The organism is Streptomyces djakartensis (assembly GCF_014651075.1).
Classification (GTDB): Bacteria; Actinomycetota; Actinomycetes; order Streptomycetales; family Streptomycetaceae; genus Streptomyces; species Streptomyces djakartensis.
This window is the reverse complement of record NZ_BMWE01000001.1, coordinates 678197-735867: the sequence shown is the minus strand read 5'-3', so window position 1 is coordinate 735867 and position 57671 is coordinate 678197. Positions and strand designations below refer to the sequence as shown.

The 57671-nt window shown below is 69.9% G+C and carries 42 protein-coding genes and 2 pseudogenes (2 of these 44 running past the window's edge); 22 read left to right on the top strand and 22 right to left on the bottom strand.

All coding sequences use genetic code 11. From position 1 onward, the window contains the following. Both IE212_RS03380 and IE212_RS03375 read right to left on the bottom strand, forming a co-directional pair. Positions 1-571, bottom strand: the 5' end (the start) of a protein-coding gene (locus IE212_RS03380) for an FAD-binding oxidoreductase (protein WP_190196114.1). The gene continues 818 nt to the left of window position 1, outside the view; 571 of the gene's 1389 nt are visible here — the first part of the coding sequence; it begins with the start codon at positions 569-571; its stop codon lies off the left edge, out of view. A 387-nt stretch (positions 572-958) separates the two neighbouring features. Next, positions 959-1801, bottom strand: coding sequence for an aminoglycoside phosphotransferase family protein (locus IE212_RS03375; protein ID WP_190196113.1), 843 nt, complete (start codon positions 1799-1801; stop codon positions 959-961). 406 nt (positions 1802-2207) lie between these two features. Between IE212_RS03375 and hemB the strand changes: the two genes are divergently transcribed. Further along, a complete protein-coding gene (gene hemB / locus IE212_RS03370) occupies positions 2208-3206 on the top strand; it encodes a porphobilinogen synthase (protein ID WP_190196112.1) in 999 nt (332 codons plus the stop codon). Between the two features lie 15 nt (positions 3207-3221). On the opposite strand, the gene IE212_RS03365 is transcribed toward hemB, so the two are convergent. Then, positions 3222-3944, bottom strand: a complete 723-nt coding sequence (locus IE212_RS03365; RefSeq protein WP_190196111.1) for a DUF4232 domain-containing protein — start codon at positions 3942-3944, stop codon at positions 3222-3224. A 240-nt stretch (positions 3945-4184) separates the two neighbouring features. On the opposite strand from IE212_RS03365, the gene IE212_RS03360 reads away from it, so the two are divergent. The 3 genes from IE212_RS03360 (at position 4185) to IE212_RS03350 (ending at position 7115) form a co-directional block, all read left to right on the top strand. Continuing rightward, positions 4185-5510 carry a helix-turn-helix domain-containing protein gene (locus IE212_RS03360; protein WP_190196110.1) on the top strand — a complete coding sequence of 442 codons (1326 nt, stop codon included), beginning with the start codon at positions 4185-4187 and terminating at the stop codon, positions 5508-5510. 124 nt (positions 5511-5634) lie between these two features. Continuing rightward, entirely contained in the window at positions 5635-6537 is a 903-nt protein-coding gene (locus IE212_RS03355; RefSeq protein ID WP_190196109.1) for an SAM-dependent methyltransferase, read from the top strand. Positions 6538-6614: 77 nt separating this feature from the next. Continuing rightward, positions 6615-7115 carry a DinB family protein gene (locus tag IE212_RS03350; RefSeq protein WP_190196108.1) on the top strand — a complete coding sequence of 167 codons (501 nt, stop codon included), beginning with the start codon at positions 6615-6617 and terminating at the stop codon, positions 7113-7115. Positions 7116-7176: 61 nt separating this feature from the next. Here the strand turns inward: IE212_RS03350 and IE212_RS03345 are convergent, their stop codons facing one another. The 4 genes from IE212_RS03345 to argS form a co-directional block, all read right to left on the bottom strand. Beyond that, entirely contained in the window at positions 7177-8208 is a 1032-nt protein-coding gene (locus IE212_RS03345; RefSeq protein ID WP_229864006.1) for a hypothetical protein, read from the bottom strand. Beyond that, on the bottom strand, positions 8205-9494 hold the full coding sequence (locus IE212_RS03340; protein WP_190196107.1) for a CHAT domain-containing protein: 1290 nt from the start codon (positions 9492-9494) through the stop codon (positions 8205-8207). Before IE212_RS03340 ends, IE212_RS03345 begins: the two co-directional genes overlap by 4 nt. A 5-nt stretch (positions 9495-9499) precedes the next feature. Beyond that, positions 9500-14977: an FxSxx-COOH system tetratricopeptide repeat protein gene (fxsT, locus tag IE212_RS03335; protein WP_190196106.1), complete on the bottom strand. Its 5478-nt coding sequence runs from the start codon at positions 14975-14977 to the stop codon at positions 9500-9502. A gap of 139 nt (positions 14978-15116) precedes the next feature. Next, positions 15117-16874, bottom strand: a complete 1758-nt coding sequence (gene argS / locus IE212_RS03330; RefSeq protein WP_190196105.1) for an arginine--tRNA ligase — start codon at positions 16872-16874, stop codon at positions 15117-15119. A gap of 149 nt (positions 16875-17023) precedes the next feature. Between argS and lysS the strand changes: the two genes are divergently transcribed. Then, positions 17024-18769 (top strand): lysine--tRNA ligase, encoded by a 1746-nt coding sequence (gene lysS / locus IE212_RS03325; RefSeq protein ID WP_190196104.1) that lies wholly within the window; start codon positions 17024-17026, stop codon positions 18767-18769. Between the two features lie 49 nt (positions 18770-18818). On the opposite strand, the gene IE212_RS03320 is transcribed toward lysS, so the two are convergent. From IE212_RS03320 to IE212_RS03310, 3 genes are all read right to left on the bottom strand, one after another. Then, positions 18819-20120 (bottom strand): DUF2637 domain-containing protein, encoded by a 1302-nt coding sequence (locus tag IE212_RS03320; RefSeq protein ID WP_190196103.1) that lies wholly within the window; start codon positions 20118-20120, stop codon positions 18819-18821. A gap of 89 nt (positions 20121-20209) precedes the next feature. After that, the gene (locus tag IE212_RS03315; protein WP_190196102.1) at positions 20210-21112 is read right to left on the bottom strand and encodes a DUF3558 family protein; all 903 of its coding nucleotides are present in this window, start codon (positions 21110-21112) and stop codon (positions 20210-20212) included. Positions 21113-21231: 119 nt separating this feature from the next. Next, positions 21232-22059, bottom strand: a complete 828-nt coding sequence (locus IE212_RS03310; RefSeq protein WP_190196101.1) for a DUF3558 domain-containing protein — start codon at positions 22057-22059, stop codon at positions 21232-21234. Positions 22060-22230: 171 nt separating this feature from the next. On the opposite strand from IE212_RS03310, the gene IE212_RS03305 reads away from it, so the two are divergent. Beyond that, complete coding sequence (locus tag IE212_RS03305) at positions 22231-23424, top strand: RtcB family protein (RefSeq protein WP_190196100.1); 1194 nt, start codon at positions 22231-22233, stop codon at positions 23422-23424. A gap of 3 nt (positions 23425-23427) precedes the next feature. On the opposite strand, the gene IE212_RS03300 is transcribed toward IE212_RS03305, so the two are convergent. After that, positions 23428-24204: an SDR family NAD(P)-dependent oxidoreductase gene (locus tag IE212_RS03300; protein WP_190196099.1), complete on the bottom strand. Its 777-nt coding sequence runs from the start codon at positions 24202-24204 to the stop codon at positions 23428-23430. Between the two features lie 122 nt (positions 24205-24326). On the opposite strand from IE212_RS03300, the gene IE212_RS03295 reads away from it, so the two are divergent. Beyond that, a complete protein-coding gene (locus tag IE212_RS03295; RefSeq protein ID WP_190196098.1) occupies positions 24327-24764 on the top strand; it encodes an ester cyclase in 438 nt (145 codons plus the stop codon). Positions 24765-24783: 19 nt separating this feature from the next. Here the strand turns inward: IE212_RS03295 and IE212_RS03290 are convergent, their stop codons facing one another. Next, on the bottom strand, positions 24784-25119 hold the full coding sequence (locus IE212_RS03290) for a YnfA family protein (RefSeq protein WP_190196097.1): 336 nt from the start codon (positions 25117-25119) through the stop codon (positions 24784-24786). A 63-nt stretch (positions 25120-25182) separates the two neighbouring features. Between IE212_RS03290 and IE212_RS03285 the strand changes: the two genes are divergently transcribed. From IE212_RS03285 to IE212_RS03275, 3 genes are all read left to right on the top strand, one after another. Further along, positions 25183-26253 carry an LLM class flavin-dependent oxidoreductase gene (locus IE212_RS03285; protein ID WP_190196096.1) on the top strand — a complete coding sequence of 357 codons (1071 nt, stop codon included), beginning with the start codon at positions 25183-25185 and terminating at the stop codon, positions 26251-26253. 134 nt (positions 26254-26387) lie between these two features. Further along, complete coding sequence (locus IE212_RS03280; RefSeq protein WP_190196095.1) at positions 26388-27116, top strand: response regulator transcription factor; 729 nt, start codon at positions 26388-26390, stop codon at positions 27114-27116. Next, on the top strand, positions 27117-28547 hold the full coding sequence (locus tag IE212_RS03275; RefSeq protein WP_190196094.1) for a HAMP domain-containing sensor histidine kinase: 1431 nt from the start codon (positions 27117-27119) through the stop codon (positions 28545-28547). Between the two features lie 43 nt (positions 28548-28590). Here the strand turns inward: IE212_RS03275 and IE212_RS03270 are convergent, their stop codons facing one another. Genes IE212_RS03270 through IE212_RS03255 form a run of 4 tightly spaced genes read right to left on the bottom strand, consistent with a single transcriptional unit; the run spans position 28591 to position 33404 of the window. Continuing rightward, complete coding sequence (locus IE212_RS03270) at positions 28591-30231, bottom strand: glycoside hydrolase family 13 protein (protein ID WP_190196093.1); 1641 nt, start codon at positions 30229-30231, stop codon at positions 28591-28593. Positions 30232-30257: 26 nt separating this feature from the next. Beyond that, positions 30258-31094, bottom strand: a complete 837-nt coding sequence (locus tag IE212_RS03265) for a carbohydrate ABC transporter permease (protein WP_190196092.1) — start codon at positions 31092-31094, stop codon at positions 30258-30260. Then, entirely contained in the window at positions 31091-32113 is a 1023-nt protein-coding gene (locus tag IE212_RS03260; RefSeq protein ID WP_190196091.1) for a carbohydrate ABC transporter permease, read from the bottom strand. Before IE212_RS03260 ends, IE212_RS03265 begins: the two co-directional genes overlap by 4 nt. A 7-nt stretch (positions 32114-32120) precedes the next feature. Next, positions 32121-33404: an ABC transporter substrate-binding protein gene (locus tag IE212_RS03255; RefSeq protein WP_190196090.1), complete on the bottom strand. Its 1284-nt coding sequence runs from the start codon at positions 33402-33404 to the stop codon at positions 32121-32123. 300 nt (positions 33405-33704) lie between these two features. On the opposite strand from IE212_RS03255, the gene IE212_RS03250 reads away from it, so the two are divergent. Next, entirely contained in the window at positions 33705-34757 is a 1053-nt protein-coding gene (locus IE212_RS03250; RefSeq protein ID WP_190196178.1) for a LacI family DNA-binding transcriptional regulator, read from the top strand. 44 nt (positions 34758-34801) lie between these two features. Here IE212_RS03250 and IE212_RS03245 read toward each other — a convergent pair whose 3' ends face one another. Beyond that, the gene (locus tag IE212_RS03245; protein ID WP_190196089.1) at positions 34802-35398 is read right to left on the bottom strand and encodes a TetR/AcrR family transcriptional regulator; all 597 of its coding nucleotides are present in this window, start codon (positions 35396-35398) and stop codon (positions 34802-34804) included. Between the two features lie 108 nt (positions 35399-35506). Here IE212_RS03245 and IE212_RS03240 point away from each other — a divergent pair, with 108 nt between their 5' ends. Then, complete coding sequence (locus tag IE212_RS03240; RefSeq protein WP_190196088.1) at positions 35507-35749, top strand: hypothetical protein; 243 nt, start codon at positions 35507-35509, stop codon at positions 35747-35749. 85 nt (positions 35750-35834) lie between these two features. Here the strand turns inward: IE212_RS03240 and IE212_RS03235 are convergent, their stop codons facing one another. Genes IE212_RS03235 through IE212_RS03225 form a run of 3 tightly spaced genes read right to left on the bottom strand, consistent with a single transcriptional unit; the run spans position 35835 to position 41946 of the window. Next, positions 35835-36491, bottom strand: a complete 657-nt coding sequence (locus IE212_RS03235; protein ID WP_190196087.1) for a hypothetical protein — start codon at positions 36489-36491, stop codon at positions 35835-35837. Continuing rightward, positions 36491-36826: a hypothetical protein gene (locus IE212_RS03230; RefSeq protein ID WP_190196086.1), complete on the bottom strand. Its 336-nt coding sequence runs from the start codon at positions 36824-36826 to the stop codon at positions 36491-36493. Before IE212_RS03230 ends, IE212_RS03235 begins: the two co-directional genes overlap by 1 nt. After that, complete coding sequence (locus tag IE212_RS03225) at positions 36823-41946, bottom strand: HD domain-containing protein (protein ID WP_190196085.1); 5124 nt, start codon at positions 41944-41946, stop codon at positions 36823-36825. Before IE212_RS03225 ends, IE212_RS03230 begins: the two co-directional genes overlap by 4 nt. A 477-nt stretch (positions 41947-42423) precedes the next feature. Here IE212_RS03225 and IE212_RS03220 point away from each other — a divergent pair, with 477 nt between their 5' ends. The 3 genes from IE212_RS03220 (at position 42424) to IE212_RS03210 (ending at position 48862) form a co-directional block, all read left to right on the top strand. Further along, positions 42424-43188, top strand: a complete 765-nt coding sequence (locus IE212_RS03220; protein ID WP_229864005.1) for a nuclease-related domain-containing protein — start codon at positions 42424-42426, stop codon at positions 43186-43188. Positions 43189-43323: 135 nt separating this feature from the next. After that, on the top strand, positions 43324-47898 hold the full coding sequence (locus IE212_RS03215; protein ID WP_229864004.1) for a PDDEXK-like endonuclease domain-containing protein: 4575 nt from the start codon (positions 43324-43326) through the stop codon (positions 47896-47898). 1 nt (position 47899) lies between these two features. Continuing rightward, a complete protein-coding gene (locus IE212_RS03210) occupies positions 47900-48862 on the top strand; it encodes a hypothetical protein (protein WP_190196083.1) in 963 nt (320 codons plus the stop codon). Positions 48863-49059: 197 nt separating this feature from the next. Here the strand turns inward: IE212_RS03210 and IE212_RS03205 are convergent. Continuing rightward, positions 49060-49982: pseudogene (locus tag IE212_RS03205) on the bottom strand (serine hydrolase domain-containing protein); the annotation flags it as partial. A gap of 26 nt (positions 49983-50008) precedes the next feature. Here IE212_RS03205 and IE212_RS03200 point away from each other — a divergent pair. Further along, positions 50009-50562 (top strand): annotated as a pseudogene (locus IE212_RS03200) (flavoprotein). Positions 50563-50710: 148 nt separating this feature from the next. Here the strand turns inward: IE212_RS03200 and IE212_RS03195 are convergent. Then, a complete protein-coding gene (locus IE212_RS03195) occupies positions 50711-51148 on the bottom strand; it encodes a hypothetical protein (RefSeq protein WP_003974483.1) in 438 nt (145 codons plus the stop codon). A gap of 519 nt (positions 51149-51667) precedes the next feature. On the opposite strand from IE212_RS03195, the gene hemL reads away from it, so the two are divergent. From hemL to resB, 6 genes are all read left to right on the top strand, one after another. Beyond that, positions 51668-52984 (top strand): glutamate-1-semialdehyde 2,1-aminomutase, encoded by a 1317-nt coding sequence (hemL, locus tag IE212_RS03190; RefSeq protein WP_190196082.1) that lies wholly within the window; start codon positions 51668-51670, stop codon positions 52982-52984. Next, complete coding sequence (locus IE212_RS03185; RefSeq protein WP_190196081.1) at positions 52981-53679, top strand: histidine phosphatase family protein; 699 nt, start codon at positions 52981-52983, stop codon at positions 53677-53679. The genes hemL and IE212_RS03185 overlap by 4 nt, the downstream gene beginning before the upstream one ends. 159 nt (positions 53680-53838) lie before the next feature. After that, positions 53839-55134 carry a polysaccharide deacetylase family protein gene (locus IE212_RS03180; protein WP_229864003.1) on the top strand — a complete coding sequence of 432 codons (1296 nt, stop codon included), beginning with the start codon at positions 53839-53841 and terminating at the stop codon, positions 55132-55134. Positions 55135-55200: 66 nt separating this feature from the next. Then, complete coding sequence (locus IE212_RS03175) at positions 55201-55827, top strand: TlpA family protein disulfide reductase (protein ID WP_190196080.1); 627 nt, start codon at positions 55201-55203, stop codon at positions 55825-55827. A 1-nt stretch (position 55828) separates the two neighbouring features. Next, positions 55829-56602 (top strand): cytochrome c biogenesis CcdA family protein, encoded by a 774-nt coding sequence (locus tag IE212_RS03170; RefSeq protein ID WP_190196079.1) that lies wholly within the window; start codon positions 55829-55831, stop codon positions 56600-56602. Between the two features lie 3 nt (positions 56603-56605). Further along, on the top strand, positions 56606-57671 hold the 5' portion of the coding sequence (gene resB / locus IE212_RS03165; protein ID WP_190196078.1) for a cytochrome c biogenesis protein ResB. The gene runs 692 nt beyond the window's last position; the window shows 1066 of its 1758 coding nt (coding positions 1-1066); the start codon lies at positions 56606-56608; its stop codon lies beyond the right edge, outside the window.

The window sequence follows — 57671 nt, the reverse complement described above, 5'->3', positions numbered from 1 at the left end:
TGCCGCCGCGCAGGGCCCAGAACAGTTCCGGTTCCTGCTGGGGGTCCGCTTCGCGCAGCCGGCCGTCCGGGGTGGCGACCTGGAAGGAGCGGACCAGGTCGGCGGCGTAGCCGTAGGCACGGCCCAGGACGGGGAGTCCGCCGCCGAGGGTGTAGCCGATGACACCCGCGTCGGTGGAGGTGCCGCACAGGCCCGCGAGGCCGTGCGGGGCGGCCGCTGCCAGGACGTGGCTCCACTTCGCGCCCGCGGCGACGGTGGCGGTGCGCGTGGTGGGGTCTACCCGGACGTCCGTCATACGGGACGTGTTGATCAGCAGGCCGTGCTCGATGGGGAAGTTGGCGCCGTGGCCGGTGGCCTGGACGGCGACGGGAGTGCCGGTGGCCTTCGCCCAGCGCAGGGCGGTGACGATGTCGTCCGGGCCGGTCGCCCCTATGACGACGTCCGGTGTGTGGAGGGCGGCGAGGTTGAAGCCGGTGACCTCGTCGGCGTAGGCGGGGTCGCCGGGGCGGAGGACCGGGCCGTTGATCTCCGAGAGTGCGAAGAGGTCGGGGGTGTGGGTGTGGGTGGTCATCGCGTCCTCCGTGGGGGGTGGGTACGGAGGGACGGCGGCGGTGTCGTTCGGCCGTCGGGGTCCTTGTCCTTGGAGTCCTTGTCCTTGGAGTCCTTGGACTTTCAGGATGGACCCTGGGTGGGTGGGGGCGCATTGTGGGCGGCGTGGTGCTCTCGGCGTCGGGGCTGAGGGCGGCGCGTTGCGCAGCCCGGCGGTGCGGGGTGCCGTCGCGCCCACTCGTGCCGCCCTGGGACTTGTCCGGTCGATCATGTGACGAGTCCGTCCGGGTCGTTGACGTGGGCACGGGGCGAGGGGCCTCTCAGACCGACCGAGAGCGACCGCTGCACCGTGACGGGATGCCCCACACGGCGCAGCGGATCGGGACACAGCAGCCCCTCTGCCTCAAGTTCAGCCCAGTCCGCAGCGATCGAGTGCAGCACGAAGCTGGTTGAGGCCCTCCACTCTCCAGTGGTCCCGGTCGGGCATTTGGTCGTCTCGGCGCCAGCGCCAGGCGGAGAACATCGCCCAGTTCAGGGCGCGGCACCGGTGGATCAGGTCGTGGTCAGCCCCCGCATAGTGCCTTCCCACTTCTTGGGGCGCATGGGCGAGGTCGAACTCGATCGGCCCACGGCAGCAGGTGGCAAGGTCTACGAAAAGCGGCCCTCTACTCGTTTTCAGGAGGTTGCCCGGGTGAGGCTCGCCGTGCAACAGCTGGTCGCCGGCTTTGTCGCTGCTGATCGCGGCGCTCAGTCCACTGAGTGTGTCGCTGAGGAGTGCCCGGTCAAAATCGGGCAGCTCGGGAGACTGCTCCCGGTCGTTCACCTCTCTCAGTGCCACGGCGACTCGGTCGGTGAAATGCGGTGCGTCTAGATCGATCTGCCGCAAGGCGGCATGGTGCCGCAGGAACACGTCTGCGTAGTCGGCCGGCGCGATCTCTGATCCCACAGGTTCGTAGTAGGTCCAGAGCGAGATGGCGAACGCGTCACGCAAATAGACTCGGGGCTCGACCCGACGCTCGAGCTCAGCCACCGGCGCATCGACGTCGGCGAGACGGCGAGCAACTTCTACTTCGAACTCGGCATCAGCCAGATGCCCCGAAGGTGCGACCCGAGCCAGAACATCGCAAGGAACCAGGCGGAGCGCGATGCGGTCCGAGTTGTGGATGACGATCGCATCGTCTACCTGAAGACCCAGCTCCGAAGCGGTCGCCCGTCCTGCCTCAACCGCGCGGTGGAGTTCTAATGGCTCCATACCGTTCTCCCTCTTGTTGAGTCACACACGTCTGGGGACAGCAGCGATGCCCCGATCTTCGTGAACATCATTCGGCGGCCAGCCCCGGACCCGGCGACAAGCATCGCAAAGCGGGACCTGCACAGGCCCTGGGATTTACTCGGCCGATCATGTGACTGGCCCGTGTCCGGGTCGTTGAGGTGGAAACGGGACGAGGGGATCTGACGGATGTCGAAAAAACAGCCTCGCGCGGTCGCCACCCGCTACGACAAGCGCGGCTACGTCTACCTCGGCACCACCACAGCGGCAGCCCTGGTCATCTGGCTCCGGACATGATCGGCCGGACAAGTCCCTGGCGGCACGATTGCCCGCGGTAAGCGACAAGGCGTCGGCATCGCGAGGATTTGGGCGGGCGTAGCGTAGGGGCATGACGACGTACGGATCTTTTCCCGGTACGCGGCCGCGGCGTCTGCGGACCAACCCCGTCATGCGGCGGATGGTCGCCGAGACCAGGCTGCACCCTGCCGATCTCATCCTCCCGGCCTTCGTGCGTGAGGGCGTCGACGAGCCCGTGCCGATCGCCGCCATGCCGGGAGTCGTCCAGCACACCCGGGACAGCCTGAAGAAGGCGGCCGCGGAGGCCGTCGCGGCCGGTGTCTCCGGGATCATGCTGTTCGGTGTCCCGGAGGAGTCGAAGAAGGACCCCCTCGGCACGCCGGGGACCGATCCGGACGGGATCCTGCAGGTCGCCCTGCGGGACGTGCGGGCCGAGGTCGGTGACGATCTCCTCGTCATGTCCGATCTGTGCCTCGACGAGACCACCGATCACGGGCACTGCGGCGTGCTGGACGACCAGGGGCGGGTCGACAACGACGCGACCCTGGAGCGGTACGCCGAGATGGCCCAGGTGCAGGCCGATGCCGGGGCCCATGTGGTGGGCCCGAGCGGGATGATGGACGGGCAGGTCGGGGTCATCCGTGACGCCCTCGACCAGATCGGGCGGGAGGACGTCGCCATCCTCGCCTACACCGTGAAGTACGCCTCCGCCTTCTACGGGCCCTTCCGGGAGGCTGTCGCCTCGTCCCTGCAGGGGGACCGGAAGACGTACCAGCAGGATCCGGCGAACGTGCGGGAGTCCCTGCGGGAGCTCGCCCTCGATCTCGAGGAGGGCGCCGACCTGGTGATGGTCAAGCCCGCCGGCCCCTACCTGGACATCCTGGCCCGGGTCGCCGACGCCGTGGACGTGCCCGTGGTCGCCTACCAGATCTCCGGCGAGTACTCGATGATCGAGGCCGCCGCCGAGAAGGGCTGGATCGATCGGGACCGCGCGATCATGGAGGCCCTGACCGGTATCCGGCGGGCCGGGGCCCGGAACATCCTCACCTACTGGGCCACCGAGGTGGCCCAGAAGCTGAACCGTCGGTAGGACATCGGCAGGGCGTCAGTAGGACAGGGCCTGGTCCATGTCCCGCAGCCAGTACGTGACCGTCAGCGAGCTGTCGTAGTACACGCCCTCGGCGGGCAGCTTCGGGAGCGCCGAGGGGCCGCCGCTGCTGTTCGGCGTGCGGCCCTGGAAGCCGACCGTGAGCTTGTGACTGGTCCTGCCGTGCTCGCCGCTGCCGTCGGCCGCCGACAGCGTCACACCCGCGTAGCCGGACTCGCCCGGCGCCAGGGTCGTCACCGCCTGCGCCCGCGAGTCCCCGATCGGCTGCGGGACCCACTGCATCTCGTCGAAGCGGAGCACCGGGAAGTACGTCAGGTCGCAGTACTTCGAGCCGGTGTTCTTGACCGTGATCAGCATGTGGTTCAGGGGGCGGGAGACCGGCTCGGCCGTGACGGTGGTGTTGGAGCCGTTGCAGGAGACGCGGTTGGCCGGGTCGGAGGGGTCTGTGGGCTTGGCCGTCCCGGAGTTCCCGCGCTTCGGGTTGCCGGCGGTCCCGGAGTTCCCGCCGTCCGCCTTGGCGGCCGTCTCCGACTTCGTGTCCTTCGTGTCCTTCGTGTCCTTCGCGTCGGTGACCGCGGTGGTCGCCTTGGCCGGCGCCGTGGCCGCCGACGTCAGCCGGGGCTCCGCGGCACCCTCGTCCTTCGTGCCCGTGCCGTCCTGACACGCCGTGAGGGCGAGGGCGGCCAGGAGGGTGACGGGGAGGGCGTGGAACTTGCGCATGAGTGGGTCTTCCTTTCGGACAAAGGTCGTCGGTGTGCGGGCCTCAGCGAGCCGCGCCACCGGCGTGCCGGGAGCGGCGTGCTTGGATGACCTGAGCTTGTGCGGTGAACCGTCCCAGCCGCCACAACCGGCGGGCGATCAGGGACGCTGGAACGCCCGCACAGGACTTGACCAGGGGAAACGGCCCTCCCCTGGAACGGGGGAACGGGACGGTGGGGCTCATGGGGGATGGAGGAACGGGTGTCGGAAGGCACGGCCGCGGCTGACTTCGCCGCGCTGCTGGGGGAGTTGAAGGAGCGCTCCGGGCTGAGCTACGGGGTGCTCGCCAAGCGGCTCCACATGAGTACGTCGACGCTGCACCGGTACTGCAACGGGGACGCCGTACCGACCGACTACGCGCCGGTGGAGAGGCTCGCCCGGCTGTGCAGGGCGTCGCCCGAGGAACTCGTCGAGTTACACCGGCGGTGGGTGCTCGCCGATGCCGACCGGGGGCGCAAGGGCGCGGTCGCTCCGGTGCCGGAGGTGGTGCCCGAGGCGGAGGCGGCTTCGGAAGCGGGTCGTTCGGAAGGGCTGGAGGTGGGCGCCCCGGGGGAGGCCCCGGGCCACCGTGCGCGGCGTCCGCTGCTCGCCGGTGTCGCCGTCGCCGTGGTCCTGGGCGGGGTCGGCCTCGCCGTGGCGGTGCCCTCGGGCGGGGGCGACGACGCCGGACGTGGCGGTTCGGCGGCGGTATCCGGCGGAGGGAGCCGGCCGGACGGCCGATCGGCCGCCTCGGTGTCGCCCTCGGGCAGCCCCTCCGCCCGCACCGGCAAGGACAAGGTCAGGGACAGGGCCAAGGGCGAGGGCGAAGGCAGAAGGAAGGCCGCCCCCTCCAAGGCTCCCGCCTCATCGGCCCCGGCCGCCGGCACCGGGCCAGGCACCGATCGCCCGGGCCGGGACACGGCCGGGGCCCCGGGACCCGCCCCCCTCACCGTGAACACCAGCCCGCACGCCTGGGAGAGCCCCTGCTCCCAGCGCTACCTGGTGAACCGGCCGCCGGGTCAGGTCGGGCCGCCGCCGCTGGAGCAGGACGCGCCCGCCTGGGTCGCGGCGACGGGAGCCGTGCCGTCCGGGGAGCAGTACCTGAAGCTCACCGTGCAGGGCACCGGCAAGAAGACGGTGGTGATCGACGGGCTGACGGTCCGTATGGCCGGCAAGCGGGCGCCGCTCGCCTGGAACGACTACGCCATGGGCTATCCGGGCGTCGGCTGCGGCGGCGGCGTCCCCACTCGCTTCTTCACGGTCGCCCTCGACGCCGCGCGGCCCGCCGTCGTCCCCGAGGCGGGGCATCGCGACTTCCCGTTCAAGGTGAGTGAGTCCGACCCGGAGGTGTACCACATCCGGGCCGACGCCTCCGCCTACGACGTCAGCTGGTACCTGGAGCTGAGCTGGTCCAGCGGCAGCCGCAAGGGCACGCTGACGGTGGACGACCGGGGCCGGCCGTTCCGCACTAGCGGGAACAACGGGCGACCGGCGTACGAGTTCCCGCTGGGCGGGGAGAAGTGGGTCGAGGCCGGGACCACCGGCTGACCCGGTGGAACTCGCGTACCGGCTTCGCCAGTCGTATACGGGCACCACCAAGTCGCGCGGGGCGTTAGGTTGTTGACCGACGGCTTGGTTGTTGATTGAACTACCTACTCTTCGGGAGACGTCCATGACCGCTGACGCCCTCAGCCAGGATCCCTCCGAGCTGCAGAGGAGGATCGACAGCAGCAAGGCGCACCCGGCCCGGGTCTACGACGTCTTCCTCGGCGGCAAGGACCACTACCCCGCCGACCGGGAGGCGGCCGCCGCCGCGCTCGCCGCCAACCCGCGCGGATACCTCGACGTACGGCACAACCGCGACTTCCTGCGGCGCGCGGTGACCGACCTGGTGGAACAGGACGGGATCCGGCAGTTCCTCGACATCGGGACCGGGCTGCCGACCGCCGAGAACGTGCACCAGATCGCCCAGCGGATCGCGCCCGCCTCACGGGTCGTGTACGTCGACAACGACCCGGTCGTGCTGGCGCACGCGCGGGCCCTGCTGACCAGCGGCCCCGAGGGCCGCACGGACTACATCGACGCCGACCTGCGGGAACCGGGCAGCATCCTCGAACAGGCAGCGAAGACACTGGACTTCGGCCAGCCGGTCGCGCTGTGTCTGGTCGCCGTCCTGCACTTCGTGGCGGACGACGAGGCCTATCCGCTGGTGCGCGAGCTGCTCGACGCGCTGCCCGTCGGCAGCCGGCTGGTGCTCAGTCACCTCACCGACGACCTCAACCCGGAGAACATCCGCGCGGTCCAGCGGACCTACACGGAGCGGGGGTTCACCTTCGTGCTGCGGTCCCGGGCCGATGTCGAGCGGTTCTTCACGGAGAACCGGCTGGAGCTCGCCGACCCGGGCGTCGTCCCCGCCCACCGGTGGCGGCCCGACCACGCCGCGCCCGTCCCCGAGCAGCCGGAGGCGTCCTTCCTCGCCGGGCTCGACGACCTCGAGAAGGTGCGCTACCGCGACATCAACGACGTGACGGACGCGGACATCAACGTCTACGCCGCGATCGGCGTGAAGGGCTGAACGGCGCGCCCCCTGCCTGGCCGGAGCGCTGCGGATCGCGGACAGGACCTGACCTACATGCCCCCTACGGTCGTGCCATGACTACTTCCCCGGAAAAGACGGAGCTGTGTCAGGCACTCGCGGAGCAGCGGGAGCTGCTGCTGATCACCGTGCGGGGGCTCGACGACACGCAGGCCGCGCGGCGGACCACCGTGAGTGGGCTGACCTTGGGCGGGATCGTGCGGCATCTCGCCCAGGGGGAGGAGACGTGGACGCAGATCATGGTCAAGCGCGACGGTGAACTGCCCGGCGGCATGCTCGACATGGAGCAGTACCGCATGGGCGAGGGGGACACGCTCGCCGGACTGCTGGAGCGGTACGCGGTGGCCGCGCGGGCGACCGAGGAGGCCGTCGCGGCACTCCCGGACCTGGACATCAGGGTGCCCCTGCCGAGGACCCCGTGGTCGCCGCCGGAACCCGAGTACTGGTCGGCGCGGCGGATCCTGCTGCACATGATCAGGGAGACGGCCCAGCACGCCGGGCACGCGGACATCATCCGGGAGGCGCTGGACGGTGCGAACACCACGGCCCAGCGCTGAGCGCCGACCGTTTCGGACCCGGGCGTCGAAGCACTCCCGACCGATCCGGTCACCGGGCGCTTCAGCGAGAGCGCTCCGCCAGGGTGAGCAGCAGGTGTGCGGACTCCGGTCGCAGGAAGTCCGAGTGGGCTCCCGCGGGATGCAGACGGGTGCGCCGGCTGCCACGGTACAGCCAGTCGGCGTCCACGTTGACCACGTGATGGTCCAGCGTGGTCTGCTCGTAGACCTCGTGCGTGGGCAGCAGCCTGGTGGTGAACTGCGGAACCGGCGCCGCGCCCGCGCCCGAGTGACCGATGCCGGGCGCCTTCTCGGCGCGCAGGTGCCAGAAACCCGTGGCCCGGTCCCAACGAGAGTGGGTGAGGACGAGGGGACCGCGCAATGGTGCACCGGGGTGCCCGTCGCGTGGGAAGAGCGCGCCGAAGTGCCGGACGAAGGCGTCACGTGGGGCGGCCATCTGGAAGATCAGGGTGCTGTCCACGGTGAACGGGCGGCGAGGATCGTGCGGTGTGCTCCAGCCGAGCACGGGAGGTTGTTCGGCGGCCCGTTGCACCGCCTCGCACAGGAACCGCCCGCCGAAGGAGTGCCCGACGAGGTGCAGGAACTGTCCGTTCTGGTTGGCCAGCACCGCGGGGCCCGTCGGGTCGGTGCGTTCGGTGTCCAGGTAGCCGAGCAGATGGCCGAGGACGAACGGGGCGTGACCGGTGCCTTCGGCGCTCATCGCGTGGGCGCGGTCGCGGATGCGGCGGTAGCCCTTGAGCGTGGGCAGACTGGAGGACGGCCAGCGGACCACCACGCACCAGGGACGGTAGCCCTCCTTCAGCCCCGGATAGCGGTCGGGCGCCGCCTCGTACAGCTCCACGGACTGCCGGAGGAGGCGCATGGCGGTACGGGTGGCGCTGCTCGGCGCGGTCTGCCACCCGTGCACGTACACATGGATGTCGGTCGCCCAGCGCGGGACGGCCAGCCTGCGGGACAGGTGCTCGGCGACGCGGCCCGCGGGCACGGGCGCACCGCTGCCCGGCTGCGTGAGCCTGCCCTTGTCGTCCAGGTCGATCTCGACGGGTGCGGGCAGCCGGGACGGCTGGGCGGTCACGAAACGAGGTCCAGTCGGCTGTCGATGCCGCAGTGCAGCGAGTAGGCCAGGGCCAGTGGGTTGCGGAACTCCGAAGCGAAGCGCCGCACCAGCAGCCGGCTTATCTCCCCCGCGGTGTAACGACCGGTCAGGTAGAGGTCGAGGAACGCGTACGCGTACTCGGTCGCGAAGTCCTGGGGCATGTCGATCTGCGGGGCGAGGACGCCGTCGGCGCCCATGTCGATCAGTTCCTGCCCGAGATGCTTCAGCCTGCCGGGTGCCGCGGCCCGTGCGGTACCACAGGCGTTGAGCAGAACGAACGGCTTGAACCTGGCACGGCAGTCCTGGCGGAAGCGGCGTCGCTTCCTGGACACCACCGGGCCGTCGATGTGCTCGTCGTCGGAGAGCCGGATGGACAGGCCCGGGGTCGACGGGCCGGTGTGCACCATGCGTCCGTGGCACCAGAAGTACATGACGTCCTCGTTGAGCACCGGCCCCGCCAGCGCGTGCAGGAGGTCACTGCCACGGGAGCGCACGATCAGCCGCGAGCGCTGCTCCAAGAGCTTGTGCACCTCACGCGCGCGGCCCACGCGGTCGAGGGAGTCGTCCTTGTTGAGGCTGGTGGTGGCCAGGTCTCGGTGGCCGAGCGGGGCATGGTCCCAGGGATAGCCGGTATTGGCCTGCTCGATCTGGTGCCGGTGCCCCAGGAACGCTTCCCAGGGCGTGGCACACGCCGCGGGGTCCACCGCCAGCATGGGCCACGGCAGGTGCAGTTCGGAGTCGAAGCTGATCCGCAGCGGTTCCTTGCCGGCGAGGGCGGTCAACAGGAAGTCGCGGAAGCGGCCGAGGTCGTAGCCGCTGCCGTGGAGCATCACATCGAGCAGGTCGTACCCCTCCTCGGCGAGCCTCGCCGTCACCGACTCGACCCGGTCGGCGAATTCGCTCAGGTCGGAGGTCTCCGCGAAGGGGCGGCTGCCGACCCGCGCCCCGAACTCGTCGCCCTCGCTCTGGTAGTACACCACCAGGTCGTGCCACCGGTTCCGCAGGCGGTCCGCCCGCTCCCGCAGGTCGTCGGGGGACACCTCCAGCGGTGCCTCGTGCCAGCGCGGAACCGCCGGGGCCGGGGACGCGTCCGGGGCGCAGGCGAAGATCGTCAGTACGTCCTTGCTGGTGCGGTACAGCTTCACCCGCAGCTCCGCCGGGGGCTCGCCCTCCGGCGAACGCGGCGGGCTCCCGAACTGCGGCGGTACCCCCGTGAAGCCGTGTGAGGGATCCTTGAGCACCTCCACGGCCAGATCTTGCGGCATCCGGGTCAGTCCTCCCTGGCACCCTGCACGTGGACAACGGTCTTCAGCTCCTGCAGCACCAACCCCGAGGCGTGGTCGTACAGCATGAAGCGGACGTCGTGGGCGCCCGGCTCGGGAGCGATCAGGATGAAGCGGGTGGGGGCGCCGTCGGGATCGTACGGGGCTGTGGCCGGGTCTACCGTGGACGCCGTCGGACAGCTGACGGCCACCATCAGCCGGGGCGGCCGGGTCGCCGTGGCGCTCCCCTCCCGCTCCAGGCGGACTTCGATCGTGACGGGCCGGTCGGTGGTCACCACGTCTGTGAGCAGGGTCAGCCGGGCCCGCCAGGCGGGCCGCGCGGTGCGCAGCCGCCATCGCAGTTCCGCCATATCGGGGTGGTCCGGGCCGAACGTCCGCTCCCAGCGCGCGAGCAACTCCTCGTGCGACGGCGCCGAGGCCGGGTCGTCGGCCTCCAGGCAGGCGAACACCAGCTCGGTGAGGCTCTCCAGGGTGTCCGGATGGTCCGGGCCGAACATGCGCGCGCGTCCGGCGTGCACCGCCTTCAGCAGGGCCACCGCGGCTTCGTGATCTCCCGCTTCGAAGAGGGTGTGGGCGAGTTGCGTCGCGAGAGTGGGGAGGAAGCCGCCGAAGCGGTCGGCGAACATCTCGACGAGCACACCCAGGCCGAGGGCCTCGTCGTCGTCCTCCTCCGCCCGCGCCGGTCGGCCGGCGGACGCCGGCTCGCCGTCCCGCGCTGCCGCCTGCTCGTGGACACGGACGACGTCCTCGACCGTCCCCGGGTAGTCCGGCGCCGCCGGCAGCAGGGCGGCGCGGCGCAGCAGGTCCCGCAGCACCTCCAGCGCCTGCTCCGGCTCGTCCGCCTGCGCCAGAGTGTGCGCCAGCACGGGCAGCACTTCCAGGGTGCGCCGGTGGCCCGGGCCGAAGAGCTCGGTGGCGTCGTCGACCAGGCTCCGTGCCCACCGCACCGCGTCGTCCGCCGGGCCGGTGTCCGCGGTCAGCCACGCCAGGTTGCCGCGCACCCAGAACCGCGTCTCGTGTTCCTCGGGGAGGACCTCCTCGCACTGCTTCAGCAGCTCCTCGAAGACCGCCGCCGCGCGATGCGGGTCACCCGCCTCCCAGCAGGCGTGCCCCAGGCGATTGCGGTACCCCAGGGTCCGGGGGTGCTGCGGGCCCCTGATGCGGTCGCTGTCGTCGACCAGCGTCATCATGTCCCGCACGCTCCGCACGCGCTGGCCGGCCTGGCGCCGGGCACAGGCCAGAGCCCAGCGTGCGGTCAGCACCGCAACGTGCTCGGGACCGAAAGCCCGGACATGGTCGTCCACGAGCGATTCCCGCAACCGCAGCTCGAGCGTGATCTCACCCGCCGCGCCCTGGGCGGCTGCGAGGGTGGCGCGCGCGTTGAGCGTCCTGGGATGTTCCGGCCCCAGAACACGGGTCAGGTCAGCCATCAGGCTCTCGGCCACCGCCGCGGCCCTCGTGGCGGTGGCCTGCCCCAGCAAGGACTGGGCGATGGTCCGTCGAAGGGCGAGGGTGTCGAGATGGTCGGGGCCGAGCAACCGCTCGTGGTCCCGCAGCAGTGCCTCCAGGTCCCGCACGGCCCCCGCCCGGTCACCGGTGTACAGCCGCCAGCGCGCAAGTGCGCTGCGGACGTCGAAGTCCTGCGGGCTATGGGCACCATGGAGCCGCGCGAGATCGCCGACCAGCCTCTCGCCGAGCATGACCGCCTGTTCGAATTCGCCCCGCTCGGCGAAGGCGGTCGCAAGCCGGCACCTGGCCGCCAGCGTCTCGCCGTGATCCACCCCACGCAAGCGGGTTCGGTCGTCCACCAGCGCTTCGAACGCGACGATCGCTCGCTGGTATGCGCCGGACTCCATCCAGGCGTACGCCAGCCACGAACGCGCGTTCAGGGTGGTGCCGTGGTCCCTGCCACGCACCCGAGTGCAGTCGGCTGTCAGTCGGTGGGCGAGTTCGGCGGCGCGGCTGGGGTTGCCCGACGCGCATTGCGCGCCGACCAAGTGCAAGCGAACGTTGAGCACCTGCGGGTGGTCAGGCCCGAACAGGCGCCTGCGCCCGTCGAGCACGAACTCCAACGTCCTCAGGGACAGCTGGTGCCGGCCCGCCGCCTTCTGTACCAGGCCCAGGCCCAGTCGGCTGCTCAGCGTGCGCTGATGGGCGGGCCCTCGTGCGCGGGTCCACGCCTCGACCGCTTCCTCGTACAGGGCGATGGCCCGGTCGTGCTGCTCGGCGGCCGAGTAGGCAGCCGCCAGGTTCTCCAGCATGAGCAGCGTGTCCGGGGCGTCGTCGCCCAGCAGCCGGCGGCGGTCGGCGAGCAGTGCGGTGAACCCCGCGATCGCGCCCTCATGGTCGTCGGCGTCCAGCCGGGCAAGCGCCAAGCCGTTGCGGGAGTTCAGCGTCGCATGCGCCTCCGCGCCAAGAACTCGGGTCCGGGCCTCGACCAGTTCCTCGTAGACCGAGATGGCGCGCTGATACTGTCCCGCCGACTGCAAGACCCAGGCGCGCCAGCTGTTGGTCTCCAGCGTGTCCGGGTGGTCCGCGCCCTGGACGCGGGTCCGGTCGGCGAGGAGCGCGTCGAACACCTCGCTCGCTCGGCCGTACTCACCGGCAGAGCGGTAGGCCGCTCCCAGCCACGACCGCATGCCGAGTGTCGAGGGATGGTCCGGACCGTAGACCCGCTCGTAGACCTCCACGAGCCCGCCGAACAGCTCGAGCGCCTGCGCGTAGCGCTCCTCCTTGACGAACACCCGGGCGAGGGAGTGGCGGATCGAGAGGACGCGTGGATGGTCCGGGCCCAGGAGCGGCTCCATGTCCCGGAGCAGGTGCTCCAGTTCCGCGACCGCGCGTGGATGATCACCCATCGACTGACGGGTCCGGGCCAGGGAGTTGCGCGTGGCGAACACATGGGGATGCTGCGGGCCGAGGACCCGGGTGCGGTCCCGCAGCAGCTCCTCGAACACCTCGATGGCGGCCGGGAGGTCGGAGGCCTCGCGAAGCGCGATGGCCAGATGGGCGCGCGCTGTGAGGGTGGCCGGGTGATCACCGCCGTGCACGCGGGTTCGGTCGGCGACGAGTGCCCGGCGCTCCCGGACCGAGCGGGGGTGGTCCCCCATGAGCTGCCGGGTGAAGGCCAGCGCCCCCCGTGCGCGCAACGTGTCCGGGTGGTCCGGGCCCCGCACCCGCGCGTAGTCGGCGATCACTGCCTCGTAGCCCTTGACCGCCCGGACGTAGTCGGCCCGGTCCCGGTGCGTCTGCGCGATGTCGTCGCGGTAGTCGAGGGTCGCGGGATGGTCCGGGCCCTGGATCCGGGCGCTGTCCGCCGCCAGTGTCTCGAACTCCGCCAGCGCCGCGTCCGGCCCGTACGCATCGGACAGCTCGTACGCCAGCTCCTTCCGGCTGCGCAGGGTGTCCGGGTGATCCGGTCCCTGCACGCGCTCGCGGGCGGCGACCACCTCCCGGTACAGGGCGACCGCCCGGCGCGGATCGCCCGCGGCGGAGTGGGCGGCGGCCAGCCAGCCGCGGCTGGTGAGGGTGTCGGGATGATCGGGCCCGTGCTCCCGCTGCCGGTCCTCGACCGCCTGCTCGTACAGGGCCAGCGCGGTGCGGTGGTCACCGGCCTCACGGTAGGCGTAAGCGAGGTTGGTGCGGCTGGCGAGGGTGTCCCGGTGCCCCGCCCCCAGGACTCGCTCCCGGTCGGCGACGACCGCCGCGAACTCCTCGACAGCGGCGTGGTACCGGCCCGCGGTCTGGAGCGCGTAGGCGAGGTCGTTGCGGCTGCCGAGGGTGTCCGGGTGATCGTCGCCCTGGATTCGGCGGCGATCGGCGACCACGGCCGTCAGATCCTCGACCGCCCGCATCACATCGCCCGCCTTGCGGTGCGCGTACGCCAGTCGCTCCCGGGCGGCCAGCGTCTCCTTGGCGTCGGGGCCGCACTGCTGGCGGCGGTCGAGGTAGACGTTCTGGCACAGCCGGACCGCCCGCGCCGGGTCGCCGGCCTTCGCGTGCAACTCCGCCAGGCGGTCGCGGTGATCGAGAGTGGTGTCGTCGTCGACGCCGAGCAGCGCCTCGCTTCCCTCGACGGCCCGTGTCATCAGCGGAATCGCCAGGACGTGCTGCTCCCGCGCCACCAGCTCGTCGGCGGCCCGCCGGTACATCTCGACCGCCTCGGCGCCCGGCTGTGCGGCCGGTCCCGTCTCCGCCAGCGCCTGGACGTGGATGAGCAGCCTCCGTACGCGCTCGGCCGGAGCGCCGGACAGTTCCGCGGCCAGCGCCCGCTCGGCGAGGTCCCGTGCCTCGGGCGCCTCGGGCGGCTCGGCGTGCCGCAGCGTCTGCTGCACGAGGCGGTGCAGGGTGAGGCCCTCGGGGCCGGACGTGAGCAGGTGGTAGTCGCGGAGCGCGTCGAGCGCCTCCTCCACCTTGCGCTCGGGCCGGCCCAGATGCCGCAGCACCTCGCGCGGCGTCGCCTCCGGGGCGTACCAGGCCAGCGTGTACAGCAGCGGCACGGCCAGGGGGTGACGGGACCGGATGGACTCCAGGCTGGTGCGCCAGATCTGGGCGATCGTACGGCCCGAACGGCCTGCCCCGTCGTTGAGTACGGCGTCCGGGACGCGGGCCAGCTTCGCCTGGTAGGCCGCGAAGCCGATGCCGGTCTCCCGGAGGTGGGCGCCTGCCTGCGTGAGCGCCAGGGGCAGATGCCCGAGGTTCTCGGCGAGCCGCGCGGCCTGCTCCCGTTCGGCGGCGGGGCGGTCGCCCCATCGGCCGGCCGTCGCGCACAGAAGGTCGACGGCCGCCCCGTGCTCCAGCACGTCCAGGCTGACCAGGCGGGCTCCGTCGGGCCAGCCGGTGCGGCACCGGCTCGTGACCAACTGGTGGCCACGGTCGAGGAGCCGGCCCAGGAACGGGGTGAGATGCTCGGGCCGCTCCACGTTGTCGTACACCAGCAGCCAGCCGGAGTGGGCCTCCAGCCAGGCCAGCGCCCACTCGGTGCGCTCCTTGGCGGGGGCCCCGCGGGCCCATTCCGGGTGTAGGCGCAGGGCCAGCTCGCCGAACCCGGAGGCGATCTGCTCCTCGCTCTCGGCGGTGATCCACCACACGAGCCGGTACTCGTCGCTCTGGTGTGCGTAGCGCAGCGCCAGGGCGGTCTTGCCGATCCCTCCGAGACCGCTCACCGCGGTCGTGACCGTCTGCGTGACGACTCCGCCGCCGGACAGCAGGGAGGCGCGTAATCGGCCCAGGTCGTCGATGCGCCCGACGAAGGGCGCCGACGGCAGCACGGGCAGGTTGTCCAGCCGGGCGGGCGGGTCGACCGCCAGGGCGGCGGCCTTGGCCGCTTCCGACAGCACCGTGGTGTGCTCTTCGGTGTGAGGATTGCCGCCCGGGCGGAAGCGGTCGAAGGCCTGCCCCGGTACAGCCAGGTCACGCTCCAGGACGGCAGCCCCGGCGGCCCGCGACTCCTCAGAGATGATCATGACTCCCCCGTGTCGATCACCCGCACCGTGCCGTGCGTCCTCCGCCCGCGGTGCTGGAGGAATATGCAACTGTACGGGGATCAAAAGGAGTTGTCACCGGTGTGGGGGGCGACGTGAGCCCATCGCCCCCCACACGGGGTCACAGCCGCTCAGGCGTCCGAATCCCCAGCAGGCCCATGCCCCGGTGGAGCGTGCGGGCCGTGATGTCGCAGAGGAACAGGCGGTTCTCGATCTGCTCGGGCGCCTCGGCCTTCAGCACCGGGCACTTGTCGTAGAACGTCGTGTAGAGCGACGCCAGCTGGTACAGGTACGCGGCCAGCTTGTGCGGGGCGTACTCCGCGGCGGCTTCGAAGACCGTGTCGCCGAACGAGTCCAGGTGCAGACCGAGCGCCCGCTCCGCCGGGGCGAGTTCGAGCTCCGGGTGCGCGACCGGCTTGGTCTCGCCGGCCTTGCGCAGGATCGACTGGATCCGGGCGTACGCGTACTGGAGGTAGACGGACGTGTCGCCGTTCAGCGACACCATCTGGTCCAGGTCGAACTTGTAGTCCCGGTTCGGCGACGTCGACAGGTCCGCGTACTTCACGGCACCGATGCCGACCTGCGCGGCCCGCTCCTGGATCTCGTCCTCGGTGAGGTCCTGCGCCTTCTCCCGTACGACCTCGGCGGCCCGCTGCACCGCCTCGTCCAGCAGATCCTCCAGCCGTACGGTCTCGCCCTCACGCGTCTTGAACGGCTTGCCGTCCGCGCCGAGAACCGTGCCGTAGCCCATGTTGTGCGCGGTGACGTGCTCGCTCAGCCAGCCGGCCCGGCGGGCCGTTTCGAAGACCATCTTGAAGTGGAGCGACTGGCGTACGTCCACGACGTACAGCAGTGTCGTCGCCCGCAGGTCGAAGACGCGGTTGCGGATCGCCGTCAGGTCGGAGGCCGCGTAGCCGAAGCCGCCGTCCGCCTTCTGCACGATCAGCGGGACCGGCTGGTCGTCCTTGCCGCGGATCTCGTCGAAGAACACCACGAGCGCGCCCTCGGAGCGCACCGCGACACCCATCTCCTCCAGGAGGCGGGCGGTCTCGGGCATGCCCTCGTTGTAGGCGGACTCGCCGACGATCTCCTCGTCGCGGATCTCCATGTCGAGCTTCTCGAAGACGGAGTAGAAGTAGACCTTTGACTCGTCCACGAACTGCTGCCACAGCTCGAGCGTCTCCTTGTCACCGGACTGCAGGGCGACGACCCGCCCCCGGGCCCGCTCCTTGAACTCCTCGTCCGCGTCGAAGAGCGCACGCGACGCCTTGTACACCCGGTTCAGGTTGCTCATCGCCTGCTGGCCGTCGACGTCGGCCGCGGGGGCCAGCTCGCCGGGGTGCTCGAACAGGTACTGGATGAGCATGCCGAACTGGGTGCCCCAGTCGCCGATGTGATGCCGGCCGATCGTCTTCTCGCCGGTGAAGTCGAGCATGCCGCGCAGGGCGTCGCCGATGACCGCCGACCGCAGGTGACCGACGTGCATCTCCTTCGCCACGTTCGGCTGGGCGTAGTCGACGACCGTGATGCCCGCGTTCTCCTTCAGCGGCACGCCGAGACGCTCGCCGTCCGCGTGCCGCACGGCGAGGTTCTCGGTGATCGCGCGGTCGGTGACCGTGATGTTGAGGAAGCCGGGGCCGGAGACCTCGACGTCCTTGATCAGCTCGCCCGACTCGACCCGGGAGACGACCTGCGTCGCCAGCTCCCGCGGGTTCGCCTTCTCCTTCTTCGCGAGCGCCAGGATCCCGTTGGCCTGGAAGTCCGCCCGGTCGCTTCGTCGCAGCAGCGGGTCCGCGGAGCCGGCCTGCGGCACAGCCGCCGACAGGGCCGCCGCGAGGCGCTGGTGGACGGAGTCGCTGAGGGACGTGACCGAGGCCATAGGTAAGGGTGCCGTTCTCCTCGAGGGAATCGATAGACACGGCCAGTATTCCATGCGGGTAAAGCCGTTTTTCCGGGCGCGACCTGGTCTGGGACAATGTTGCGGTCAGCCGTGCGACCGTGCCGGCTTCCCGACGGAGAAAGAAGGACGTGCCGATCGTGGGTCAGAGCACCGAGACCACCGACTGGGTCTCCCGTTTCGCGGATGAGGTCATCGAGGAGTCGGAGCGTCGGGCCCCGGGCAAACCCGTCGTCGTCGCGTCCGGACTCTCACCGTCCGGGCCCATCCACCTCGGGAACCTCCGCGAGGTCATGACCCCGCACCTCGTCGCCGACGAGATCCGCCGCCGGGGACACCAGGTGCGGCACCTGATCTCCTGGGACGACTACGACCGCTACCGCAAGGTGCCCGCCGGCATCGCGGGCGTCGACGAATCCTGGGCCGAGCACATCGGCAAGCCCCTGACGTCGGTCCCGGCACCCAAGGGCTCCTCGCACCCGAACTGGGCCGAGCACTTCAAGGCCGCGATGATCGAGTCGCTGGCCGAGCTGGGCGTGGAGTTCGACGGGATCAGCCAGACCGCGCAGTACACCTCCGGCGTGTACCGCGAGCAGATCCTGCACGCCATGAAGCACCGCGGCGACATCGACGCGATCCTCGACCAGTACCGCACGAAGAAGGCCCCGGCCAAGAAGCAGCAGGGCCAGAAGCCGGTCGACGAGGCCGAACTGGAAGCCGCCGAGGGCTCCGGCGCGGCCGGCGAGGACGACGGCAGCTCCGGCTCCGCCGGGTACTTCCCGTACAAGCCGTACTGCGGCAACTGCGAGAAGGACCTCACCACCGTCACGTCCTACGACGACGACTCCACCGAGCTGACGTACGCCTGCACCGCGTGCGGCTTCTCGGAGACGGTCCGGCTGAACGAGTTCAACCGCGGCAAGCTGGTCTGGAAGGTCGACTGGCCGATGCGGTGGGCGTACGAGGGCGTGGTGTTCGAGCCGAGTGGTGTCGACCACTCGTCCCCCGGCTCGTCGTTCCAGGTCGGCGGGCAGATCGTCGGGATCTTCGGCGGGAAGCAGCCGATCGGCCCGATGTACGCGTTCGTCGGCATCTCCGGCATGGCCAAGATGTCCTCCTCCCGTGGCGGGGTGCCCACGCCCGCGGACGCCCTGAAGATCATGGAGCCGCAGCTGCTGCGCTGGCTGTACGCCCGGCGCAGGCCCAACCAGTCCTTCAAGGTCGCCTTCGACCAGGAGATCCAGCGGCTGTACGACGAGTGGGACCGGCTCGACGCCAAGGTCGCCGACGGCAGCGCGCTGCCGGCCGACGCCGCCGCGCACTCCCGTGCCGTGCGTACGGCCGGAGGCGAGCTGCCCCGGACGGCCCGGCCGCTGCCCTACCGGACGCTGGCGTCCGTCGCGGACATCACCGCCGGGCACGAGGACCAGGCGCTGCGCATCCTCAGCGAACTCGACCCGGAGCAGCCGCTGACCTCGCTGGCGGAGGCCCGGCCGCGGTACGACAAGGCCGAGGCCTGGATCAACACGCACGTACCCGCCGACCAGCGGACGATCGTGCGGGACGAGCCCGACACCGAGCTGCTGAAGTCGCTCGACGAGCAGGGCCGGGAGTCGCTGCGGCTGCTGCTCGACGGGCTCGCCGGGCACTGGTCGCTGGACGGCTTGACGCACCTGGTCTACGGCGTGCCGAAGGTGCAGGCCGGGTTCTCCGCCGACGCCACGCCGAAGGAGCTGCCGCCGGAGATCAAGACGGCTCAGCGGTCGTTCTTCGCGCTGCTGTACCACCTGCTGGTCGGGCGGGACACGGGGCCGCGGCTGCCGACGCTGCTGCTCGCGGTGGGGCAGGAGCGGGTCAGGGCTCTGCTCGGGCAGTAGTCGCCGCCGACGGGAAAGGGGGCCCTCGAACGAGGGCCCCCTCTGCGCGCTAGGCGATGTGCTCTTCCAGCAGCTCACTGTTGAGACGCGCCGCGAACTGGTCCATGTACTGGTTCAGCTCACGAGACTGCAGGCGCAGCCCGTACGTGGCCTCGACGTTCGCGGCGAAGGCGCCGGGTGTGGGCATGCCCTCGCCGTCTATCGAGTACCGGAAGACCTGGTACAGGTCCTCGTCCGAGGGCACCGCGTCCGCTACGCCCTCGCCCAGGGGGCGCATGCCGCCCGCGCCGTTCGGCACCTGGACCTGAGGCTCCGGCGCCTGCTCCCGGGACGGCTCGGGCGCCGGGGCGGGCTCGGCCTCAGGTTCGGCCGCGCGGGGCTGGGGCGGCCGCCCTGCGGCCTGCTGCGGCTGTCCTTCGTAGAAGGCCTGATGCTCCCGTGGAGGCGTATACCGGGGCGGCTCGAAGTTCGGGTCGTAACCGCCGTTGTACTGCGCGGTCTGAGGAGTGGCGAACCACTGGCTCGGCCCCTCCTCGACAGCAGCGGCCGGCATCGACGCCTCGGAGGGCGCCGTCTCCTGGACGGCCCTGGACTCCAGCGCCGGTTGCCGTGCCGGTGCCGGCGCGGCAGGAGCCGCGGGCTGCGGTGGGAGCAGCTGCGGTTCGATCCCGGCCGCCGCCAGCCCGGCCGGCGCGGTCTCCGCCAGCGGCACTCCGTACCGTGCGAGGCGCAACGGCATCAGCGACTCCACGGGGGCCTTGCGGCGCCAGGCCCGGCCGAAGCGGGAGCGGAGCCTTGCCTGGTAGACGAGACGTTCCTGCTCCAGCTTGATGACCTGGTCGTAGGAGCGCAGCTCCCAGAGCTTCATGCGGCGCCACAGCAGAAACGTCGGCACGGGGGACAGCAGCCAGCGGGTGAGGCGCACACCCTCCATGTGCTTGTCGGCCGTGATGTCCGCGATCCGGCCGATGGCGTGGCGGGCGGCTTCCACCGCGACCACGAACAGGATCGGGATCACCGCGTGCATGCCGACACCGAGCGGATCCGGCCAGGCCGCCGCGCCGTTGAAGGCGATCGTCGCGGCCGTCAGAAGCCAGGCGGTCTGACGGAGGAGGGGGAAGGGAATCCTGATCCAGGTGAGGAGCAGGTCCAGGGCCAGCAGGACGCAGATGCCCGCGTCGATGCCGATCGGGAAGACGTAGGAGAAGTTCCCGAAGCCCTTCTTCAGAGCCAACTCGCGGACCGCCGCGTACGAACCGGCGAAGCCGATACCGGCGATGATCACGGCTCCGGCCACGACCATGCCGATGAGAACGCGGTGCATCCGAGTCAGCTGCAGTGGCGCGGCCACCCGTCACTCCCCTCCCCTTGCGTGTTGTTGCGCGCAACAGGGTGGCACATGTGTGCGGAGGACAGGTGGCCGGTTCCGGTCGGGAACGTTCAGCTCTTCGCCGCGGACTCCTTGGACGCCGACTTCGACGGCCCGTCAGTCGCGCCCTTCGAGGGCTCGTTGGACGCGCCCTTCGACGGGGACTTCGACGCGGACCCCGACGCGGACTCAGAAGGGGCACTGCCCGCCTTGCCGCCCGCGCCGTTCGCCTCGGACACCGCCTTCACCGCCTCCTTGGCGGCCTTCTTCGCGTCCTTCATCAGGTCGTCGGCGCTCGGGGTCTTGTCACCGGCCAGGCCCGCGCCGTTGTAGTCGACCGTGACGACCACGTTCTCGACGCGCGCCACGACCGTCTGCTGCTTGAAGGTGCCTTCCTTCTTCTTCAGGTCGTACCGTACGGCCGTCGCCTGGTCGCCCGTCCCGGACACCGGCTCGGACTTGGCGCCCTTGGCACCCTCCACGGCCTGGGACTCCTGCACCTGCTTCGCGTAGAACTCCTGGGCCTGCTTGTCGCCCGAGCCGCGCGTGACGTCCGACTCGAAGCGCAGCATCGACACGTTCAGCCAGCGGAACTGCGAGCCCTTGACGCCGTTGTTGTCGAGGCTGTCCCAGGAGCAGCCGGCGCGGGTCGAGACGTCGTCCGACTTGCCTTCCTTGCCGGACTTGCTCTCCGGGACGAGGTCCTCGAGCGTCTTCTTCGAGAGCGCCTTGCAGGGCTCCGGAAGCTTGCTGTACGCCGCCGCCTCCACGGTCGGCGACGGGCTCGCGGACGCCGAGGCCGCCGCATTGGCCGCCTTGTCCGTGCTCTCGCCGGAGCCGGAGTCCGAGGAGCAGCCGGCGGCGACCAGCATCACGGGGACGGCGGCCGCGCAGACAAGGACGCGGCTGAGGCGCTTCGCTCGCTGGTCTCGCTCTTCTCGCTGTGCTCGTCGCTGCATGGTTCCTTCACTCATGACGCTCGTGGTTCCTGCGGTCGGCAACGGGTCCGAATGGTCACCGTACGCGGTGAGGCAACGGTGTGTTCTTCCTTCGCGCGCTTTGCGGGGGTGGGTGAAGGGCGCGTGAACGGGCCTCAGTCGCTCAGTGAATCCGCCAGCCGGAGGGCCAGGTTCTGGGCCCTGTCCTGCAATTCCTTGCTGTCCGGGACGGCACCGACGGTCATCGGCTGCTCCACGTACTCGATCGTCACGATGACGTTCGACGTGCGGAACGCCACAGTCACCGTCCGCTGCTTGGCGGTCGAACCGGAGCTGCTCAGCTCGTCGTCGAGGAACGCCTCGTCGCCGAGCTCCTCCAGGACGCGGGGCTGGAGTTCGGTCGGCGTGGCGGACGTCGACGGGGAGGGCGACCCGGTGGAGGGGGAGGAGGTTGCCGTGGGGGAGCCGCTCGGGGCGGCGGTGGCGCCGCCGGCCGGGGTGCTGCCGGCCGCGGCGGACTCGGTGGCGGTCGGCTCCGGGAGGTGGGCGGCGGCCTCCTTCTCCGCGAAGAGCTGCTCGGCCTGCTGGTCGTCGCTGACCGCGCTGTCGTAGGAGACGATCCGTTCGAAGTCGACGAGCAGATGGTCGGTGGCCTGCGGGCTGTCGACCTTCCACCGGCAGCCGACCTTGCGGTCGGTGTCGAAGGTGACCGTGGCCTCGCCCTCGTAGGCCTTCTCGCGCTGTTCGCGGTCGCTGATCTGCCGGATGCCGGGCAGGAGTTCGTCGAGGGTGCCGTGGCCGACGGCGGTGCAGGGCTCGGGGAGTGTGCGGTAGCGGCCGGGCTCCGCGGCGGCCGATGCCGTGCCCGTGTCGCCCGGGTTGGAGTCGTCCGTGGGGCCGCCGTCGTCCGAGCTGCCGGTGCAGCCGGCCAGCAGGACGGCGAGGAGCGCGGCGACACCGGGTGCGTACGCCTTCCGTTGCACGTGGTGGCTCCTCTCGACGCGGATATTGGCTTGCCGCCTCAAGGCGGCCAGTGAACACAATGTCTATCGCACGCACTGCCGTGGACGCCGGTCCGGATTCCCATTCGTCGACCTTGGCTCCGGTAAGTGCCTTTGGAGACTTCTGTTCGCGCATGGGGGATTGAGGACGCTATGTCATATGTAGAGATGCCTGGTGCGAAAGTGCCGATCCGGATGTGGGCCGACCCGGCCACGGTCGAGGACTCCGCACTGCAGCAGCTCCGGAACGTCGCCACCCTGCCCTGGATCAAGGGCCTGGCCGTCATGCCCGACGTGCACTACGGCAAGGGGGCGACGGTCGGCTCGGTCATCGCCATGCAGGGCGCGGTGTGCCCGGCTGCGGTGGGAGTCGACATCGGCTGCGGCATGTCGGCGGTGAAGACGTCCCTGACGGCGAACGACCTGCCCGGGGACCTGTCCCGGCTGCGGTCGAGGATCGAGCAGGTGATTCCGGTGGGCCGGGGGATGCACGACGATCCCGTCGACCCGGGGCGGCTGCACGGGTTCGGTACGGCCGGGTGGGGCGACTTCTGGGGGCGGTTCGACGGGGTTGCGGAGGCTGTCCAATTCCGGTCAGAACGCGCCACAAAGCAGATGGGAACACTCGGCGGAGGAAACCATTTTGTCGAGGTATGCACAGATACGACCGATTCTGTCTGGCTGATGCTCCACTCCGGTTCCCGCAACATCGGCAAGGAACTGGCCGAGCACCACATCGGCATCGCGCAGAAACTCCCGCACAACCAGGGCCTGGTCGACCGCGATCTGGCCGTCTTCGTCGCGGACACCCCGCAGATGGCGGCCTACCGGAACGACCTGTTCTGGGCGCAGGAGTACGCGAAGTACAACCGCTCGATCATGATGGCGCTCCTGAAGGACGTGATCCGCAAGGAGTTCAAGAAGGCGAAGCCGGCCTTCGAGCCGGAGATCAGCGCGCACCACAACTACGTGGCCGAGGAGCGCTACGACGGGATGGACCTGCTCGTGACCCGCAAGGGCGCGATCCGGGCCGGTTCAGGCGAGTACGGGATCATCCCGGGTTCCATGGGCACGGGTTCGTACATCGTGAAGGGCCTCGGCAACGCCAAGTCCTTCAACTCGGCCTCCCACGGCGCCGGCCGGCGCATGAGCCGCAACGCGGCCAAGCGCCGGTTCTCGACGAAGGACCTGGAGGAGCAGACCCGGGGCGTGGAGTGCCGTAAGGACTCCGGCGTGGTGGACGAGATCCCGGCCGCCTACAAGCCCATCGAGCAGGTCATCGACCAGCAGCGGGACCTGGTGGAGGTCGTGGCGAAGCTCAAGCAGGTCGTGTGCGTGAAGGGGTGACCGTCACAGGTCCCGGTGCACCTTGGTGTTCGATGCCTGGGCTCGGGGGCGGAGGATCAGCAGGTCGACGTTGACGTGGCTGGGGCGGGTCACCGCCCAGGTGATCGTCTCTGCCACGTCGTCGGCGGTGAGGGGGTCGGCCACGCCTTCGTAGACCTTCTCCGCCTTTTCCCGGTCGCCGGAGAAGCGGGTCAGGGCGAACTCGTCTGTCTTGACCATGCCCGGCGCGATCTCGATGACGCGGACCGGCTGGCCGACGATCTCCAGGCGCAGGGTCTCGGCCAGGACGTGGGCGCCGTGCTTGGCGGCGACGTAGCCGGCGCCGCCCTCGTAGGTGCCGTGGCCGGCCGTGGAGGAGACGACCACGACCGTGCCGTCGCCGCTCGCGACCAGCTTGGGCAGCAGTGCCTGGGTGAGGTTGAGCGTGCCGATGACGTTGGTCTCGTACATCTGCCGCCAGTCGGCCGGGTCGCCGGTGGCGACCGGGTCGGCGCCCAGCGCGCCGCCCGCGTTGTTGACCAGGACACCGATGGTCTGGAAGGCGGTGGCGAACTCGTCGACCGCGGCGCGGTCCGTGACGTCGAGGGCGTAGGCCATGGCCTGGTGGCCCGCCGCGTTGATCTCCTCCGCGAGTGCCTCGATGCGGTCCTTGCGGCGGGCCGTGAGGACGACGCGGTAGCCCGCTGCGGCGAGTTGCCGGGCCGTCGCGGCGCCGATTCCGCTGCTCGCACCCGTGACGACGGCTATGCGGGAGGCGGCGGGCTGGGCGGCGGTGGCCATGGGAGCTCCTCTGGCGTGGTCTGCGGGCCGGCTTCTGGTACGGCTTTCCGGACAGGATAGGAGGGTCCCACGGTGGGAGAATGAGGGCTGGGTGATCCCCTGGTTTCCCACGGAGGTGGATCATGGGAGAGGCACGTGAGGTCATGGACCGGCTCACGGACGCGGTCACCACGCACGCCGATCTGAAGACCATCGGCGAGCTGTACGCCGAGGACGCGGTCGCCTTCACCCCGGACGGGGGCGAGCTGCGCGGGCGCGACGACATCGTCGAGTACTGGCGGACGATGACGGAGGCGGTTCCCGAGGCGACGTTCCGGGCGTTGCACTCGTACGAGGTCGGTGACACGGCCATCGACGAGGGGATCTTCAGCGGGCGGAACACCGGGCCCCTGGAGCTGCCCAACGGGGAGACGCTGCCCCCGACGCAGAAGGAGATCGCGATCCGCGGGGTGGACCTCGCCACCGTGCGGGACGGGCGGATCGTCGATTACCGGCTGTACTTCGACGAGATGGACTTCCTCGGGCAGTTGGGGTTGCTGCCGCCTGACGAGCCGTTCTGAGATCTGCCCCGGGTCCGGCTCAGTTTCCTCGCGGGGCGTACATGATGACCGCCATGCCCGCGAGACAGACCAGTGCGCCCGTGACGTCCCAGCGGTCGGGGCGGTAGCCGTCCGCGACCACGCCCCACAGGATCGATCCGGCGACGAAGATCCCGCCGTACGCGGCGAGCACGCGGCCGAAGTGGGCGTCGGGCTGGAAGGTGGCGACGAAGCCGTACGCGCCGAGCGCGAGGACGCCGCCGGCCGCCCACAGCCAGCCCCTGTTCTCCCGGACGCCCTGCCAGACCAGCCAGGCGCCGCCGATCTCGAGCAGGGCGGCGAGGACGAAGAGGGTGGCGGAGCGGAGGATGTGCATGCGGGCAGACTCGCACACCCGGAGGTATGGTTGAACTGTAAACAACCTGGAGGGTGAGCGATCATGCAGTTCGGGATCTTCAGCGTCGGCGACGTCACGCCCGACCCCACCACCGGCCGGACGCCTACCGAGCGCGAGCGGATCAAGGCCATGGTCGCCATCGCGCTGAGGGCCGAGGAGGCCGGGCTCGACGTGTTCGCCACCGGTGAGCACCACAACCCGCCGTTCGTGCCGTCGTCCCCGACGACGATGCTCGGCTACGTCGCCGCCCGCACCGAGCGGCTGATCCTCTCCACGGCCACCACCCTCATCACCACCAACGACCCGGTGAAGATCGCCGAGGACTTCGCGATGCTCCAGCACCTGGCCGACGGCCGGGTGGATCTCATGCTGGGCCGCGGCAACACCGCCCCCGTCTACCCATGGTTCGGGCAGGACATCCGGCAGGGCATCCCGCTCGCCGTCGAGAACTACGCCCTGCTGCACCGCCTGTGGCGCGAGGAGGGAGTCGACTGGGAGGGGAAGTTCCGTACGCCTCTGCAGGGATTCACCGCGACGCCCCGCCCGCTGGACGGCGTGCCGCCGTTCGTCTGGCACGGCTCGATCCGCTCGCCGGAGATCGCCGAGCAGGCCGCGTACTACGGCGACGGCTTCTTCCACAACAACATCTTCTGGCCGGCCGACCACACCAAGCGCATGGTCGAGCTGTACCGGACGCGCTACGCGCACCACGGCCACGGCACCCCCGAGCAGGCGATCGTCGGGCTCGGCGGGCACGTGTTCATGCGGAGGAACTCGCAGGACGCCGTGCGCGAGTTCCGCCCGTACTTCGACGTCGCGCCGGTGTACGGGCACGGGCCGTCGCTGGAGGACTTCACCGACCAGACGCCGCTGACCGTCGGCTCCCCGCAGCAGGTCATCGAGAAGACGCTGGCCTTCCGCGACTACGCCGGCGACTACCAGCGCCAGCTCTTCCTGGTCGACCACGCCGGGCTGCCGCTGAAGACCGTGCTGGAGCAGATCGACCTGCTGGGCGAGGAGGTCGTACCGGTGCTGCGCAAGGAGTTCGCCGTCGGCCGCCCGGCGCAGGTGCCGGACGCGCCGACGCACGCGGCCCGGCTCGCCCGGCAGTGACCGTGCCGTGACCGCGCCCCCTCCGCATTCATCCCGGCGTGAACGCGGAGGCCTTCTGCAAGGAACCGGTAAGAAGGACGCCCCGGCGCAGCTCGCCGGGGTCCGGGGAGCCGGTGGCTTGGCACACTGGACGCGTGCCCCAAACAGTGCTGCTCGCCGAAGACGACCGCGCCATCCGCAACGCCCTGGAGCGCGCCCTGACCCTGGAGGGCTACCAGGTCATGGCGGTCGCCGACGGTGTGGAGGCACTGGCGCAGGCCCACCGCCACCGTCCGGACGTCCTCGTCCTGGACGTGATGATGCCCGGCATCGACGGGCTCCAGGTGTGCCGCGTGCTGCGCGCCGAGGGCGACCGGACGCCGGTGCTGATGCTCACCGCCCTCGTGGAGACCGCCGACCGGATCGCCGGCCTGGACGCGGGCGCCGACGACTATGTCGTGAAGCCCTTCGACGTCGAGGAGGTCTTCGCCCGGCTGCGCGCCCTGCTGCGCCGCACCAGCCCCGTGGGCGTCGGGACCACCCCGGCGGCCGAGACGGCCGAGACACCGGCGCCGGTCCCCGAGCGGTTCCTCGACGCCGCCGGGATCCGCATGGACCCGCAGGCGCGCCGGGCCTGGCGCGGCACCCGGGAGCTGGAACTGACCCGCACCGAGTTCGAGCTGCTGGAGCTGCTGCTGCGCAACGCCGGCATCGTCCTCGACCACTCCACGATCTACGACCGCATCTGGGGCTACGACTTCGGCCCCGGCTCGAAGAACCTCGCCGTCTACGTCGGCTACCTGCGCCGCAAGCTGGACGAGCCGGGCGCGCCGCAGCTGATCCACACGGTGCGCGGCGTGGGTTACGTGCTGCGGGAGGACTGAGTGGGCCGTCTCCGCCGGTTGCTGAGCGGGCGGCGGCCGGGGCTCGTCTCGTTGCGTACGACGTTCGCCGTGTCGTTCGCGGCGGTGACGGCCGCGGTGACGGTCCTGGTGGGCATCCTGTCCTACAGCGCGGCGGCCAGGCTGGTCCGGGTGGACCAGCAGACCGTGTTCGACGAGGTCGTGCAGGATCTGCGGGACGAGGTGCGGCAGAACCGCATGACGCCCGGCGACTTCTCCTCCGCCGCGCCCGGTCACGACCTGGTGCGGCCCGCCCGGACCGATGTGCAGGTGCTCGGCCCGGACGGCCGCGTGGCCGATCCGGGCAGTCCGGGGCTGCCGGTCACCGGCGCCGACGTGCGGATCGCCGCTGCGTCGCTGTCCGGGCGGGTGGTCGAGCACAAGGACGTCGACGTGGGCGACGACGTCTACCGGGTCGCGACCGTCTCCCTGGGCGGCGGCCGGGGCGCGGTGCAGGTCGCGCAGGAGTTCAGCGACGTCGAGGACCTGCTGCGGGCGCTGCAGCAGCGGACGCTGGTGCTGATGGCGGCCGTCGTGACCGGCGCCGGCCTGTTCGGCTGGTGGCTGGCCCGGCGGATCACGCGGCGCCTGGTCGTCCTCACGGACGCCGCCGAGGACGTCGCCCGCACCCGTCGGCTCGGCATTCAGGTGCCGGTGGCGGGGCACGACGAGGTGGGCCGGCTGGGCCGTGCCTTCGACCGCATGCTGGGCCGGCTCGCGCAGTCCGAGGAGGACCAGCGCCGTCTGGTCCAGGACGCGGGCCATGAACTGCGCACGCCGCTGACCTCCCTGCGTACGAACATCTCCCTGCTGCGCCGGATCGACGAACTGCCGCCGAAGACCCGCGAGGAGCTGGTCGCCGACCTCGGGCAGGAGGCCCGTGAGCTGACCGACCTGGTCAACGAGCTCGTCGACCTCGCGGCCGGGCAGTCCGACACCGAGCCGCCGCGGCGGGTGGACGTCGCCGACCTCGCGGAGGAGGTGGCGGGCCACGCCCGGCGCCGCAGCGGGCGGCGGATCGTGCTCCGCGCGAGCGGCGACACCACGACCGACGGGCGGCCCGGGATGCTGACCCGGGCGCTGTCCAACCTCGTCGAGAACGCGGTGAAGTTCGACCAGGGCGGCACGGCCCCCATCGAGCTGGTCGTCGCCGGGCCCGCCCGGCCCGGCACGATCCGCGTCGAGGTCCTCGACCGCGGCCCCGGCATCACCGACAACGACCTCGCCCGCGTCTTCGACCGCTTCTACCGCGCCGCCGACGCCCGCTCGCTGCCGGGATCCGGGCTGGGCCTGTCCATCGTCCGCGAGGTGGCACTGGCGCACGGCGGAGCGCCGTTCGCGTTCCGCCGGGACGGGGGCGGGACGGTCATCGGGTTCACGGTGGGCGGGGGCATCGCCGGGGACGAGCGCTGAGCGCCGGCCGCGCGTGGGCGGCGCTCAGGGCGCGTCACTGATGTCACGCCTGAAGCCACACCGCCTGGTCCGGTGCCAGCCGGCCGTTCTCGAGCGGGCCGCTGGACAGCAGAAGCGCGGAGTGCGCGGGCAGGTCGTACGGCTCGCCGGAGAGGTTGACCACGCAGACGAAGCCCGGTTCGCGGCTGAAGGCCAGGACTCCCTCGGGGGTGTCCAGCCAGGCCATGGTGCCGTCGCCGAGGGCGGGGTTGTCGTGGCGGATGCGCAGCGCGGTGCGGTAGAGCTCCAGCATGGAGTCCGGGTCGCCGGTCTGGGCTTCCACGCTCAGTGCGGCCCAGTCGGCGGGCTGGGGCAGCCACGGCTCGGCGGCGGCGCCGTCGGGGCTGAAGCCGTAGGGGGCCGTCCGGCCGGACCAGGGGATGGGGACGCGGCAGCCGTCGCGGCCCCGGTCGGTGTGGCCGGAACGCTCCCAGGTCGGGTCCTGGAGGACGTCCTCGGGCAGGTCCTCGACCTCGGGCAGGCCCAGTTCCTCGCCCTGGTAGACGTAGGCGCCGCCGGGCAGGGCGAGCATCAGCAGGGCGGCGGCCCGGGCGCGGCGGGTGCCGAGTTCCAGGTCGAGGGGGCCCTCCGGCCGGTAGCTCTCGTTGGCCACCCAGCGTTTGACGGTCCGGCGGCCGTAGCGGCTGGGGTGGCGCATCACGTCGTGGTTGGACAGGACCCAGGTGGCCGGCGCGCCCACGGCGCCCAGCATGGCCAGGGAGTCGTCGATGACCGAGCGCAGGTCCTTCGGGTGCCAGCTCGACATGAGGAAGTCGAAGTTGAAGGCGGTGTGCAGTCCGTCCGGGCGGACGTACGCCGCCAGTCGCTCGGGGGTGTCGGCCCAGGCCTCGGCGACGAAGGAGCGGTCGCCGGGGAACTCGTCGGCGACCCTGCGCCAGGCCCGGTAGATCTCGTGCACCTCGTCACGGTCCCAGTGCGGATGGTCGACGTGACGCAGGGGCTGCCCGGCGTCCGGATCCCGTCGGGGCGGCAGGTCCGGCAACTCCGGATGCTTGATCAGGCCGTGGGCGACGTCGATGCGGAAGCCGTCGACGCCCCGGCTGAACCAGAACCGCAGGACCGACTCGAACTCCGCCCGGACCTCGGGGTGCTCCCAGTTCAGGTCGGGCTGCTGGGGTGCGAACAGGTGCAGGTACCACTGCCCGTCGGGCAGCCGGGTCCAGGCCGGGCCGCCGAAGCAGGACACCCAGTCGTTCGGCGGCTGGGAACCGTCGGGCCCGCGGCCGGGGCGGAAGACGTACCGTTCGCGCTCGGGACTGCCCGGCCCGGCGGCCAGGGCCGCCTGGAACCAGGCGTGCTGGTCGGAGGTGTGGTTGGGCACGATGTCGGGGATCACGCGGATCCCGTGCGCGTGCGCATCCTCGATGAGCTGTTCGGCCTCGGCCAGCGTGCCGAACCGCGGGTCGATGTCCCGGAAGTCGGCGACGTCGTATCCGTGGTCGGCCATCGGCGACCTGTACCAGGGGTTGATCCAGATGGCGTCCACGCCGAGGGACTTCAGGTACGGAAGCCGGGAGCGGATCCCGGCGATGTCGCCCACGCCGTCGCCGTTGGCGTCGGCGAAGCTGCGGATGTAGACCTGGTAGATGACGGCGCTGCGCCACCAGGGGGCGGTGGGGGACACGTGGCTCCTTCTGATGCTGGACGGGACTACTTCGCGGCGCCGGCGGTGAGCCCGGCGACGATGCGGCGCTGGAAGAGCAGCACCATGACCACCAGCGGGACGGTGACGAGAACGCCCGCGGCCATCTGGCTGCCGAAGGGGGTCTCGTACGTCGTGGCGCCGGTGAACTTGGAGATGGCGACCGTGGCGGTCTGCATACCGGGCTTGTTGGTCATCGACAGGGCGATGAGGAACTCGTTCCAGGCGGCGATGAAGGTGATGATCGCGGTGGTGAAGATGCCCGGCGCGGCGAGCGGCACGATGACCTTGCGGAAGGCCTGGCCCCGGGTGCAGCCGTCGACCATGGCGGCGTGTTCCAGCTCGTCGGGCATCTGCCGGAAGAACGTGGTCAGGTTCCACACCGCCAGCGGCAGTGCGAAGGACATGCTCGGCACGATCATCGCCTGGTAGGTGTTGATCCAGCCGATGTCGGTGAACAGCTTCAGCAGCGGCACCACGATCGACACCACCGGGAACATCGAGGTGGCGATGATCAGGGTGAGGATCAGCCGCTTGAAACGGAACTCCAGCCGGGCCATCGCGTACGCGGTGAACGTCGCCAGCAGCAGCGCCAGTACGGTCGTGATCCCGGCGACCACCAGACTGTTGAGCAGCGCCCGCCCGAAGCCCTGCGCGGGGTCGAAGACCGCCCGGTAGTTCTCGAAGGACAGCGGCGACGGGACGAGCGTGGTGTCGAAGATGTCGCCGGTGCGGCGCAGGCTGGAGACCAGCATCCAGTAGAACGGGGCCAGGCAGTAGGCCACGACCGCGACGACACCCGCGTACACGAGCCCGTTCCGCCATTTCGCGGTGATTGCCGTCATGCCGTCACCTCCCCGCGGCGGAGGAAGCCCCGGCGCCCGCGGCCGCCACCCCCGACCAGATCCGTACCCAGCAGCCGGACGAACGCGAGCGCGATCAGGAAGACGTAGAGGAAGAGGATCACCGCGTACGCGGAGGCGGGACCGAAGCGGACGTTGGCCGCCTCGTTCTGCGCGAGCATCGACAGCGTCTCCACCGAGTGTTTCTGCGCGCCGACGAGGATGTAAGGAAGGTCGAACATCCGCAGCGCGTCCATGCACCGGAACAGCACCGCCACCAGCAGCGCGGGCTTCACCAGCGGCAGCGTGATGTGCCAGAACTGGCGTACCGGGCGGGCCCCGTCCATGCGGGCGGCCTCGTAGACCTCCTTCGGGATGACCTGCAGCCCGGCCAGCACCAGCAGCCCGATGAAGGGCGCGGTCTTCCACACCTCCGCGACGATGACGGCGGCCTTGGCGTGGAAGCCCTCGGTGGTCCACAGGATCTGCTGACCGAGCAGCGCGTTGGCGACGCCGTCGCTGTTGAAGATCCACCGCCACAGCAGCCCGGAGATGGCCGTCGGCACCGCCCAGGGCACCAGGATCCCGGCCCGCACCAGGGCCCGGCCCCGGAACGCCCTGTGCATGATCAGCGCCATGGCCACGCCGGTCACGGTCTCCAGCCCGACCGTGACGACGGTGAAGAACGTGGTGTTCCAGAAGGCGTTCCAGAACCGCGCCCCGGCCTCGCCGAAGATCTCGGCGTAGTTCCGGAGCCCGACGAACGGCTCGGTGTCGCTGATGAACCCGGTCGCCGGATCCAGCCCCTTGGGCCCGTACAGCGACTCCTTCAGCGCCATGAGCGTCGGGTACAGCACGACGACCGTCAGCACCAGCAGCGTCGGGGAGACCAGCAGCGCGGCCAGCCGCCCCGCCCCGGCGGTGGCCCGGTCCGGCCGCCGTGTCCGTACGCCGGCGGGGCTGCCCGTCGTCCGGGGGCGGCCCTCGCCGGTGGTCTCCGGTGAAGCATCCGTCTGGGTCATGGCGCCGTCACTCCGCCGCGGTCTTCCGCAGCGCCTTCCGCAGGTCCTTCAGTGCCTGCGCGCTGCTCTTCTCACCGGTCAGGGCGGCGTACGCCTCCCGCTGCACCGCCGCGGTCACGTCCCCGTACGGCACCACCCGGGGCCGCGGCACGGCCCGCAGCACCGACTCCTTGAGCACCGGCAGGTACGGGTACTGCTCGATGAGCGCCTCGTCGTCGTACAGCGCGGCGTACGGCGGTGCGAGGGAGGCGTCCCTCAGGAAGGTCGCCGTGTTCTCCTCGCTGGTCATGAACTCGATGAAGTCCAGGGCCGTCGCCTTGTTCTTCGCCGACGAGGACACGGCCATGTTGTGGCCGCCGAGGCTGGAGGAGCCGGGCCCGTTCAGGCCGGGCAGGGGCGCGACGGCGAACTTGCCCTTGACGCCGCTCTTCTGGGCCAGGGAGTACATGTACGGCCAGTTGCGCAGGAAGACCAGCTTGCCGGACTGGAAGGCCTGGCGGCCGTCCTCCTCCTGGTAGGTGATGGCCTCCTTGGGGATCGTCCGGTCCTTGAAGGAATCGACGAGGAAGTCCAGGCCCTTCCTCGCCTCCGGGGTGTCGACGTCCGGCCGTCCGTTCGCGTCGGTGACCCGGCCGCCCGCGGAGTGCACGGCCTCGGCGAAGTTCACCGTCAGTCCCTCGTACTTCTGGAACTGCCCGGCGTAGCAGGACATGCCCTTCGCCTCGGGGAGCCGCTTCACCTTGGCGCAGGCGTCGGTCATCTCGGCCCAGCTGACGGGGGGTTGGGCGACCCCGGCCTTCTTCAGCAGGTCGGAGCGGTAGTAGAGCATGCCGCCGTCCGAGCTGCTCGGCACCGCGTACAGACCGCCCCGGTACTTCGAGGTCTCCACCACCGGCTTCAGCATCTTGCCCATCGGGAACCGCTTCCCGGGCAGCTCGTCGATCCACTGGTGGGCGGCGAACTCCGAGGTCCACACGACGTCGAGGGACAGCACCGTGTAGGCGTCGGACTTCGTCTCCGCGTTCTGGATCATCTGCTGACGCTGCGCGTCCGCGTCGGTCGGCAGCTGGATGAAGGTGACCTTCTCCTTCGGGTGCGCCTTGTTCCAGCGGTCGAGCATCGGCTGGACGGTGCCCGTGGTGTCCTTGCCGGCCACGTACGTGATGGGGCCGCGCCCTTCGAACGACGGCGCACCGGCCTGCCCGGATCCGCCGCCGGGCGAGCCGCAGGCGCTGAGGAGAAGCCCGGTGGCGGCGAGTGCGGCCGCTCTGGTCGTGGTTCTGGTCGTCACTGTCTCTCCTGGTCGTGCGGAACCGGGGTCGCGGTTTTGCGAGACTGCGCTGTCACGGAACTCGACAACCAAACCCGCAGTTCAAGGCTGTGTTTGCGGACCTGCCTGCAAGGACTTCAAGGCGGTCGGGACAACGTTTGCAAGCTAGGGGTGCGATTTGCCGAAGTCAATGCGTTACGTGGGAGTAATCGGCCGACAAATCGATCCCCACTCATGTGAAAGCGCTGTCACGAAGGCGGGGAAACCTGCGAATCCCTGTGCTACCGTCCGCTCATGCCTCCAGCTCAGCGGCACCCCACCATGGCCGACGTGGCCGAGCGGGCCGGGGTCTCCACCTCCACGGTCTCGCGCACCCTGCGCGGCCTGTCCACGGTCTCCCCGGACGTCCGCGCCCGCGTCGAGAAGGCCGCCCGCGAGCTGAACTTCGCCGTGTCACGTCAGGCCGCGAGCCTCGTCACGGGCCGGACCGGGACGGTGGCGGTGCTGGTCCCGACCCTCAACTCGTGGTTCATGGGGTCCGCCCTGTCCAGCCTGGCCCCCCTGCTCCGGGCGGCGGGCATGCAGCTGAACGTCTACGAGATCCCCGACCTGACCGAGCGCACCGCCTTCTTCGAGCACCTCCCGGCCCGCCGCAACGCCGACGCGCTCCTGGTGTTCTCCTTCGACCTCACCGACGAGGAGACCGCCCGGCTGGACGACCTGGGCATGCCGGTGATCTACGTCAGCCAGCACGTCGACGGGCGCCCGAGCGTCTACGTCGACGACGTGGCCGGCGCCCTGCACGGCACCCGGCACCTGCTCAACCTCGGTCACCGCCGTATCGCCTTCGTCCAGACGGTCGATGCGAGCGGGTTCTCCTTCAGCTCCAAGGGACGGCTGCTGGGATACCGGCAGGCGCTGACCGAGGCGGGTGTGCCGCTCGACCAGGACCTCGTGGTCTCGACGCGGGTCGGCGACAAGCGCTCCGCCGCGGAGGCGCTCGGCGGGCTGCTGAGCCTGCGCGAGCCGCCCACCGCCGTCTTCGCCGAGATGGACGAGGTCGCGGTCGCCCTCATCTGGAACCTGCGCAAGTCCCAGATCCCCGTACCCGAACGCATCTCCGTCCTCGGCTTCGACGACCAGCCGCTGGCCGACTGGTTCGACCTGTCCACGGTCGCCCAGTCACCGTCGGACATGGGGCGCGAGGCCGGGGAACTGGCGCTGAGGCTCATCAACGACTCGGGGGACCCGGGGCAGGACCACGAGCGGCACGTCGTCCTGCCGACGTGTGTGATCCCGCGGGCCACGACGGCCCCGGTGGCCGGGACTTGGGGGGAGGGGGAAGACCCTCTCGTGACGCCTGACCGCCTCTGAGCGGGCTGTGGGGGTCATCGAGCGCCTTGTCCATGGCCGGATGCTCATTGCAGCAGGTGATCGACGTGACGTCGGAGGATGCTCAGCGCCACCTCCGGGGAGTGGTGGCCTGCGAGGACGTGGACCGTGAGGCCATCGGCCACGGCGAGGAGGGTGTGTGCCTCGCGGGTGGGGTCGAGGTGCTGTGGGATTTCCCCGGTGTTCTGGCCGTAGCGGACCAGCCACGCGATGAGTTCATGGAGTTTGGCATAGGTGTCGTGCAGGACGGCGGCCAGTTTCTCGTTGGCCGAGGCGTGGGTGATGAAGGCCAGCCAGACGCGTGCCTGTGTCTGTGATCCTTCGTCCAGCAAGGCCAGTTCGGCCAGAGTGTGTGACAGCAAGGTGGCCGCGGCCTGGGGCGTGGAGGCTGTGGCGATGCGCTGGTTGGCGCGTTCGCTGACGCGTTGGGAGATGTGCTCCAGCACAAAGAGCAGCATGTCCTCCTTGGTGCGGAAACACCGTTGGACGGCTCCCATGGACACATTCGCCTGCGCGGCGACGTCGCGGAGGCTGACGGCTTCCATGCCGGAGCGCGCGATCAGCGTGCAGACTGCCTCGGCGATCCGGCGCCGCCGGTCCTCGTAGTCGACCTGTCTGGGCACGCTCCACTCCTCCTGTTTTCCGATGCACTTGCATCATATCCATTTGCGCTCCAGGATGTGATGCGACCGCATCAGAACGATGCGCGGACACCGGAGAGGACCCACGTCATGGCGAAGACGCTCAAGAAGTCGGACAACAGCACAGGTCAGGGGCTGCTGTGGTTGTTCGGCGTCATTCTGGTCATCCAGGGCTTCGGCTCCGCCATCACGGAGGCCGGGTGGGATACCAGCTTCGGTGTCGCCGGCCTTCTGCGGGCAGCCCACGTGCCGGAGTGGGGCACCCTCCTGGTCGGCTTCGCGGGTGTCGCCCTGTTAGCGGCAGCGGCGCGCCGTCACCGGGCGAAGAGGTAGGCCCACCGACGGTCGTGAGCGCCGTCGCGGCCCTTCATCGTTGCCTTGGCCCCCAGAGCGTGCCCGTGCGGACGGCGGCAGTGGCTCAGCAGCCGGACACCGGGCCGGCGCTCAGGGCCTGGGAGCCCCAGGTGAGCTTGCGCAGGGAGTCCTTGGGGCCCTTGCCCGAAGCGGTGCCGCCGCTCGCCTTGACCCGGACGGTGACGCCGGAGGGGTCCAGCGCCACCAGTTCGCCGCACACCGTCCCCTGGCGGGTGTGCACGCTGACCGACGCGGCGCCCTTCTCGCTCGCCGGCGCCACCCAGGTCGCCATCACCCCCGCCGCCGTGGCCAGCACGCCGGCGACCGCGAGCCAGCGCGCGCGGTTGACCAGGCCCCCGATGCGTTCGCACTCCTTCTCCTCCCACCGCAGGAGCCGTGCCTCGTCGGCGTGCCGCAGCGCGTCCTTCGGCCGTCCGTGCGCGGCCGAGGCTGCCGCGAAGGCGGAGGCCAGCAGGGCCAGGAGGCCGAGTGCCATGGCGAGTACGACACCCCACCGGTAGCCGGGAGTCAGCTCGGCGACGTTCTCTCGCCCCTTCAGCACCAGGACGGCCGCCAGGAGCGCGGTGGCCGTGGCGAGGAAGTTGCGCCAGCCCTCGGCCTGGTGGCGTGCGATGTCCAGCTGCGACTGGAACATGTCGTACAGCCGCTGCCGGGCCTGGAGACGGAGGGCACGCGCGGAGAGGCGGGGAGGGACGGTCATCAGGACCCCTGCGGTGCGGCCGGCCGGACCACAACCGTCCACCACGCACCACAGCCCCCGTGTTCCAAGGGGTCCTGAGGGTGGGTGACCGGGCACTCGCAATCCATGCGGTGCTGCTCGGGGTCCGGGGCGACGGGGCCGCCGTTGCGCCGCCAGGGCCATCCCTTGAGCACGGTGCCGGGGGAGAGGCGGGGGAGCGCGAACACGTTGCTGCCGTGGCAGACCGGGCAGGTGCCGGTGAACTCCGGGATGCCCGCCTCGTCCGTGTGCTGCCGCAGATCGCCGGGCGGTGCGACCCGCTGCTCCCGGTAGGGCACGTCCTCATGGGCTGTCACATGGACTCCTTCTCCGCCTCCGGGGTACGGCCCGCCTCCCTGGACGGGACGCGATAGCCGAACAGCGGCGCGTAAAAGGTCAGGCGCCGGTGGACCTCGGGAGCGTCCAGTCCGGTCTCCTCAGCCGCCAGCCGGATGTGCTCCTCCGTCACCTCGCCGGCCAGGGCCGGTTCGCTCCCGGTGAGGCGCTCGGTGAGGATGACGACGTCCCGCCAGTCGGGGGCGTGGGTGTCGTCCGGGGCCGGGTCCCGGGGCAGGGGGCAGTCCAGGGTCAGCCCCAGTTCCGAGTAGGAGGCGAGCGCCCGGTAGGTCTCGCACAGACCGAGGCCCATCCGCACGGCGGTGATGGTCAGCTTCAGCGGGGTGACGCTTCCCCGGCTCAGGGGCTCGAACTGGAGCAGTTGCTCCAGGGTGGTCCGGACCGTCGCGTCCAGTGCCTGGCTGGGCGCCTCCATCCCGGAGGGCGCCGCGACGGCCGGCAGCGCGGGGGCGCCGAGGGCCTCGTAGGCGCGCAGTTCGGACACCGCCACGTCCAGGGAGACTCGGCACGCGCGGGCGTAGGTGATGATCTCCCGGCGGGTGACCTCGGTCTTCCACTCGTGCGCCCAGGCCGTGCACAGCGCCTCGACCACCCGGAGATGAGGCTTCAGGCCGAGGGACTCCTCGGGCACCTGGACGACGTCGATGCCGTACGGTTCGGCGGCCCGGCGCACGGCGTCGGCCGCTTCACCGACCGTGGTGCGCAGTTGAGCCGCAAGGATCACGAGGAACAGGGTGTCGACACGGTTGGACGCGGGGTCGTGGCCGGCCGAGAAATCCCAGCCGCGGCCACGGAAACGCAGCGACCTGTCGTCGTCGACCAGTACGTCCGGGCGTTCGTGGGCCGGGGTCCGCCACCACGTACGCACCGCTTCGACGGTTTCGGCGCGTACGAGTCCCGCTGCGGCCAGCGCCTTGACCGCTCCGATGTCGTCCTCCACACATTCGGGTTCCGGTCTGTTCCACAGAGTTCGCAGCACGGTCCAGGTGCTCAGCGGGCCGTCGACCTCGTCTCCCTGCCCGAGGCCGGCCCACCACGAGGGTGCCTGGACTGATGCCAGGGGGCCACCCGAAGGGTCGTCCATCCGCAGGCGTAGCCGCTCCGCGATCTCTCGGATGGAGCGGGCGGTGTATTCCACCGTCGGGTCACCGCGCTTGGCCGACAGCCGGACCAGCCTCAGCAGGCTGATGGACGGCTGAGCCAGCAGTTCCAGCGTCAACATGGGATGTGTGAGGCCAAGGGCCGCTTCGTCGCCGTCCACGAACCGGACGTCGTCCAGGTCCCCGCTCACCCGGAAGCCGAACCGCTCGTAGCGTCGGGCGACAGCCGCGACGGCGGCGGGTTCGATACCGAGTTGCTTGGCGATGAAGGCGGCGACGGAAGGCGTCACGTCCTCGGGGAGGACCCTGAGCTCCGAGACCTGTTCAGCGCCGAGGACAGCGAGTTCCTGCTGGTCCGGAATGTGCCGGGCGAGCTCACCGAGTTCCGGCGGCTCCGGGATCCCGGGGATGAGGGGCCGGAGCCGGCCGACGAGTTCGGCGATCTCCCGGAGCGTCTTGCCATGCAGGCCGGCGATGAGCAGGAGGGGGATGTGGGCCGGTGGCTCCAAGCCTTTCAGGAGCGCGGTGTAACGGCCTCCATCGGTATAGGCCTCACAGAGTTCGGCCAGCAGTGGGCCGATTTCGATGTCGGCCAGCCCCGGAATGTCGTCCACCTCCGGGACCGGGACCCCGGCGACGGCGTAGCGCCGGAGGGCGCGTACAACGGTCCGCAGGTCGTGCCCGCCGTCCACAGCCGCCCTGAGCGCCGCCACCATGGGGCCCCAGCGGGAGTCGGGCATGGTCCGGAACAACAGCCCGTCGAGGGCCGTGGGTTCCGGGAACCCGGCCGGGCAGCCGATGACAGCGCGGTCACGCCTCGGCCGGCGTCCCTGCCCGGGATCGTCCACCAGCTGGGACCTCCACCAGCGGAAGAAGTAGGCCGGGGAGGCGATCTCCTCGGTGTCGGTGGACGAGACCGAGCTGCGGACATCGTCGGCAGGGAGACAGCCGAGCGAAGCCAGGGCCATCGGGCGGACTGGGGAACTCACGGTCGCGCCGTGCCACGTGTCGAGCCTCACCCGGACACCGCTGGACAGCAGGCGCCGGAGCACGGTCTCGCCGATGCGGGCGTCGTCCTTGACGAGGTCCCACAGCCAGTTGAGAGGGATCGGGTCCCAGAGCCTCAGTGTGTCCACGGCCTCGGCCAGTTCCTGGCGGACCAGGTCGGCCGTGAAGCCGTGGAGCTGGTTGCGGCTGACGCTGAGATCCGGTCGGTGACGACGGCGCAGGTTGACGACGTAGCCGTGTGGCCGCTGGTCGCCCCCCACGAAGATTCCGTCCACCAGACGTGCGCCTTGACCCCGGACCCACCACGGGCCCTCGGGCGACTCCTGGGGCACCACGGGGGTGATCGACTTCAGGACGCCCGGCTCCCATTCGTCGTGGTCGTGCGGTGTGGTGAGACGGTCCTCCACACGCAGCCGCACCGGGGTGTGCCAGATCTGTTCCCGCAGGATCCTGATGACGGAGGGGGGCGCCTCGGTGAATTCGGGGCGCAGGTAGAGGCGGACCCGGGTGCCGGCCTCCATGGACCGGTCGGCTGAGGTGCGCATCAGGCCGGAGTCCGACGTGACATGGACGTGGTGGCCGACGCCGCCACTGCCGGATCCGCTCTCGTCGGCGGGCCGGGTGGTGACCTCGATCGTCTCGGCGAGCATGAAGTAGCTGAAGACGCCGATGCCGAAGCGGCTGTTCAGTTCGGGTTTCACGCCCTTGCGGCGCCAGCGGCGCAGTTCGCGGACGTGGTGTGGCGACTGCTCATACCGCTGGCCGGCCTGGGAGAAGAGCTTGTCGAGCTCCTCCTCGGTCATGCCGATGCCGTTGTCCGCGCACTCCAGGTAGATCCGCCCGTGCTCGTTGCGCCCCAGGACGAAGGTGACGGTGTACTCGGCCAGTTCCTTGACGGATGTGCCCGGGCGGAGGCCGCCCTCCTGCTGCGGGACGGTGGCGGCGTAGTTCTGGCGGGCATGGCGCCGACGGCAGGCGTCGAGGGCGTTCTGGTAGAGCTCCCGGAGGGCGAGCATATGGTCGCCGTAGAGCTGGGTGCCCATGATGAGGGGCTTGACGCCGTCCTCCGCGAGCTGAAAGCGGGGCGGTGGCGACTTGTAGCTTCCGTTCTGCGGCTCCAGGCCGCCTGTGCCGATGTGCCGGGGGAGCCCGGCGAACAGGGGTGCACCGCGGTGGGCGTCGCGGAGGTCCTGCGCGGCGGCAGTCGCGGCGTGCGCCTGGCGGTCCAGCGCCACGTGCAGGGCGGCGCCGGGGCACTCGAACACCAGCCCCCAGCCGTGACCGCCGGAGGGGGCGAAGCCGCCGTCGTCCAGCCCGGCGGCGAGTCTCGCCGGGTCGGCCACGGTGGGGTCTTCCCCGAGGTGGTCCACGACGATGCCGTCCAGCATCCGGGGATCGATGGCGAGCAGCTCCGCCATGTGCAGGAGTCCGGCGAGGTGGGCCGGACGCCACGTCGTCGTGTCGGGCAGCATCAGACGCTCGGCCAGCTGATTCTCCCAGGTCCTTCCGTCCGGGGCCTTGGCCGACGGGCGGGTACGCATCTGGGAGGCCACCTGGAGGAGCGCGTCACGCAGCCGGTTGCGGCGGGTGGACTTCGACGAGATCTCGAGGAACGCCGCGTACTCGGCGGCGTCCGTCAGCAGGCCGAGTACCTCCGCCATGCTCTCCAGGGCGCCGATCACCTGCCCGGCGTCCGGGTACCAGAGCTGATCCCAGTCGGCCAGGAGCCGGTGCCGCAGCCACTGTTCGGCGGCGACCGCCGCGGCGTGCGCTCCGGTGTCGCGCAGCCGGCGGCGCTTGGCGTCGATCTGCCGGTAGGCCCTGCGAATGTCCTCCATGTCCTGTCTGATGTGACCCCTGAACGTGCCGTCCAGCCCGGGCGGTTCGTCCTCGTCCTCGCAGGGACCGGCCGCCGCCGGGTAGACCTCCGCCAGGGCCCGTCGGCTGCACGCCACGGCGCCCTCCCGGACGAAGGGCGTCGCCAGGAGAGCGACCACTTCGAGAGGGCTCAGCCGTCCTCCAGTGCCCTCCGGGACGAGCCGGTGGAGCTGGGTGAGGACACGTTCGGGGAACTGCGGGTCCTCCCAGGGGTCCCGGCCGGCCTTGCGTTCCCGGTTCGCGTCGTGCCGGATACGGAGAACCTTGTCGATCAGCAGACTGAGGCGGTCCTTGAGCCGGCCGGTCGCCACGGCGTCGCTGGTGACCCTGCCCCACAGGGGCGAGTCGTGCATGGCGGCGGTCCACCCTCTGGCGCCCGGTCCGGACTCGCAGATCTCCCGCCGGGAGGGTTCGGCCGGGGGATCGCCCAGAGGACTGCCCAGCCACGAGACCTCCACCGGGTGCCGGCTCCCGTTGTCCCGGGCGATCTCCTCGGTGCGACGCTTCACATGAGCGATCACCTCGGCGACCGTGCGCCACGGCGTGTCCGGGGACAGTGCCTCGGCCAGCGCCCGGCCCATGAAGCTGCCGTCCTCGGTGCCCATGGCCCGTTCCCCCGCCACGCACGCCTGGACCAGAACGACATTGCGGCGCTGGGGCGACACCTCCGGCGGGGGCGGGGACCCGATGTCCGGGTCGGCCTCGTCCCGGCAGGCATCGAGACAGAGCATCACGGTGCCCGTCGAACGTAACTTGTCCAACAGCTCGTTGGGCGCCACCTTGATGAGACTGCGCAGCGTCGCGTCGTCCGCGTCGCTGGGCACCAGGAAGTCCGCGTCTCCTTTGCGCACGCCGTGACCGGAGAAGTAGACGAGAGCGAAGTCGTAGTCCTGGCACTGGGCCAGAAAGGTGTTCAGGGCCGCGACGATCCCGTTCCCGGTCGTCTGCTCCTCGGTGTCCAGCACGGTGATGGCGGAGTCCGGGTAACCCGACCCGAGCAGGGCCTCCTTGAGGCGGGACGTGTCCCGGCGGACGAACTCAAGACCTGGCTGAGGGGCCGCGATCAGCAGTGCCCGTGACACACCCTTGCCCATGACGGAGCGGTCTCCTCCCCCGTCGCCAGGAAGGACGAGCTCCCCGGCGCCGCGCTGTCGTCAGGGCAACAGTATGGCGTTCTGCCCCTGGCTCAGGGCCACACCAGGCAATAAGGCTGATGCCCTGCCTCATGCAGCCGGTGGCTGAAGTCCTGCCACTCGTGCAGCGAATGGGAGGGGCGGGGTTGTGACCTGTGCTTTCTCGGCTAAATGTGCGTTGACCTGCGGGAACTCGTCTCGGTAGTTCTCACGGGTCAACGCCGTTTCCCGGGCTCATGTGCCCTGGATGTGCCCTGCCCTGGCTGCAGAATCGGCTGGGAAGCACCCGCCCTGCCCGGCGCATACATGAGGCCGCCTTGCTCGCTGCTTCTGGCCCTGGTCACATGGTCATTGGTCTTTGGTGGGATCCGAAACGGGGGGCGCGTGAGCGGCTTACAGGTCTCTGTGTGGAAGCGTTACGGACATGACCGTCTCTACGTGAATCAGCCGGACGGCACGAAGATCGCCTGGCTCGACCGCCGCACGGGGTCTCTGGAGCTTCTGGTCGAGGAGCAGCGGGACGCGGTACTCGACGCCCTCGCTCCCTACCTTGCTGCTTCTTCTTTGCCTGTAGCGCACAAGGCACTGTGTTCTGATGACGACCTTGCGGGGAACCGCCCCGGAGACGCGCTGCAGACGAAGGTGGACGAACTGGCACCCGGCTTCTGGCGGTGGGCGTTGGCCAGGTTGTCCGGTAGGCGTCTGGAGGTGGACAGTTGGCGCACCGGACTGGCCGGTGAGCGCCGGGTGGGAGTGGAGTTGGAGAGGCTGGTGCGGCGAGGCTGGCGAGTACTGCATTCCATACCCCTGCCAGGCGATGTCGACATCGATCACGTCCTGATCGGTCCGGGCGGAGTCTTTTGTGTCAACACGAAGTGCCATCGTGGGGCGCGTGTGTGGGTGGGCGACGACTCGGTTCGGATAGGCGGCCAGTCGTACCCCTACGTCCGGAAGAGTCGAGCCGAGGCGCGTCGGGCATCGAGCGCGCTGACGCGTGCGTGTGGTTTTCCCGTGGATGTTCAGCCGGTACTTGCCTTCGTTGCGGTGGCAGAGCTGCAGGTCGTGCCGTCACTCCGCGACGTGCGTGTCCTTCAGGAGCGCGACATCGCGACGTTCAAGCACCTCAAGACTGGCTGGAGACCGGACGCGGTCGACTTGGTGTACGCGGCGGCGCGTGATCGCCGCACGTGGGTTCGCTCCTGAACGGTTGGCTGGGTTACAGCCAACTTTCGCGGAATGTGGCTGGTTTACGTCACTACTCGCCGGTCCTTGTTGAAGGCGGCGCTTCTCTCCCACATCCTGGAAGGCTTTCGGTCGAGCCATGATCTGGGGGGATAGGTGTCTCTTTACTCTGCACTCCGCGCGAACCATCCGGAGGCGGTCCACCGCACGCGCCAACTTATCGAGTACATGCGCGAATTTGTTCGCGGGTCGTACAAGCCAGTGCGGGACTGGCAGAAATACCCGGATGCCCTCTGGCTTTCCGACCTTCCGGACGACATGCTCCGGCGGAACCCGGATGGCGACCGGACGCTGCTCAAGGTGGTACACCGCCCGCCTCGCCCGGCTCCTGTCCTGCCCGAGGTGCTGGTGGGATGGGTCGATCCCGAAGCCGCCGCCACCGCGTCGCCCGAAGAACCTCCGCTGGCCGAGTCGGGACCGGGTCAGGGTTGGCAGGAGGACGAGAACGGAGACCTGTTCGAAGTTTCCGAGATCCGTCGGGAGGAAGCGCACGACGTGCTGCGCGCCTACACGAGATGGCTCGACGCGTGGCGAAAGTGGTCGGAGAAAGAGCGCGTCGACCGTCCTTACAGGGAACTCCATCAGCAGCTGTACCGAATGGCGACCAGGATTCAGCAGGACGGCGAGGAATACGAGGCGGTACTGGGCGCCGGATTGCTGACCGTCGGAGCCGCACGTCCGTCGGCGCGCACCACCCGGCACATTCTGACGGCGCCGCTGATACTCACCGTGAATTCCACGAACATGTCCATCACCGTCGCCCTCGCCCCCGGCGAACCGGCGCGGTTGGAGGACAGCGAGTTCCTTGACGCGGACGCGGGCTACAGCACCCGTCTGCTGAGCCCGCTGCGGGACCGTGTCGATACGGAAGGGTTCCATCCGCTGTCCCGTGACTCCCAGGACGTGCTCGGCGACTGGTCGGAGAGGGCGTTCGGCACGGATCGCGCGGTGGCGTTCCATCGTGGCTGGGCCCGCCCACCCGCTGACCCGGCGCTGCCGGTGCCCACGCTTGGGTTCGCGCCGGCGATCATTCTCCGCCAGCGGGGCCAGGGTGCCCTCGTGAACTTCTACGACGGCATCGCGAACCGCCTCGCCCAGCCCGGTGCTATCGCTCCGCTAGGCCTGGCTCAGTTGCTGTACCAGCTGGAAGCGGAGGACCGCAGGGTGTGGGGTACGGCGGCAGGGAGCCGTGACGTGCCGCCCGCCCTTGGCCCTGACCCGCTGTTTCCGCTGCTGTCGAACGAAGCCCAGCGGGAGGTGCTGAGGCGCCTACAGACCGATACCGGCGTCGTCGTTCAAGGACCGCCGGGCACGGGAAAGACGCACACCATCGCCAACCTCGTGTGCGCCTTGCTAGCGGACGGCAAGCGAGTGCTCGTGACGAGTGAGAAGGGCCAGGCTCTGAAGGTCCTGCGGCAACAACTTCCGCCCGAGTTGCGCAACTTGTGCGTCCTTCAGGGCGACCGGCGTCAGGACGGCAGCAACGACCTGGAACAGTCCGTGCGCGCGCTCTCCCAGCTCAGTGCCACCCAGTCGACCGAGCGTCTCGACGTAAGGATCAGGAGCCATGAGGCGCTGCGCTCGGAACTGTCGGACACCCGCGCGCGGCTCCGTGACGAACTGCGCGCCATACGTGAGGCGGAGTGGTACGAACACCTCGACGTGGCACCCGGATACAAGGGGCGGCTCGCGGAGATCGTGGAGACCGTTGCTGCCGGTGCACCGAAGTACGACTGGATGCCCGCTCTGCCCGCCTCGGCACCGCGCGAACCTTCGCTGAGCCAGGACGAGGCCCAGCGCCTGCTGGGTCTGGTGTCCCGGCACGGGGCCGGAGTACTGGACGAGCATGCCCCCCGCTGCCCGGACCCCGCGGACTTCGTCGCACCCGTGCTGTTCGAAGAAGCGGTCAACGCCCTGGACGCCGCTGTATGTGCCTGTGCTGCGTCGGCTTCCGACACACTTGCCCTCGAACTCGCAGACTGCGGGAAAGAGTTGATCGCGACACTGGTCGGTCTGCTGGACGCGGCGGAACACGCGCTGCAGAGCGAGGGACTGCCGGGTGACCCTGCCGCCTGGCCGCCCGAGGAGTGGACCACGCGCGCCTTACAGGACGGAATGGCAGGCCGGCGGCAGCAGCTGTGGGAGGGAGTGCGGCAGGCGTCCGCCCGTGCCGAGGACGTGCAAAGCGTGCTTCAGCACATGCCCTTCGCCGTGCTCGACGTACCCGCCGTGGCGCTTGCCGAGGAATCACGTCTCATCGCCGCCGGGAAGGACCTCGAACAGTACTTGCGTGCAGGCGGCAAGCTGCGCAAGTTCGCCCCCAAGCCGGTCCAGAAGGAGGCCCAAGCCTTTCTGCGGGACTGCCGGGTGGATGGGCGGCTGCCCAGCACACCGGACGAGATTTCCGCGTTGGTGGCTCATCTGGCGGCACGCCAATGCGTTCGGCAGCTGAATGAGCGCTGGAAGAGCGTTGACGCGCCCGAGGCCGAGGGCTCCACGCAGGTGGCTCTGTCGGAGCTGCTGGACAGGGTGCCGACGCTCCGCGCGGTGGACGGGTTCACCCAATCCGTGCGTACGCTGCACGAAGTCCTGCTCAAGGCCCGGATCAGGGCCACGGTTCGGACGGCACAACAGTGGGACGACGTCCGTACGTCGGCGAACGGTGCGGAACGGCTGCTCCGTGCCCGTGAGGCGGAGGAGAGGCTGCGGTCCATCTCCGAGCAGCTGCCGCGACCCGATGCCCGCGGAGTGGCCGAACTGGCAGAGGTGCACCGTGCTGTCACCGCCCGTGATCCTCGGGCGTACACGTCCGCGATCGACTCGCTGACCGAGGCGTTCCACCGTGAGGCCGATCGCCGGGAGGCTCGCAAACTCCTGGACCGACTGTCCGAGGACCACCCCGAACTGGCCCGGCGCTTCGCCGAGTCCCCGACCGAGTCGGCGTGGGAGACCCGCCTTGTAAACCTGGATGGAGCCTGGGCATGGCGGCAAGCGCGTACCTTCCAGGACTCGATGCTGGCACCAGGCAGGGAAGCCAAGCTGGAAGGTGAATTGGAAGCAACTGAGACGCAGTTGCGGAGAACGGTGACCCAACTGGCGGCCGACCGGGCGCTGTACCACTGCCTGGACCGGATGACGGCCGGACAGAAGCAGGCGCTGAGTGCCTACGCGTCGGCCATGGCGAACGCAGGCAAGGGAATGACGGCACTTGGCAAGCGGCACCTGAAGGCCGCCCGTTCCGCGATGCGTGACGCGCGTGCCGCGGTTCCGGCATGGGTCATGCCGATCAAACAGGTGGCCGAAATGATCGATCCCGAGCCGGACGCCTTCGACGTCGTCATCGTGGACGAGGCGAGCCAGGTCGGTCTGGACGGTCTGATGCTGCTGTGGCTCGCTCCGAGGATCATCGTCGTGGGTGACGACAAGCAGTGTGTCCCGTTCTACACAGGCGGCAAGCACGAGCGGCTCAACGAACTCCTCGACTCACTCCTGCCCCATCTCACCGACTGGCAGCGGGACGGACTCAGCCCCAAGTCCAACCTCTACGACCTGCTGTCCGCGCGCTTCAGCGAGACGATCCGGCTCACCGAGCACTTCCGGTGTATGCCGGAGATCATCAAGTGGTCCTCCGCCCAGTTCTATCCCGACAACGAACTCGTGCCGCTGCGGCAGTACGGAGCGGACCGGCTGCGGCCCCTTGAAGTCGTTCATGTGCAAGAAGGTCGCTGCGAGGGGCGGCGAGAAACCCTGGTCAACAGGCCCGAGGCCGAACTCATCGTCGCTAAGTTGCAGGAACTTGCGGAAGACGAAGCGTACGCGAAACGGAGTTTCGGAGTCATCGTGCTCCGTTCCGGACACCAGACAAGGCTATTGGAGAGTCTCATCGACACGCGGATCGACTCCACGATCCAGGAGCGGCACAACATACGTGTCGGCACGGCCGAACAGTTCCAGGGAGACGAAAGGGATGTCATCCTGCTCTCGTTGGTCGTCGACGCCGACAACACCCGGGCCCTGACCGGCCAGGGTGACGGAAGGCGGTTCAACGTGGCCGCCAGCCGGGCCCGCGACCAGATGTGGCTGTTCACCTCTGTCACACCGGACCAGCTGCGCAGCAGGGACCTGCGCCACTCCCTGCTCACCTATATGCAGGCGCCCCCGGAACTTCAGGGCACCTCTCCCGGCCTTTCCGCCGTTTCCTCCGACGAGCAGTGCGAGCCGTTCGACTCGCTCTTCGAGCAGCAGGTTTTCTGTAGGATCAAGGAACGCGGCTATCACGTCGTCCCCCAGTGGAAAGTCAGCGGCAAACGCATCGACCTCGTCGTCGTTGGAGAGACGGGCCGCCTCGCTGTGGAGTGCGACGGCAGCCCGTATCACTCCACCCCTGACCAGATCCGTGACGACTACGAGCGGGAGCGGGAGCTGCGCCGGGCAGGCTGGCAGTTCTGGCGCATACGCAGCAGCGAGTTCGCCCTGTCTCCGGAGGATTCACTGACTCCGTTGTGGAAGCGCCTTGACGCTCTGGGGATCCGACCCGGAGCCACCGAGGAGGCCCAGGGGGACTCGGGGAGCACTTGGGCCCCAATCGAGATGGACGATGCCGACCTCACCACCGATGAATTCGACGCCATGCTCGATGAGGATGCGTCCCTCTCTCTCGAAGGGGCCTGATGTGAACGAGATTTTCGACGACAGCACGCTGACGGAGATTGCCCACCTGATCTGCGGGGACGAGACGCCGCTGCTTTACCGGAAGGGGTACGAGATAGCCGCGTTCTTCCAGCGTGCGGGGTGGGACGACGTTCCGGAGTACGACAGCACACCGCGGCACAAGTGGGCCTTGCATCTCCTCAGGGAGCGACAGGGGGACGGTACGGACGACGCCAAGCGAGCCGTCCTTCGCCTGGCGAATCGCCTTGAGTACTACAACCAGCAGCAGGAGTACCACGCCACGTTGAAGCGGCTCAACGAGATACTTGTGCTCGACGGGCGCCGGATCGGTGAGGAAGGAGGCCAGCCGGTCCTTGTCCGCTGCGAACCCGGTTTCGAGGACGAAGTACGGCAGCAGTTGCCGCGTGTGGAGCTGAAGGTCTCCGTGACGGAGGTGGTGAGCGACCCGGAACTCGCCGCTACCGTGCAACTCCGACTGGACGAGGCACGCACCTGCTACGAGCACGGCGCCTATACGTCGGCGGTCATCATGCTGGGCAGTCTCCTGGAGGGGGTGCTCGCGCATGCCGCGCAGGTCCGCGCCGCAGGCGTACGCATGCCGAAGCCGATGCGGAACATGGGGCTGAATGATTTCGTCGACTTCGCGTACGAGAACAAATGGATCGAGCATGATGCCAAACTCGCCTCGGAGCTTGTCCGGCACTACAGGAATCTCGTCCATCCCCTGGCGGAGAAGCGGACCGGACACAGCCCGAATCGCGACACGCTCGACATGTGCTGGCCGGTGGTGAATGCCACGCTAAACGATCTCGCGGCGACGGCGGCAGCGCCTCCTGCACCGCCTACTCCGCGTGCGCCCACAGAACGAGGTCATGGTCGCAATCCTAATGCCTCCGCACCACGCCCAACGCCGGCCACTGTCGCTCGTCGCCGTTCGGGCGGGACAACAACGGCAGGCACTTGAACCGCCGGTGTCCGATCCAACGTGGGCGGAGAAGCACGGAATGACACTAATGCCGCGTGCGCGATACCCGCGTCGTAGATTGACGCGTCGCCTGAAATGCCCAATTTTCGAAACCTAGCTGTATTGGCCTGAAGCGTTGTTGACGAGGCTGATCGAGGGTGGGTGTCAGAATTCGGCCCGGATATCGCTTTGACGCATCAGTTGAAGGCGAGTTCACGGAAGGTGTTGCGAACCTCGGTCAATGGCCCACGATCCCTTGTGTAGTAGAGCTTGTTGGTTAGGAGCACCGCCCAGCGGTCCTTGGTGGGGAGATCCACATGCCTGTGCCGGTGAAGCCGTAATGGACCCAGATGTCCTCGTGGGCGGTCGCGCCGGGGGTGGGATGCCAGAACAGGCCACGAGCGGGTTGAAGCTGGCCCGTCTGGAGCGTCAGGGAGTGGGTGATCCACTCGCTCCCGAAACCAGCCCGGAACTGGGAAGCGGCAGGGGCGAGCATGTACCGGAGGAAGGCGGCGAGGTCGTCGAGGACGGTGAAGACGCCTGCGATGCTGCAGACGCCTCCCAGGAGGCGGGCAGAGAAGTCGTGGGCGACTCCCTTGAGGTGGGTGTCGGTGTTCTGGTCGAGTTCGGTGGGAGCGCAGCGGGCGGCGAGGTCGGCGGTCAGGGGGCCGAAGCGGGTGCCAGTCATCCCCAGCGGGTGCCAGGTGCGGGCGGTGGCCAGTTGGTCCAAGGGCTGGCCGGAGAGGTGTTCGGCGAGGTAGCCGAGGATGAGGGCGGCCCGGTCCGTGTACTCGACGGCTTCGCCGGGTGATCGGTGGAGTGGCTCGTGCAGTACGCCGCGGCGGATGTCGTCCGGCTTGGTGCCGTAGAGGTTCTTCAGCTGGGCTCGCAGTGGGACGCCGGCGGTGTGCGTCAGCAGCTGCCGGGCGGTGACGGATCCGAGTGGGTGTCCGGTGACCTCCTGCCAGAAGCTGCCGAGCCGCTGGTCGAGGTCGAGGATTCCGTGCTCCCACAAGGCGCCGATGGAGGACCAGACGGCCAGGATTTTCGTGAGGCTGGCGGCGTCGAAGACGGTGTCGGTGCGCATCGGCACGTCCGGCTCGTCGGGGTCGAGGACCGCTTCAGCCGCCAACTGGGAGTCCCCGCGTGACCGAACCGACCGCCCCGGACAAGAAGCCCTTCCTGTACGTCGTCGTGTGCGCGGCGGGGGTGGCCTGTGACGTCGGCAAGCTGATCACAGCCGCCCAGGAGGCGAACTGGGATGTTGGCGTCATCGCCACACCGCAGGGATTTGGCTTCATCGACGCCACGGCGATCGAGGCACAGGCCGGCTACCTGATCCGCTCCGCCTGGCGTTCACCGGGAGACCCGCGCCCACTGCCCCCGGCGGACGCGATCACCGTGGCTCCGCCACCTTCAACACGATCAACAAGTGGGCCGCCGGGATCTCCGACACCCTCGCCCTGGGCATCCTGTGCGAGGCGTACGGCATGGGCATCCCGACCGTGGCACTGCCCTACCTGAACTCCGCCCAGGCTGCCCACCCCGCCTACCAGCAGAGCCTGGACCGGCTGCGGGGTATGGGGGTCCTGATCGGTTCCTGCGAACCGCACCGGCCGAGGGCTGGCGGCGCGGCGGATCTCTTCCGCTGGGACGAGGCGCTGGAGTTGCTGGAACCGATGGTCAGCACGGTGCGCTGACCCGGCACGAGTCTGAACACCAGGGTGGCCCCCGGCGAAGAAAGTTCACTGAGGAAACACGGGAGCGTTCATTCAGGAAACTCGCGCCCGCCGCGGCACCAAAAAGGGCGATGCCCGAAGACCCCGCCCGATCCACAGGAAGCCCAGTTCAGGGCCACACCAGGCAATAAGGCTGATGCCCCGCCTCATGCAGCCGGTGCGAGAAGTCCTGCCACTCGTGCAGCAGTTGGTACACGTTGAACGCGTCCCGGGGTCCGCCCCGGTCCGGGACCGTCGACCAGATGAAGGCGGCCGCGCCCACCGCCTCCTCGCCGATGCCCCGCAGGGGGTCGACGACGGTCATCGGGAGTTTGACCACCGCGTAGTCGGGGTGCAGGACGACCAGTTCGAGCGGCGGCACCTTGTGCAGGGGGACGCCTTCGATGCCCGTCAGGACCATCGCGGCCATGGTCTCCGGCTTTATCTTCGTGAACATGCCGTTCATGCCGAGCTCGTCGCCGCCGAGCTCCTCCGGACGCATCGAGATCGGGACGCGGGCCGCGGTGGCGCCGTCCGGCGCGCCGAAGTACTTGTACGTCACCCCCACCCGACCACCATTCCTGCTCCCGGCCCGAAGATCGTCCACTCGACGTTCAGTACGTCCGTCGAGCCGCTCCGGTTCACTCGGTGCACCCTGTGGCCGACGTGTCTCCTGCGTGTCCTCCGCCTCGCGCCGGTGCCTTCCCCGCCTGGCACGTCGAGGACCCAGGTCATCAGTCCCCTCGCCCAGTCCGCCACCGCGATGCATATCTCCACCCGACTGCTTTTCTAGGACGCGTCGCCCCCGCCGCGCAACCCGATCATCGTGTCAGTGACCTCCCCCGCGGCCGCCCGCCGAAACGTGCGCTGAATCATCTGACCGCAGGATCTTCGCAGCCTCCGACCACGGTGGACCGTTTGAGCTGCGTGATTCGGGTCCAGTCTCGCAGACGACCGGCGATCGCCGCCCGGATGCCGGGCCGGTCACCTCGGCCGTCCCTTCTTTCTTCTTCCCTGTCCTACCCTGAACAGGTCCCTCACCCCCGGATTCCGACGAGGTCGGAGAAGGTCGGAGAAGTCGCAGGTCATGAGCGAACTGGCATATCCGTATGAAGCACCGGCCTCGCAGGCTCTGTTCGACCGTGCGGCGGCCGTCACACCGGGTGGCGTGAACTCGCCGGTGCGGGCCTTCCGCGCGGTCGGCGGCACGCCGCGGTTCATGGTGTCCGGCACCGGCCCGTATCTGACGGACGCCGACGGGCGGGAGTACGTGGACCTCGTGTGCTCCTGGGGGCCCATGATCCTCGGGCACTCGCACCCCGAGGTGATCGCCGCCGTACAGGACGCCGTCTCCCGCGGCACGTCCTTCGGCACGCCCGGTGAGGGCGAGGTCGCGCTCGCGGAGGAGATGGTCGCCCGGGTCGCGCCGCTGGAGCAGGTGCGGCTCGTCTCCAGCGGGACCGAGGCGACCATGTCCGCCATCCGGCTCGCCCGCGGGTTCACGCGGCGCGCCAAGGTGATCAAGTTCGCCGGCTGCTACCACGGGCACGTCGACTCACTGCTCGCCGCCGCCGGCAGTGGCGTCGCGACCTTCGCGCTGCCCGACACCCCGGGCGTCACCGGCGCGCAGGCCGGTGACACCGTCGTCCTGCCGTACAACGACCTCGACGCCGTGCGGGCCGCCTTCGCCGCCCACCCGGGCGAGATCGCCTGCGTGATCACCGAGGCCTCCCCGGGCAACATGGGCGTCGTGCCGCCCGCGGACGGCTTCAACCAGGGGCTCAAGGACCTCTGCGCCGAGAACGGCGCCCTCTACATCTCCGACGAGGTCATGACCGGCTTCCGGACCAGCCGCGCCGGCTGGTTCGGGATCGACGGCGTGGTCCCCGACCTCATGACCTTCGGCAAGGTCATGGGCGGCGGCTTCCCGGCCGCCGCCTTCGGCGGGCGGGCGGAGGTGATGGCGCACCTCGCCCCGGCCGGGCCCGTCTACCAGGCCGGCACGCTCTCCGGTAACCCGGTGGCCACCGCGGCCGGGCTCGCCCAGCTGCGCCTCCTCGACGACGCCGCCTACGACAAGGTCAACGCCGTGTCGAAGGAGATCCAGGGCCTCGTCACCGACGCCCTGACCAAGGAGGGCGTCGCGCACCGGCTGCAGACCGCCTCCAACATGTTCTCCGTGTTCTTCACCGACCGTCCGGTGCGGAACTACGAGGACGCCAAGGCGCAGGAGTCGTTCCGCTTCACCGCCTTCTTCCACTCGCTGCTCGCGGACGGCGTCTACCTGCCGCCGTCGTCGTTCGAGTCCTGGTTCGTGTCCACCGCGCACGACGAGCGGGCCGTGCAGCGGATCGCCGACGCCCTCCCGGCGGCGGCCCGAGCGGCCGCGGAGGCCACGGCATGAGCGGCGGGAACAGCGGCGGCAACGGCGACATCACCGTCGTCCACGTCATGCGGCACGGCGAGGTGGCCAACCCGGACGGCATCCTCTACGGGCGGCTGCCCGGCTACCACCTCTCCGAGCTGGGCCGCAGGATGGCCGACCGGGTCGCCGAGCACCTGTCGGACCGTGATGTGACCCATGTCGTCGCCTCCCCGCTGGAGCGGGCGCAGGAGACGGCGGAGCCGATCGCCAAGGCGCACGGGCTGGATCTCGCCACCGACGAGCGGCTGATCGAGGCCGCCAACATCTTCCAGGGCAAGACGTTCGGCGTCGGGGACGGGGCGCTGCGCAAGCCCGGCAACTGGAGGCACCTGGTCAACCCGTTCCGTCCGTCCTGGGGCGAGCCGTACGTCGACCAGGTCGTACGGATGATGAACGCGCTGAGCGCGGCGAAGGACAAGGCCCGGGGGCACGAGGCGGTCGTGGTCAGCCACCAGCTGCCGATCTGGATCGTGCGGTCGTACGTCGAGCGGCGGCGGCTGTGGCACGATCCGCGCAAGCGGCAGTGCACGCTGGCGTCGCTGACGACGTTCACGTACCAGGGTGACCGGATCGTCTCCGTCGGCTACAGCGAGCCGGCCCGCGATCTCGTCCCGGCGCATCTCCTCGCCGGGGCCAAGCCGGTGAAGGGGCAGGCCAAGGCGTTCGGCGCCTGAGCCGCACGCCGGTCGCGTGAGGCGCACCCGGGTCGCGTAAGCCCTTTCTGTTCACCTCTGATCGCTTCGTTACGGAATCTGCAAGTTTCGACGGAACCTCCTCGTTCGTCGCGTCCTCTGACTGGGTGACCACCAGAGAACGTGACGAACGGGGATGCCATGCGCCCTTACTCCCGCAGGGGAATGCTCGGACTCGGCGCGGGGGCCGCGGCCGCCGTCTCGCTCGCCGGCTGCGGCGGCCTCACCGGGTCGGATGACTCCCGTCGCACCGATGGTTCCGGCAGCTCCGCACAGGGTGGCTCCAAGTCGAAGCCCAAGCCGGCCGCCCGGCCCATCGGCGACGGCTCCACCGCCTACACCGGCAAGCAGCCCCACCAGCCCGCCGAGCCCGAGCCGCTGGAGCCGGGTCAGACCCCGCCACAGTTCGTCGTGTTCTCCTGGGACGGCGCCGGCGAGGTCGGCAACGGCCTCTTCCCGCGCTTTTTGGACCTGGCCGAGGAACACGGCGCGAGCATGACCTTCTTCCTGTCCGGGCTGTACCTGCTGCCCGAGTCGAAGAAGCGCCGCTACGACCCGCCGAACAACCCGCGCGGCGCCTCCGACATCGGCTACCTCACCGACGAGCACATCAAGGACACGCTGAAGGGCCTCCGCCGGGCGTGGCTGGAGGGCCACGAGATCGGCACCCACTTCAACGGGCACTTCTGCGGCGAGTCCCGCGGCTCGGTCAAGAACTGGACGCCCCGGCAGTGGCGCAGCGAGATCGACCAGGCGAAGTCCTTCGTGAAGGAGTGGCGCACCAACACCGGGTGGACCGACCTGCCGTCGCTGCCGTTCGACTACGACAAGGAGCTCGTCGGCGGTCGTACGCCCTGTCTGCTCGGCCAGGACAACCTGCTGCCCACCGCCCGTGAGCTCGGCTGGCGCTACGACGCCTCCTCGCCCGGGGGCCGCCAGGTGTGGCCCGTCAAGCGCCAGGGGATCTGGGACCTGCCGTTGCAGCAGATACCTTTCCCCGGCCGCGGCTTCGAAGTTCTCGCCATGGACTACAACATGCTGGCGAACCAGTCCATCAGCACCACGAAGGCACCCGCGCACAACTACCCGGGCTGGCGGAAGCAGGCAGCCCAGGCGTACATCCAGGGATTCAAGCGGGCATATGAGACAAACCGGGCGCCCCTCTTCATCGGCAACCACTTCGAGCAGTGGAACGGCGGCATCTACATGGACGCCGTCGAGGAGGCCATCAAGTACATGGCGAGGGAGAAGGAGAAGGGCGCGGATGTGCGTCTCGTCTCCTTCCGGCAGTTCACCGACTGGCTGGACGCGCAGCGGCCCGAGGTGCTCGCCAAGCTCCGGACGCTCGAGGTCGGGCAGCAACCGGCAGGGGGCTGGAAGGGGTTCATCGAGAAGAACCCGCAGGAGGCCGGTACGCCCCCCCGAAACGCTGCCTGAAATGCGGTTTTCCGCCCGCAAGGGGGGCGGGCGGAAGCCCCGGAACCGGCATGCGAAACTTTTCACATGAGTGCCGCCAGTCGCGCCCCCCTGCGTTCGAACCGCACCCGCCGTGTCCGCCGCGCCGCCCTGACCGCCGGCGCCGCCCTGGCCGCGCTGCTCGTCTCCGCGTGCGGCTCCGGCGGCACCTCCGGCGGGGGCGGCAACACCAACTTCGTGACCGGCACCGACGGCATCGCCACGGTCGCCGAGGGCGAGCGCACCCCGGCTCCCGACCTGTCCGGCAAGACCATCGCGGGCAAGACCCTCGACGTCGCCGACTACAAGGGCAAGGTCGTCGTCCTCAACGTGTGGGGCTCCTGGTGCAACCCCTGCCGCGCCGAGGCCAAGTACTTCGCGAAGGTGTCCAAGGCGTACGCCGGCAAGGGCGTGCAGTTCGTCGGCATCAACACCCGCGACGCCACCTCCGGCGCCGCCCTCGCCTTCGAGAAGGACTTCGGCATCACCTACCCCAGCCTCTACGACCCCACCGGCAAGCTGCTGCTCCGCTTCAAGAAGGGCACCCTCAACCCGCAGGCGGTCCCCACCACCCTCGTCCTCGACCGGGACGGGAAGATCGCGGCCCGCTCGCTGTCCGCGCTCAGCGAGGAACGGCTGCTGAAGATGCTCAAGCCGGTCGTCGCGGAGAAGTGACGTGACCGCAGTCACCACGCTCGCCGCGGTCGCGGACCCCAGCGGCACGGTGCTCGAGGGGGCCCTGCTGGCGGCCCTGCCACTCGCGCTGCTCGGCGGCCTCGTCTCCTTCTTCTCCCCGTGCGTCCTGCCGCTGGTGCCCGGTTACCTGTCCTACGTCACCGGGGTCGCCGGCACCGACCTCGCCGAGGCCCGGCGCGGCCGGATGGTCGCGGGAGCCTCCCTGTTCGTGCTCGGCTTCACCGCCGTGTTCGTCTCCTCCGGGGCCCTGTTCGGCTACTTCGGCGCCACGCTCCAGGAGTACAAGGACGTCCTGTCCAAGGTGCTCGGCGTACTCATGATCCTCATGGGCGTCTTCTTCATGGGCCTCATGCCCTGGGCCACCCAGCGCGAGTTCCGTTTCCACCGCAGGCCGGCGACCGGGCTGGTCGGCGCGCCCCTGCTCGGGGCGCTGTTCGGGATCGGCTGGACGCCCTGCATCGGCCCCACCCTCGCCTCCGTGCTGGCCCTCTCCTCCGACCAGGGCAGCGCCGGGCGCGGCGCCGTCCTCACCGTCGCGTACTGTCTGGGCCTGGGCGTGCCGTTCGTGCTCGCCGCGGTCGCCTTCCGCAAGGCCCTCGGAGCCTTCGGGTGGATCAAGCGCCACTACGTCTGGGTGATGCGGATCGGCGGCACCATGATGATCGTGACCGGTCTGCTGCTGCTGACCGGCGCCTGGGACCGCATCGTGCAGGAGATGCAGGTCTGGTCCGACGGCTTCACTGTGGGGATCTGATCCATGAGCAAGACCACCGCCTCCGAACCGGCCCCGCCCGCACCCGAGGACCAGGACCTGGGCGCCGCCGGCTCCCAGCTGTCCACCGCCCCCACGGAGGAACCCGCCGGCCTGCCCTCGCTGGGCGTCATCGGCTGGGCCCGCTGGTTCTGGCGGCAGCTGACCTCCATGCGGGTCGCGCTGCTGCTGCTCCTGCTGCTCTCCCTCGGCGCGATCCCCGGCTCGCTCATCCCGCAGTCCGGCCAGGACGAGACGAAGGTCGCCGACTTCCGCGAGGGCAACCCCACCCTCGGTGACATCTACGACAAGCTCGGCCTGTTCCACGTCTACAGCTCGGTGTGGTTCTCCGCGATCTACATCCTGCTGTTCGTCTCCCTCATCGGCTGCATCGTGCCCCGCACCTGGCAGTTCGTGGGCCAGCTGCGCGGCCTGCCGCCGGGCGCTCCCAAGCGGCTGACCCGGCTGCCCGCCCACACCACCTGGCGCACCACCGCCGAACCCGAGCAGGTCCACAGCGCCGCCCTCGCCCTGCTGAAGAAGCGCCGCTTCCGCGCCCACCTCGCCGGTGACTCCGTCGCCGCCGAGAAGGGCTACCTGCGTGAACTGGGCAACCTCGTCTTCCACATCGCCCTCATCGTGATGCTGGTCGCCTTCGCCTGGGGCCAGCTCTACAAGTCCGAGGGCAACAAGCTGATCGTCGAGGGCGACGGCTTCTCCAACACCCTCACCCAGTACGACGACTTCAAGTCCGGCAACCTCTTCACGCCCGACGACCTGGTGCCGTTCAGCTTCAACCTGGACAAGTTCACCGGCACCTACGAGCGCACCGGCCCCAACAAGGGCACCCCGCGCACCTACCAGGCCGCGCTCGACTACAGCACGGGCCCCTACGGCAAGGACCGTAAGACCACCGTCAAGGTCAACCACCCGCTGGAGATCGGCGACGCCAAGGTCTACCTGGTCAGCCACGGCTACGCGCCCGTCATCACGGTCCGCGACGGCAAGGGCGAGGTCGTCTACGACAGCCCCGTACCGCTGCTGCCGCTCGACTCCAACGTCACCTCCTCCG

Bases quoted from the DNA above. Each gene is read 5' to 3' on its own strand.
- IE212_RS03375 (WP_190196113.1), bottom strand. From the start codon at position 1,801: ATGGAGCCATTAGAACTCCACCGCGCGGTTGAGGCAGGACGGGCGACC.
- hemB (WP_190196112.1), top strand. From the start codon at position 2,208: ATGACGACGTACGGATCTTTTCCCGGTACGCGGCCGCGGCGTCTGCGG.
- IE212_RS03365 (WP_190196111.1), bottom strand. From the start codon at position 3,944: ATGCGCAAGTTCCACGCCCTCCCCGTCACCCTCCTGGCCGCCCTCGCC.
- IE212_RS03355 (WP_190196109.1), top strand. From the start codon at position 5,635: ATGACCGCTGACGCCCTCAGCCAGGATCCCTCCGAGCTGCAGAGGAGG.
- IE212_RS03350 (WP_190196108.1), top strand. From the start codon at position 6,615: ATGACTACTTCCCCGGAAAAGACGGAGCTGTGTCAGGCACTCGCGGAG.
- IE212_RS03340 (WP_190196107.1), bottom strand. From the start codon at position 9,494: ATGCCGCAAGATCTGGCCGTGGAGGTGCTCAAGGATCCCTCACACGGC.
- fxsT (WP_190196106.1), bottom strand. From the start codon at position 14,977: ATGATCATCTCTGAGGAGTCGCGGGCCGCCGGGGCTGCCGTCCTGGAG.
- argS (WP_190196105.1), bottom strand. From the start codon at position 16,874: ATGGCCTCGGTCACGTCCCTCAGCGACTCCGTCCACCAGCGCCTCGCG.
- IE212_RS03315 (WP_190196102.1), bottom strand. From the start codon at position 21,112: ATGAGTGAAGGAACCATGCAGCGACGAGCACAGCGAGAAGAGCGAGAC.
- IE212_RS03305 (WP_190196100.1), top strand. From the start codon at position 22,231: ATGTCATATGTAGAGATGCCTGGTGCGAAAGTGCCGATCCGGATGTGG.
- IE212_RS03300 (WP_190196099.1), bottom strand. From the start codon at position 24,204: ATGGCCACCGCCGCCCAGCCCGCCGCCTCCCGCATAGCCGTCGTCACG.
- IE212_RS03295 (WP_190196098.1), top strand. From the start codon at position 24,327: ATGGGAGAGGCACGTGAGGTCATGGACCGGCTCACGGACGCGGTCACC.
- IE212_RS03290 (WP_190196097.1), bottom strand. From the start codon at position 25,119: ATGCACATCCTCCGCTCCGCCACCCTCTTCGTCCTCGCCGCCCTGCTC.
- IE212_RS03285 (WP_190196096.1), top strand. From the start codon at position 25,183: ATGCAGTTCGGGATCTTCAGCGTCGGCGACGTCACGCCCGACCCCACC.
- IE212_RS03265 (WP_190196092.1), bottom strand. From the start codon at position 31,094: ATGACGGCAATCACCGCGAAATGGCGGAACGGGCTCGTGTACGCGGGT.
- IE212_RS03260 (WP_190196091.1), bottom strand. From the start codon at position 32,113: ATGACCCAGACGGATGCTTCACCGGAGACCACCGGCGAGGGCCGCCCC.
- IE212_RS03250 (WP_190196178.1), top strand. From the start codon at position 33,705: ATGGCCGACGTGGCCGAGCGGGCCGGGGTCTCCACCTCCACGGTCTCG.
- IE212_RS03240 (WP_190196088.1), top strand. From the start codon at position 35,507: ATGGCGAAGACGCTCAAGAAGTCGGACAACAGCACAGGTCAGGGGCTG.
- IE212_RS03235 (WP_190196087.1), bottom strand. From the start codon at position 36,491: ATGACCGTCCCTCCCCGCCTCTCCGCGCGTGCCCTCCGTCTCCAGGCC.
- IE212_RS03225 (WP_190196085.1), bottom strand. From the start codon at position 41,946: ATGGGCAAGGGTGTGTCACGGGCACTGCTGATCGCGGCCCCTCAGCCA.
- hemL (WP_190196082.1), top strand. From the start codon at position 51,668: ATGAGCGAACTGGCATATCCGTATGAAGCACCGGCCTCGCAGGCTCTG.
- IE212_RS03185 (WP_190196081.1), top strand. From the start codon at position 52,981: ATGAGCGGCGGGAACAGCGGCGGCAACGGCGACATCACCGTCGTCCAC.
- IE212_RS03180 (WP_229864003.1), top strand. From the start codon at position 53,839: ATGCGCCCTTACTCCCGCAGGGGAATGCTCGGACTCGGCGCGGGGGCC.
- IE212_RS03175 (WP_190196080.1), top strand. From the start codon at position 55,201: ATGAGTGCCGCCAGTCGCGCCCCCCTGCGTTCGAACCGCACCCGCCGT.